This window comes from Caenimonas sp. SL110, from assembly GCF_001044395.1.
Classification (GTDB): Bacteria; Pseudomonadota; Gammaproteobacteria; order Burkholderiales; family Burkholderiaceae_C; genus Ramlibacter.
In genome coordinates this window covers 1-57,671 of the sequence record NZ_JANU01000037.1, presented here as the reverse complement: position 1 = coordinate 57,671, position 57,671 = coordinate 1, and the positions used below count along the sequence as shown (strand labels likewise).

The window sequence follows — 57,671 nt, the reverse complement described above, 5'->3', positions numbered from 1 at the left end:
AAGCTCAACCATGTTCTTGTAGGACAGCGCCTATGCCCGCTGACCGAAATTTGCGGACACTTCAAACGCGCGCCAGCACTTTCAGCGCGGTCGATTCCAGCTGCCTGCCAAGCGCAGACTGGACCTCGGTCGCGGTTTGCGCCGACCGGGCGACCGTCCAGAACGGGGTGTAGAGCTCGTTGTCCGCCGCAACCTGCGCAACCACTTCGCTGGTCCATGCAGTCACGGGCTCCTCGCCTTCGGGCAGCCGGCCGTCATGAATCACCGCCAGATAACGCAGCAGCGCGGCCTCGACCATGGCCTGCAGCATCTCGTTGCTCAGGGTGATCGAGGTGCCGCGCTTGGTCCACGCTGCGCCGACCCAGCCACCGATGGCAGCGCCTGCCGCCGTGGCCGCGCCGAGCATCAGGCCCCCGGCCAGCAGGTCCAGTGCAAAGCCCACGCCCGCACCGACCGCTGCCCCGCCCGCCGTCTCGGCCACCGGCATGTTGTTGCCCTGGCCCAGACGCCGTTGCACCAGCTGCTCGCGCTCCAGCCGATGCTGCAACGCGGATTCGCCCTCCTGCCTGACGCCATGCAGCTCGCGCAATCGCGAGAGCATGGAACGAGCCGATTCGTCCAGCCGCGCGACGATGCCCCGCATCGCTTGGGCGCGCGCCTCTTCCCTGGCCTGCCGCTCTGTCGCGCGCAAAGCCGGAAAGCCGCTTTCCGGCACGTCCCCGGACTGTTTGGCGGCCAAAAGGAGATGCTCTGCCACGATGTCCATCGACCGTCCGAATCGGGCCCGGTTGCGCTGGTCCCACGCCTTCGCCAGCCGGTTGCAGGCGGCGGCTGAAGGCTTGGGCAGCAGCTTTGCGATGGCGTCAAAGAAATGCTGCTCGCGCGACCAGTTCCGGGCGAAAGAATCAAAGGAGACTGCACCGCGCATCAGTTCTGAAGCCCCGACCACGAGCACCGGCTTGCCCAGCCACTCCACCAGCGGACGCGCTGCATCGATATCCGCATCGCTGCGTGCCAGATGCACGACGAGATCCCCATGGTCCCAGGCCTGTTGAAGCGCTGGATCAGCAAGTGGAATCGCGGAAACCGAAGGCGCGATGAGCTTGGCCTTGACCATGTCGAGCCACGAATGAAATGCCGATGACCCCTCTTGCGCGACGGGCTGCGCAACCCCCAGCGCAGGCGGCTGCTTGCCCGACAGGTCAATGAAGCGCAGGACATCGCCCTGGTCGCTGCTGACCAGCGTGTGCGCGATGTCCGCCTCTTGCGCGAGCACGCGCATGAGCCGCCCTCGGTCCTCGTCCGAATGCGTGATGAGGCACAGCTCGACGCGCGCCACATCGAGCAGGCTGGCAATGCGTTCGTAATACGGCTCGGCGGCGTCGATGGACATAGTCCCGGCCTGAAAGCGTTCGCGCACCCACGCGATCGCTGCCAGCACAAGTCGCGGAATCACCACGACCACCAGCAGCAACGCCACATACATGAACACCCATGTCGATGCGCCCTCAGCCGTCCCGCCGCCGGCGCTGAACTGCAACCGGGCAACCTGTTCGGTCGTGAATGGCGCCAGCGGAAAAAGCAATTGCGCAGGCACGCGCAAGACATTGAGCAGCGTGTTGACCTGCGACGCGTCGAGAAAGGTGCTTTCCCAACCGACACGGTATTCGACAACGAGTCCGCGAACCAGCAAGGAAGCAATCACGCCCCCTGCCCATGCCGCTGCCGAAAGATGCAGCACGCGCTTGATGCGGCTGGTGTGCAGCCCCTGCGTCACCTTGAACCACTCGCGCCAGAAATGGGCCGTGACCTGCGCGCGCGCATTGCCGGGCCGCCTGGACAACGCGCGGTTGCCATCGCTCCACCGGCCCAGGGCCCCGATCCATGACTTTTGCCCGCTGCGCGCCATTGCCCATCCGGCCAATAGCGCCAGGTACATCACGACATTCCACGCGACGATGCCCAGCAGCGGCAATGACACCAGGTCCACGCGATGCGGATTGCCGATGATGTTGGACACCACGCCCAGGGTGAATGCGAGCACCGGAATGCCCGCTGCCAGCCAGAGCTGCCAGGGCCGCGCGTTCTGCAGGCCTGCAAGCCAGGGGTCGCGTGGCTCGACAGTGGAGATGACCTGCACCGCCCGGTCGTGAATGAACTCGCCCATGCGGGCCCTGGAATCAGGCGATGCTGTCCGCCGTGACTCCTGGTCGATACGGTCGCGTTCGGCTTCGCCCAGCAGCTTGCCCTGTGCATCGCCCTGCTCGATGGCCCTGGCGAGCATGACGCGCCGCGTTTTGTGTTCACCCAGGATGAGGTGTTGCTTGTCTCTCATGCGCCGAGTGTGCAACAGGGCGCGCGTGTCGTGGGACGCTGAGCGCACAGGCTGTCATGGCGGACTCGATCCGCAATCCATGTCTTCAAGCCCAGTAGCCGCTTCGCGGTGGATGCCGGATCACGTCCGGCATGACAACCGGCTGGCTCAGCGCGCCTTGCGTTTGGCAGCGCCGGTCACACGCGGTGGCAGGCCGGTGTGCTGGGTCAGCACATTGCCCCGCGCAGGCTTGCCTGCGACTGGCGCCTTGGCCATCGGCGTCGAGTTCTTCTTTCGCGCGCTCTGGTAGCTGCCGTCGGTGATCGGCTGGAACGACGGAATCAGGTGGTGCTTGCCGTTGCCGATGAGGTCTGCGCGGCCCATCGCCTTGAGCGCTTCGCGCAGCAGTGGCCAGTTGTTGGCGTCGTGATAACGCAGAAATGCCTTGTGCAGGCGGCGGCGGCGCTCGCCTCGCACGATGTCCACACCATCTTCGGGCGTCACCTCGCGGCGCACCTTGCGCAACGTGTTGCGGCCCGAGTGGTACATCGCGGTGGCCGTGGCCATCGGGCTCGGATAGAAGGTCTGCACCTGGTCCGCGCGAAACCCGTTCTTCTTGAGCCAGATAGCGAGGTTCATCATGTCTTCGTCGCTGGTGCCCGGGTGGGCCGCGATGAAATACGGAATGAGGTACTGCTTCTTGCCGGCCTCGGCGCTGTACTTGTCGAACATCGCCTTGAACTTGTCGTAGCTGCCGATGCCCGGCTTCATCATGCGAGTCAGCGGACCTTGCTCGGTGTGTTCGGGCGCGATCTTGAGATACCCGCCCACGTGATGCTGAACGAGTTCCTTGACGTACTCGGGCGACTGCACGGCCAGGTCATAGCGAAGACCCGAGCCGATCAGGATCTTCTTGACGCCCTTGAGCGCACGCGCCCTGCGGTACATCTTGATGAGCGCTGAGTGGTCGGTGTTGAGGTTCGAGCAAATACCCGGATAGACACAACTCGGCTTGCGGCACGCCGCTTCAATCTCGGGCGATTTGCAGCCGATGCGGTACATGTTGGCGGTCGGCCCGCCCAGGTCCGAGACGATGCCGGTGAAGCCCGGCACCTTGTCGCGCATCTCCTCGATCTCGCGGATGACCGAGTCTTCGCTGCGGCTCTGGATGATGCGGCCTTCGTGCTCGGTGATCGAGCAGAAGGTGCAGCCGCCAAAGCAGCCGCGCATGATGTTCACCGAAAAGCGGATCATTTCCCACGCCGGGATCTTGGTCGCGCCGTCGTGGCCGCCCTTCTCGTCTGCATAGGCCGGATGCGGGCTGCGTGCGTACGGCAGGCCGAATACGTAATCCATCTCGGCGGTGGTCAGCGGGATGGGTGGCGGCGTGAGCCACACATCGCGGTCGGCATGCGCCTGGACCAGCGAGCGCGCGTTGCCCGGGTTGGTTTCCAGGTGCAGCACGCGGTTGGCGTGGGCGTAGAGGACCGGATCGGACTTGACCTGTTCGTAGGAAGGCAGGCGGATGACGGTGCGGTCACGAGGGGGTGGGCGTTTTTTTGTCCCCTCAGGCATTGCTCCCTCTCCCGCTTGCGGGAGAGGGTTGGGGTGAGGGTGCACCCGGCTCGACAGATTCGGGTTCGGCATGAAGAGCAGCGGCTTCGCCTCGCCCCCACCCCCGCCCTCCCCCAGAGGGGGAGGGAGCAAATCACCGACTTCCGGGGCAGGGAGCGAATCAGGGTCTTTCTCACAGGTCGAGCCCTGCGCCTTCGCCTGCTCCTGCGTCGTCATGTACGGGTTGATGTGGTCTTCGACCCGGCCCGGCATGTCGACTTCGGTCGAGTCGATCTCGAACCAGTCGCTGCGCCCTTCGCGTTGAACATACGCGGTGCCGCGCACATCGACGATGTCCTGCACCGGCTCCTTTGCGCCCAGGCGATGCGCGATCTCGACGATGGCGCGTTCGGCATTGCCGTACAACAGGATGTCGCACTTGGAATCGACCACGATCGAGCGGCGGACCTTGTCCGACCAGTAGTCATAGTGCGCGATCCGCCGCAGGCTGCCTTCGATACCGCCGAGAACGATGGGCACATCCTTGTACGCCTCGCGGCAGCGCTGGCTGTAGACGATGGCCGCGCGGTCAGGGCGCTTGCCGCCCACATCGCCCGGCGTGTAGGCGTCGTCAGAGCGGATCTTGCGGTCGGCGGTGTACCGGTTGATCATCGAATCCATGTTGCCGGCGGTGACGCCGAAGAACAGGTTCGGCTTGCCCAGCACCTTGAACGGGTCGGCGCTCTGCCAGTCGGGCTGGGCAATGATGCCGACACGGAACCCCTGCGCTTCCAGCGTCCGCCCGATCACGGCCATTCCGAAACTCGGATGGTCCACATAGGCATCACCGGTGACGATGATGATGTCGCAGCTGTCCCAGCCGAGTTCGTCCATTTCCTTGCGGCTCATGGGCAAGAATTTCGACGTGCCGAAGCGGCTCGCCCAGTACTTGCGGTAACTGGTGATGGGCTTTGCGGCGCGCGCGAAAAAAGAAACGTCGACGGGGGCGTTCATGCAGGCTTTCGGGGAAGGCCCGATTTTAGGTCCTCCAGCACTTTTCAGGGCTCAGGATGGGTATTGCACGCTCTTGCCGCCGAGCCGGGCCACCAGGGCATTGATGTGCCGCGACCAGGGCGGCAGGGGCTTGTTGCCGGTGGCCTGCAGGCACTGTTCGAGCTTTCGGGCCGACGCCGCCATCGAGAACTCATCCAGAAAGACCCGGTAGGCCCGATCTGTCACGGCGTCCAGCTCGGCCTGGGGCATGTGAACAGCCCGCTGGAAGGCGGATGCATCCAGCGGCCCTTCGTTGACAAAGATGCGTTGCTCAAAAAGGTCGGCAACCGAGGGCGATGAAGCCATCAGCACAGGGACCCGCATGGCGATCGCGTCAGTGATCTTGGCGGGCACCTGGTAGTCCGTCACATCGGACGCGGTGTCCAGGGCCAGGCACACGAAGTCGGCCGTACTGAGCAACGCAGGGATTTCGGCAAAGGCAAGGGCCGGCACGAACACCAGTCTTTCGCCACCGGCTGCCGCCAGCTCGCTCCTGAATGCGGGGTCACCGATGCTGTCCACGACGCAGAGCAGCAGGTCGTTGGCGCCGCACGCCTCCATGAACGCGAGCACGTCCTGCAGGCCCTTGTGCCGGCGCGGCGTGCCCAGGAACATGACGATGCGCTTGTCCGCAGGCAAGCCAAAGCGCAGGCGGGTTTCGCGTTTGTCGAACAGTGACGCATCGAACAGACGTTCATCGCGCGCATGGCGAATCACGGTGCCGCCGAACCGGCGCTGCAGATTCGGATTCGACACCGTCACTGCATCGGCCAGGTTCATCATCCCTTCGGCGACGCGGCTCCAGTAGGGATGCCCCGGCAGCACCTTGAGCGCGAAGTCGGGCGCATGGGACACCGCCGACGGGTGCAGGGGCTCGGTGCGCCCGACAAGCGCCAGCTCCCAGTCATCGACATCGACGATCACGCGGGCGCCCCAGCGCCGCTTGTATTCCAGCCCCATCAACATCGAGGGAAAGCGGGGTTTGGACACGACCACGGTGTGAAGCGGATGCGTCTCGACCCAGGTCACGATGCCGCGCACGAGCTCCGACCAGGTGGAATAGGCCAGCGTATGGACGGGGGGCACGGCGCCGCGCAGCGGAAGCCACACATCGTCGGTGCCCTTGAGCGCTCCGACCAGGTCTGTCGGGTGTCCCGCCCGGCGCAGGATCTCGGCCAACACCCATGCCCGGCCCAGCGCGTTGTGCGCCACGTCCCAGGCAATTACCGCCATCGCTTCATCCCGAACACCGGAGCCACTCGTCATCGGCGCGAGCTTAAGCGATGATGCGCAGCATCCTTTGCACGCGAGTGTTACCAAACCTCTCGTGCGCGAGGACTACCAAAAAAACCGAGGAGACAAAAGTGACCACAGCAGCCCCCGCAACTGCCCTTGCCTACCCCGCCGACAAGCTTGTTGAATTCGCAACCCAACTCCTGTTCGCAGCCGGACTCGGTGAGCGCAAGGCCAACGCGGTTGCGCGAATCCTGGTCGATGGCGACCTGATGGGGCACGACACCCACGGACTTGCGCTGCTCGCCCCCTACCTCGCGGCAATCGAAGCAAAGACGATGCAGGTCGACGGCGAGCCCGAAGTCGTCGCCGATGCACCTGCAGCCGTGACATGGGACGGGCGTCGCCTGCCCGGCCCGTGGCTGGTGCTCAAGGCGATGGACCTGGCGGCCGAGCGCGCGCAAAAGTTCGGCACCGGCACCGTGGTGATCCGGCGCAGCCATCACATCGCGTGCCTGGCCGCCTACCTCAAGCGGGCGACCGATCGGGGCCTGCTGATGATCCTGGCATGCTCCGATCCGGCGTCCGCGAGCGTTGCGCCTTTCGGCGGGCTCGATCCGGTGTTCACGCCCAACCCGGTGGCGGCAGGCATCCCCACCAGCGACATGCCGGTGCTGATCGACATCTCAACTTCAGCCACCACCAATGGGCTCACCAAGCGCCTGCACGGCGAAGGCGGCAAGCTGCCAGCGGCCTGGGTCATCGACAGCAACGGAAATGCGACCGATGACCCGTCCGTGCTTTTCAGCAAACCTGCGGGCACGATATTGCCGCTGGGTGGGCTGGATTCGGGGCACAAGGGTTATGGGCTCACGCTGCTGGTGGAGGCGTTGACAGGCGGTCTTGCCGGTCACGGCCGGGCCGACGACAACGAGGGCTGGGGCGCCACGGTATTCCTGCAGATGATCGATCCACGCGCGTTCGCGGGCCTGGATGCTTTCACACGGCAAACCAGCGCCGTGACCCAGCAATGCCGCGAGTCACGGCCCAGCAAGCCCGGCACGACCGTGCGCACGCCCGGCGAGCGGGGGCTGGAACGGGCGACTTACCAGCTGGAAACGGGTGTGAAACTGCACCCGTCGATTGCGCCGATGCTGGAGCCCTGGGCGGCGAAGCTGGGGGTGCCTATTCCGGCGCCCCTCGTCAACTGAAGATTGAGCCCGGGCTCGCCGTTCAAACTGGCGAGGGCCGCCTTGGACGGACCGGGGAATGGGACTCGAACGCCTCCTTGGCAAGCCGCTCCCCGCGCAATCCAAGTTCCGTGCGAAAGCCTTCAATGACGACCTCGCGCATCGCGGCCGAAATCCGCAAGGATTCGAATTCTGGTACGGGATCCAGCTCCGGTACGGCATTCAGCTTTTCGCGGACCAATTCAAGGTCCATGAGCACAGCCCTCATGACCGGCAATGCAGGGTTTGTATCCGCGCGCGCCGAACCTGCGACAGCCCTGAGCGCCTCGATCAGCTCGCGAACATCAGGCCGGTTCAGAGCCTGCGCGAATAGCGTCATCTGATTTTCGCTGAGCTTCATCTGTGTGATCGTCGCCTGTCGGTCGTGCTCTGAAACTGTGCCAATGCCTCCCCCCTCCTGCCATTGAAGCTGCGCAACTTCATCTGTCAGAGACACCGCATCCTTCAGATTGACCAACCCGCGAGCCAACTCGCCCTGACTGAGAAGGCTCATCGCATTGCGCCACCGCCGAAGCGTGACCTCTTGGGCCGCGTCGATTGAAGAAGACCGCCGCGCGGGCACTGGGCTGGATTGCCCGATTTCAGGCGCTGCAACCGGAAGCGGCTGCGTAGATGCAATGTCTTCACCCAGATCGCCGGCAAATGCTTGCTCCACCACTTCCAGCACTGCGACCGATGCGCGAGCGTTGTCGAACACCGCACCCGGCGGCCCCAAGCGCTTCAAGTCATCACTGAGCATCTTGCGCTGGCTCACTTGCTCAGGGTCCACGCCGCTCGCGCCGGTCACGGACGGAGCCTCCAGGACCCAGATCAATCCCCGAATTTCGGGTGTGGTGATCAGGCGTGCAACCTCTGCCTGCTGGTCCGCGCCCAACTCGTCCCACATGCGCTGCATCAGCGCATCGTGGAAATCGCGGCTTGAATCCGTCGTCATCGGCGCGTTTGCAACCGGAAGATGATGGGCAAGGTTCATCTCCCCTGCGATATGCGTCGCCCGCCTCAGGGCGCGCACGGCGTCGTCCAGTCGGCCCGCGCGCAAACCGGCGAGCCCTTGGGCCCAAAGGCTTGCGTGGCGCGCGCTCAAGGCGGTTGCGCGCACGGCACTTGCCTGCCCGATTTTCTGGGCAAAGTCCGGGCCCAGGCCCATGTTGCTCAGCGACGCGATTTCCGCGGCGTCGAGTTCTGCAATCTGGCTGACCTGATCCAGGAGCGCGGTGGCCAGCAGGTCCAGGGAAGACTTTCGGGGGGAGATCTCCCATGCAGCGAGTTCCGAGTGCCGCGCAAGCACGAGACGCAAGGCCGCTGCGCTGGCCGGCTGGCACTGGGCAACCGCCGCGTCGAATCGCGCACTGACAGCTGTCGCTTCTGCCGCCCAGGTGTCATTGACCAGTTCGATGAGGCGGTTGTGCGTGGCCGGCGATACCCGTGCGCTCGGCGTGGAAGTTCCGATCGTCTTCAGATACGAAGGAGGCAAGTGCCGCAGCAGCACCCCGACTTGAGTGGCACCCGTCGAAGTCTGCGCGGCGTGAGCCAGCGCATCCATGACGAGCGAGACGGCGGCATCGTTGGCCTGTGCAAGCTGATCGTCATCCGACGGGTCGAACTTCGCACCGCTGGCTACCACCTCATCAATGAGCGAATCGTATTGAAGCGTGACGCTGCGCCAGGCGTTGTCCCGTCCGGACTTCACAATCGAGGTGATATTGGCGAGAAGCCTGGCTGTCTGGCCAATTGGCAGCTCGGCGCCAGGAACGGGCGCGGCAACCACGTCGTCCTCAAGCTCCAGCTCGGCCAGTGGAAACTTGTCGGCCAGTTGCGCATTGAATTCCTCGTCCACTTCCTGCACGTCAGAAGCCAGGCCGAGTCGCCGAGCGATGACCATCCGGCTTGCAAGTCCGGGGTCGATTTGCAGCGCCTTGAACGCTGTTTGCACCTTGAGCAAATCGACCATTTTCATCTCGGCAAACGTGTCTGCAGGCACAGTGACGAACAGGTGCTTCGCCGCGATCAGCATCTCATTGGCATGCTGCGGAATCGGATCCTGGCTGGTGGGGTCGGTGACCTGAACGCCGACTGCCTTCATCTTTTCGTGAGCAGCCTGTGTTGCAAGGAGCATGGGCACGAAGCCTTCCGTCTTCTCACTGAGCACTTGAGGGTCAAGCGCTCTTGCAAGACCCGCAGCAGCGTCAACGAATTCGCCGATATGCAGGCGCGCGCTGATGACCGAAATGAACGCGTCACCCATATCAAGTCGCGTGCTGGCAAAGAACGACACCACAGACCGAAGCTGCGTGAGCGTCATCGCGTTGAAGACGCTGGCTTCCAGTGAATTCAGGCTGTCGCCCAGTTGCCCAATGTCGCTTGCGAGTTCGTTGAGCGGGATGGAAGAAGTTGTGATGTGCTCATAGGACTTTTGCACCCGGGCCAGCGCCGAGACCAGGCCTGCTGGGTCCACCGCGCCACCCGCGCCACCCCCGCCCAGCATCGTTGTGGCGGCCGTCACGGCTGCCGTGCACTCGGCACCTGTTTTCAGGACCTGCCTGCGACTTGCCGCGAGGGAGGTGATCCACCGATCGCCTTGCGTATTCATGACGCGCGTGCCACCCGAATCTGCAATGGCGAACAACAGCTCGTCTGGCATCTGCCTGATCAATGCGCTGACAGCTTCCCGGTAGGCCGGCTGGTCGGCATAGCTGGCCAGGGTGTCAAAGACCATCGCGTGGAAGGTCTCGGCCGGCATCCTGGCCCCGATGGCCAGATTGGTCAGTTGCTCCATCAACTGCCTGAGTTTCGATGCGACCTGCACAGGGTCGGCGCGGTCAGCAGGCGTCCTGAGGGTATCGAGGACTTCGCCGGCAAACGTCAAGGCCTGCTGTGCAGTTTCGTAACCGCGATGTGTGAGCTGGTCCTTCACCGCCTGGCACAGGATGCCGAACCGGAAATCGTTCTTGTGCGCGTCGCTGGCGTGGTCCAGGTTGGCAAGGACATTGACCAGGTGGTGCGTGTCCATCCGCAGCAGCGTGCGGCCGATGTGTCCGCGGAACTGGTTGATGTACTTCTCGTCCGATTCGGGCGTCGGCTTCGACTCCCAGACGAGTTCTCTCCTGATTTTTGGGCTGGGTGAGCGCACGGGCAAGGCGCGAAACAACTGGTTCAGGCAGATGTCCACCTTGGGCCGACTGGGCAACACTTTCCCAGCCTCCGTCACCCTTGCCCTGGTGTTGCCCAGGGGCTGCGTCATCGTATGCAGGCTGCCGTCCACAACGGCCTGCTTTCTGGCGTGAACAGCCTGGGTCCTGGCGCGTTCGGCTTGCGCCTTGGTGGGTTTGGCCAGCAATCGCGTGCGCTCAGCCCGTTTGGCTCGGTACTTGGCGAAGAATCGATACCGCACTTCGACCTGGGGGACAGGTCTGTTGCCCAGTTCGCGATGCACCACATCGGAGATCAACAGGCCGATCTGCTGGCCGCGTTCCAGCTTCAGCCGGTTCGGATCATCTTTCCTGATCGTGCTGAGGTAGCCGTCGTCGACGTGGGCAAGACCGGCCTCCATCGCTTCGAGCTGCTCACGCGTCATGGCCCGAACCTGCTTTTCAACCGTCTGGATCAGCGCCCTGTCGACGTTATTGCCCGCTGCCGCATCAAACCAGATGGCTGCCAGCTCTGGCCCCCACAGCGTTGCCGGGTCTGCAATCGTTTGCAAGACCTTGGCAACCGTTGCTTCGAAGGGCTGGCCATGAGGGACCGGCATCATCGCGCCAGACCTGAAGGGTGCCGGACCCACGGGAAGAGCGTGTTCGTATTCGTGTGCGACCTCAACTTCGGGCGGAGCATCCACAGCTGAATTGAACGAGAGTTCCCGGACGACTGAGGGTTCTGGTGCCACTGCGGGTTCTGAGGCTTCTGACGGTTCATCCGCTTCCGAATCACTGAGGTCGTCATCGTCCTCACTGAAGTGCTCAGCGAATTGCGTGAGGGAGTTCGAACTCGCTTCATCGCCGGAAAGGTCGGCGTGCTCCTGGAGATCGTCCTCAACGTCCCCGTGCGCCTGCTCAGGGTTGACTCTCGCAGAGTTCGGCTGTTCCTCGGAAAGGCGACGGCTGAATGGGTCCGTGACCGGTTTGTGTCGCGCATCGACCTGATGAGCCTTCACTGCCGGCTCACCCGATGGCAGGAAGCTGACTTTCGTGAAGTGGCCCGGCCTGCGGAAGCCGCCGCTCGCACCCTGTGCCGCAGTCGCGCTTGCAGTGCTGGATGCCGGGGCGTTGATAGTCAAACTCGAGCTCATGATCTCTCCATCTGGATTCATCGACTGAGTAACAGCCTGCACCCATCGGTTCCAGACACCCCTGCCGTCACGGCGCACCAGCTACCAAAGTCCCTTCGCGCGGCCATCAACCCATGCCCGGTACCGTGCTCAGGCGTTATCGATCGGCCAGGCTCTCCCGAGCTACGGCGATCAGCAACTCGTGCTCGTGCTGATTGGCACCTGCCAGTTTCGGGGTCCCGATGATCCTTGCCAGCGTTTCGGCGGGCAAGTTCGTGAAAAGCCGATCCACCGTGCCTGGGTCAACGGCAAGCTGAAGGGAGAGTTGCTCGACGACCAGCACCCATTGGGCGTCTTGCGAGTCCGGATGTTCTTGCCGGGCCTGCGCCATCAGGTGCTCCAGCAGGCCATTCGCCCAATCGAGTTCAGCTTGCCTTTCAAGCGCCTGGGCCAATGCGTCTGCGGCGATCCCGGCAAGCGCTGCATGCTCCTGCGCGGCTCGGCGGCCCGATGCGCGGGCACCCGCAAATTTCTGCAATTCGGCGGCAGGCAACTGCTGCATGAACCACTCGACGTCTCGCTTGCCCTGCGCCGTGGTGGCCTGCGTTGCGAGCGCGTCAAAGATCGACGTGAAAGCGTCCTGTCGACTGCCGTGACCGATCAGCTGCCGTACCTGGCGGGTCAGGTTTGCGTACACCTGCGCGGCTGTGTTGGCGGGACGGTGTGGATCGGCGCTCCTGAAGAGGAATCGGAACTCGTCGGCGATCGCCTGCTGGACCGGTGCGTCTACGCGACGGGCCAGCTCCCTCTTGATGGCCAGCCGCATCAACGCGTCGTTGTCTGGAAACTCATGCGCTACCGATTTGCCATTCGTGGTCGTGTTGTAGCTCGCAAGGTCCTCAAAAGACATCGACTCGACAACCGCTGCCGCCTGCTCCTGAGGGTTGAGGCCGAAGATGGTCTGGCGAAGCGTGGCCACGATTTCTGGCAGGCCGCCGCGCAGCTCAAGCAAGTCTGCCAGCACATTCCTGAGCGCCTTGAGATGGACGTCGTTCGGCTGCAGAGCCTTCGCCGAATTGATCAGGTTGCGAGCAATCATCGCCAGGTCAGCGTCAGAGCGTGCCAGCAGATCGCTGGAGATGTGAACCACCATGGCGTCAGCAATGAGGGCAGGTTGCGGGCCTGTGCGCGCAACTGTCCCGGCCAAAGCGCGGGCTGCGTCCAGCATCTCCTGGGTTTCCATTGGCTCGCAAAACCTGCTGATCTGCCTGCTGACGGCTTCTTGCACCCGCTCGCGCTGCTGCATCGCCTTGCTCGCAGGGGACCCAGATGTTTTTGGGGATTTGGGGCCCCTGGCCTCCATCTGAACAAGCAACAGCCTGGCACCGTCGCCGATCGCCTTCATCACGTAATGATCGGTGACCGACTGGTGCGCTTCACCGGTCATGGTCGCAATGCGCGCCAGATTCCTGTTCAACTGGCGAAAGTCACCTTCGAACCCGGCCAGCTTTTCAAGGCTCGCCTTGAGGGTGCGCTCGAAGAATTGCCGGAAGTCATGCCCATGCGCCGACATCATCTGAGCGGACTCCTGCAGCTCGTACAACAACGTGAACCTTGCGTTGCTACCCGAACCCTTTCGGGGGTCCTGCTCAGCGATTTCGCGCAGCAAGCGTGGGACGAGCGACTCGATGCGCCTCCTGGTGTTGATGAGGTCTGCGCGTGGGATGACTCTGACCTCGTCCGGTGGTGCGAGCGGCCCAGAAAAGACCAGATCGCCATCTTCCTCTGGCGTCACCTGCGCCGTGAGGTACACGGGCACCGATGCGATCGCGGGTCGATAAGGCTGCACCACAGGGTCGATTGCTCTCCTGGGCGAATGCACTGGCCGTGGGGACTGCGGAAGTATCACGACCTCCCTGTCCGAGTTCCACAACACAGCGCAAAGCTGGTCGGCTGGGGTCGCCTCTCCAGCGCGAATCAACAAAGGCGCAGCTACCGTCGACCGGCCCGCAACGCTTGCAGGGGTTCCCGCCGGATTGCCCTGCGCGTGAGTCTTTCCGGCCGGAGCGCCTGCAAGCAAAACCGTTGCGGCAGGCGTGCCGGAGACCAGGAGCCCTGGTGGTAAGGCTGACCTTCTCTGGGGCGACTTGTTGGGGTCGCGCCTGTACCTTGAAGTCGTAGCGTCGGAAGGTGTCCTGGAATCCATGAGTGCTCCTGTAGTTACGTCTTAAGTAACACCAACAGGGCATCGGTTCCCGGGGTGTCAGGCCCCCGACTCTGGTCTGACTTGCCGCAAATGTGCCGTCTAACCCAGCAAGCCCAGCCCCGCGAAGCTGCTCAGCGCATGCTCACCACCGCGCACTGGCGCCGGCGTCAGGCAGATCTGCGCCAGGTCGGCGTCGTTGAATTCTTCGGTGAGCAGGCAACCAGCCGCTTCTTCGGCAATGCAGTCGCGCACGGTGACGTAGGTTTCAGGCGATACGGCGATGCTTCCGATGGCAGCCGACGCGGCAACGCGCGCGGCCAGTTGGGTTTCTCCGCCGATCAGCGTGCAGCTGCCCAGGAAGTCATTTCGGAAGGTGCCGATTTCGCACAGGCCGGTGTGGATGCCCATGCGCAGGCGCAGCTCGCCTGCGTTGCGGTGCACATCCATCGCCATGCGAATGCACGCTGCGGGATCGTTGAAAAAGACGACCGCTGCACAATCGACATAGCGATCGACGGTTCCCATATGTCTTGCCGCGAGCCACTCGACTTCGGCCGAGAAGTTCTCGCGCTCATGCGGCGTCAGGGTGCCTGGATTGGCGATCTCCGCATACAACACCGTCTGTCGTTTCTGCTCGAAGCGAATTGCATCCTGCCCCTCGCCCTGGAACAGGCGCTGCCAGTCATTGGGCGGCAAGTGGCGTGCGAGCTTTTCGGAAAGCGCTTCGACGCGGCGTGCATGGGTCGATTCACGCACGCGCGTCTCGACGCGGCTCAGCACCAGCTCCGGGTCCACGGGTTTGGTCAGGTAGTCGACCGCCCCCATCTTGAGGCCGAGCGCCTGGTCTTGCTGGCCGGCCAGCGCGGTGAGAAAGATGACCGGAATGTGTGCGGTGGGCGTGTGCTGGCGGATGCGGCGCAGCACTTCGTAGCCATCCATGTCGGGCATCATGATGTCGAGCAACACCATGTCCGGCGGGTTCTTGCCCATGACGATCTGCAGCGCTTCACGCCCCGATTGCGCCTGCACCACCTCGAAGCGGTCTTCAAACAGGCCCTGCATCAAAAACAGGTTGTCCGGCATATCGTCGACGACCAGGATGCGGGGAACGCGTGCGTCGTGTTCGTGCTCTTCTTCGTACGCGGGATGGCTGGAATTCATGGGGTTTCCTCAAGCTGTTACCTGATGAAACCATGCAGGCACATGCCGCCCCTAGGCAAAACCGGCGCTCTACCTAAGGGAAATTCTTAAGCCCTGGACCGCCGCGCGGCCCGTGTATTGCCCAAGGCCCCGTCGTCACCTGCCCGTGATGAACGACAATAGAAGGTTGAGCAATCCACCATAAGGAAGAAATCATGGCCAACAAGATCATCACTGAAGCCGACCGCAAGCGCACCGTCTCCCCCAAGCCCGTCGAAGGTCTGGCCACCAAGCGCAGCGGCGGCGGACAAAAGGTGTCGCTTGAGCGCGGCACCGCCACCCGCTCCAAGAAGAACCCGGGCAAGCGTCCGCACAAGGGCGGCTGATCCCCGCGCGGAGCACACAGTCGGTAACTGTCCGACACGCGAACGGTACATTCCGGATACACCCGCGATATCGGACAGGCATTCAATGAGGTCATCGGGCACCACGCCCTCCTAGGAGACCTCATGAAACTGCTTCTTTCCCTTCTGGCCGTGGCCGGCCTGTCCGGCTGCGTAGCCTATGGCGGCAACCCCTATGGCTACGGCTCTGGCGTCTACTACGACACCGCGCCGGTTTACAGCGGCGGGTATTACGTTGATCGGGGCTACTACAACGGCACGTACTATGGCGGTGGCGCCTATTACGATGGTGGCACCTACTACGCGCCCAACCATCCCGTTTACATCCAGCGCAGGGAACGTGATCGCGACCGCGACGGAATTCCTAACCGTGTGGACCGTGACCGTGACGGCGATGGAGTTCCGAATCGTCGGGATGCCGCTCCCAACGATCCGCGCCGCCGCTGATCGCGCGTTGCTGAGCCAGTTGCTCACAATTTGCACCGCCCGGCTCCATGCCGGGCTTTTTCTTGCCGTTTAAGATTGCCTCATGCTGAAAAAGATACTCATCGCTTCCTCCTTCCTCGTCGTGGCCGTTGCCGCGCAGGCTCAGTCCACACCGGCCAAGAAAGAACTCGCGGCCCGCATCATCAAGCAGCAGCAGCCCGGCATAGAAGCCATGGCCCGCACGCTGGTCGAGCAACCCGCCGTCGAACTCATGAACAACGCAGGCGGCGCCCTGCAAGCCCGCGTGCCGAAAGAGCGGCAGGAAGCCGTCGCGGCCGAGATCAAGGCCGACGTCAGCAAGTACCTTGAAGAAGCGACGCCTGTCGTTCAGGCGCGCGCTGTCAGGCTTGCACCCAGCACGATCGGGGCGTTGCTGGAAGAAAAGCTGACCGAAGACGAACTCAAACAAGTCATCGCCATCATGGAATCGCCGGCATACGCCAAGTTCCAGCGCATGGCCGATGAGATGCAAAAGGTGCTGGTTGAAAAGCTCGTGACCGAAACGCGCAGCACGATTGAACCGAAGGTGCGCGCGCTGGAGGCGACGGTCGCCAAGCGGCTTGGTATTACAACGCCGCCCGCAGCCGCTGGCGGAGCGGCTGCCCCGAAGGCGGCAGCCCCCAAGGCTCCAGCCAAGCCCTAATAGGGGCAGTTCGCGCCGGGCTCAACGAGCCTGGCGCAGGAAGCGGCGCACAGAGGAAACACGGTCCTCAAAGTGCCCTGGCAAGCCCCACGCGACTGCTGAATTCGTAGCACGCCGCTTCAAAGCTGCGGATTTCGAACAGCGCTTCCTGCAGGCTCATCTCGCCCTTTTCGAGCAACTTGCCTGTGAGGTGCTCGGTCAGCGGCTTCAGGCGTGCCAGCAGCTGCTTTGTTTCGCTGTAGAGGCGCTCGCTTTGCTGCTCCATGATGCCGCGCGTCTCCTCATCGACATTGCGGCCTGCGCCGCCCTCGCTCGCCAGCGCACCGAAGTTCAGGCGCGTCTTGCGGTACATGCCCATCTCGCCCACCGCGTGATGCAGCAGCCGGGTCACGCGCGTGATGTCGTTGTGTGCGCCGTTGGTGGTGCCCTCTTCGCCAAAGAACAGTTCTTCGTTGGCCATGCCGCCGAGCAGCACGCGCACGTCGTGTTCGATATCGCCCTTGGTCTTGAGCAGGTTCGCGCCCTGCTTGTGAAACACGAAGCCCAGTGCGTTGTTGCGCGGGTTGGCCTTGAGTGAAATCTTGATCGTCTTCATGTCGGACTGGATGGCTTCCCAATCGCCGCCCGCACGCTTGCGTTCCAGCTCGAAATCCACCAGGAAGTGACCCCACTCGTGGATTGCGATCACGCGGCGATCGCGCTCGCGCTCTCGGGTCGTGTTCTCGTTCACGTTGCCCACCATCACGCGTTCAGCGGCCTTCATCAGCGTTGCGTCACCGATCATGCCGCCCACCTGCACGGCTGCAATGCCGGCCTGGTTCACGATGGTTTCGAGATCGGCGGGGCTGCGCCCTTCGGTCAGCTCCACCAGATGGCGCATGTCCAGATCGGGCAGCACCTTGTCGGCACGCTGGCTGAGGTAGTGACTGATGATCGCGTGGCGTTCCTGCTTGTTGGGCATGCGGAAATCGACCTTCATCTGGAAGCGGCGCAGCATCGCCTCGTCCATCGCCATCGACTCGCTGTTGAAGTTGCTGGCGACGATCCAGATGATCTCGGCTTCGCTCTTGGTGCGAACCCCGTCCAGGATGGCGAGCAGCATGTTCTGCGTGTCGTCATCGAACTTGCGGTGGCCGCCGCGCTTCATGAACAGGTCTTGCGCTTCATCCAGAAAGACGATGCAGCGCTTGCGGCGCTTGGCCATCGCGACAATGCGGGCCAGCGTGTTGGAGCCGCCTGCGACGTAGCCGGTTTCGAGGTTTGCAGCCGAATGAAAAAGAATCGGCAGGTTCAGCTCTTTGGCAAGGTAGCTCGCGAGCTTGGTCTTGCCGGTGCCGGCCGGGCCGCTGAACATCACGTTGAACGGCTTCATGATGCCGTACTCGGCGTACTCGGCGCGGCGCAGGTACTGGTCCTTGATCTGCGCGACCTCGGTCTTGATGTCGTCCATGCCGACCAGGTCGTGGATGGAGCCGTTGACTTGTGATGGCTCCAGGAATTTCAGCGCCTTGAACTGCCCCTTGAGCTGGAAGAAAAGAAAGCCCAGCAGGCCCACGGTCAACGTGGCCGAGAGCAGCGCGCTCACGCCGGCCTTCCAGCCGTCTTTCTCGGATTGAGGACGCGCGCCGGCAAACCGCTGGTCCAGACGCTCGAGCACATCGAGCGTTGCCGGGTCGAGGTCCGCGCGCGGCACGAACGCGAGCTTGTTGCCCCAACTCGCGGTCACGGCCTTGTCCGCGAAGATCTTGGTTTCCATGTCGCTGGGGTAATAGGCGACCTGCTTGCCTTGCGATTCGACGAGCACGATGCGTTCAGACACGTTCCACATCAGCGCCTTGTAGATGACGGTGATGCGATCGGCCGGGTTGTTGTCCAGAAAGCTCAGCACCGAGCCCGTGCCGAACACGACTGGCAGCTTGGGGTTGATGGTCCACGGTGCTGCGTTCTCGGTAGACACCATGAGCTTGACCTGTTCGGCCACGGCAGCCTGCTTTTGCACAAGCGTCACCGAGTAAATTGCCAGCGCCGGAATGGTCAATGCCAGTGCAATGACCATGACCTTGACACCGTTCGACTGGATCGCGAACCAGTCCTGCAGACGGTTGACCATCTTCTTGAGGCCGAGCCACGGACTGCGCGTGGCTCGCGACGAAGGCGCATCGCCTTCGGTCGGGTTGGATGGGTTCGCACTTCCCGAGAGTTCAGACATGGCCGACTTCTTTCATGACGCACAGGCGTCGTGTCGGAGCAATCCTACATAAACAGCTCGTGTCAAGCCAGCAGGAAGTTGGCTATTGCCCTCTGTAGAGATGGGCTCGTGAAAAATTCACATGTAGGACAAAACCGATACGCAAATCACCTTGAACAAACAGGGAACCTTGCAACCGTTGCGCGCTCCAACCGGCTGGTCGGGTTTTCTTCAAGTTTCTTCCCCCGGCTCTTCAATCCTCCGCTCGCAAGGGCGGGGGATTTTTTCTTTCCGGCCCGTCCCGGAACGAAACCGCAAGTGAAGTTACACAGTTCGTAATAGGAATCTGTTGTGACGCGAGTTTCGTAGGAACATTCATGGCTGTTGCGAGTTTCGAGGGCCTGTGCGCCGGTTTGTGCGACTTGGTCGGGATTGCGACCCCGCGCCTGAAAGAGGACTCCGTCGGGCGCGTCGGGTTCCATGTGGTGCTGCGCGGGGCGACAGTGAACCTGGTGCATTGCCCGCACGCCTGCCCGGACTACGTGTTCGTGCTCTTCGAATTCGGCCCTCTCGGGCAAGACGGCCCCGATGCAGCGGCCGGCCTGCAAGCCCTGATGGATGCGAACTTCGCACCCCTGCAGGTCAACCCACCCGTTTTCAGCCGCAACCCCGATACCGGCGACGTACTGCTCCAGTGCGTCTTCAAGCTCTTCGATTCCACGCCGCACGATTTGCACGCCCTGATTGAGCGCGGCGTGGTGATGGTCGAGCAGTGGCGCCCGGGCGGTGCCGATGACGACGTCGTTGTCCCTGTCGATCCTGGCAGCTCGTCGATGCAGGCCAGAGTCGCGCACGACATCTCACGGTTTGCCTGACAGACGCCTCACCTCACAGCACCTTGCTACCTCTATCTGTCTTCACCCCATCACATCCAGACTCATCATGTCCAACAGCTCATCAGCCCCTTCGCGAAACGCCCTGAGAACACGGCCTGCGCCCCTCACGGTCTCGGTTGACCCGAGCACGCCACCGCCAGCGAGCGCAGAGTCGCCCACTGGCTCTGGTAGCAGTGCTTCCACGGGTACAGGTGGAATGCAGGTCGACGCCGACATCAGGTCCCCCAACCTGACGCGAAGCGGATCGCAGAGCAGCCTGAGAAGTCTTCTCGGCGGGCTGCGCTTGCGATCCCCCAGCCGTTCGCCCAGGTCCAGTTCCTTCATGGGCCTTGGCGCGGTCACTCAAAATCAGGGCCTGGACCCGCGCCCTGCGGCAGACATGCAACTCCCGGAGCCGCCTGAGCCGGAATCCTTGCGTGCTGCGGAGTCAAAGCACGAAACCCCAGACGCCAGGGCCCAGGCCAGACGCAATCAATGGCTTTCCACCGGCGGGGCGACTGCCAGAAGCCCGCGAAGGTCCGTTGACCGTTTTGGCGCCAGTTCTTCGACTGACAACCCTTCGCTCCCCGATGAGCACGCCGATGCGAATGCGAGGAAAAATCAGCTCAGGCGCTCCCAATCGCAATCGTCCATGGAGACTGACTCTTATGGAAGCGAAACCAGTTCTCCTTTTGCTGTGCAGCAAGCAGGCGTACCAAAGCCAATTCCATTGGCAAAAGCCGTCGAGGCGATCGCACGCTCGACAACTCGTCCAGAGCGCACCGATGAGTCACGGTGGTTTGTAGGACTACCGAACCCGAGAGCCGCTCAGTTCGCGCAATGGATGAGTATTGCGCAAGCCAAGCAAGAGATACTGGACATGCTGAAGCTTTCGCCCGAGCTGGTTCTGTTTTTCAAGCTGTGCGATGTTTACATCGACGCAAATGACAAGGACCGATATCTGGTGCTGGCGCAGGTGATCGAGCAATGCATCTCCGACCGGGCCTTGAGCGATTCGCGACTGAATTTGTTTGGCGCGGATGTGGAAAGGCTGCTCGAACTTTGGCGCACCACGACCCCCGGAAGCCCTATCGACCTGTTTGGCCCTCTGTCGCTCGCCTTCAAGACAGTGCATAACCTTGTCGCCGACCAGGTGTACGACTTGACCCAGAGTGCACCCGGCATGCGAAGCCGGCTCCAGGAATTCGTGCGACAAGACGAACAACGTCAAAAGGCCGAAGCCGATCGTCAAGCCGTTCCCGCCGAGCCGGCACCTGCCGCCGTTCGACGCTCATTCCTGGCAAAGCTGGGGGCCAGCGCCCTCAGCAAGAAGCCAGACGCCAAACCGGACCCCGGCCCAGACACGACATCCTGAACCGCAGGAATCTCAGGCCAGAAACTGCGCGAGCCCTACCGGAAGCAAGCCGCCCCGGTACAGCTCTGGGCTCATGAAAATCGAGCTCAGCGCCTTGGCGTCGGGATGTTTGACGATCGCGTCCCATGCTGCGGGTGTGAACTCGTGCAGCACGTCGACCACTTCCTGCGGACATTCGGACAAGTCCAGCGTCGTACCAGTCTCCGGATCGATGGCGTCCAGCAGCCGGTCAAACCACTCGTCCGCCACAAAGTCGGGGAAGGCGTCCTGGACATTCCCGGTTGACTGGAAGAATGCATCTCGCGTTTGCCGGTCGGCGCGCAGGATCGCGTCCTGGCCGGTCGCCGCTGGAGGCAGCGGGAGTGCATATGAAGGGCTGCCGGCATCAACCTCTGCATCAACGTCCAGCGTGCACAGCTGGTAGACGCCGTCGATCAGCGGGCTCATGGTGTCAAGGTCCGGACCGACAAGCACCATGTCCAGAACATCCTTCCAGAGACTCGCGCGCCAGTTCTTCCAATCACTCTGGGTTAGCGCGAGTACGGCTTGCGCTTGCTCCCCTGTCCAACCCGAAAGGTCCAGCACGCGGCCGCGCCTGCTTTGATGAAGATCGGCGAAAAGCAACTCCATCCGGGTTGGTTCGGCCGATCGCACCTGCAAAGGAGAAGACCTCAACACATAGCCCTGTTCATCGGTGTAGTGCACCGTGACATCCAGGCCATCCAGGCCGTGGCCCACAACGACGGAACCGTCATTCACATAGATATCCTGGAGAAGCGTATCGCTCTCGGTACAGAACACATCAATGGTCGGTCGCCAGGGCGAAGTGTCCTCGTCGAAGGTACTGCGCGACGCATTGAAATACATGGCGCGGCTGCTGACTGGTGCACGCAATTCGAGATGCTTGACGCCGAGCAGGCGCAAGCCCTGGGCCATCGTTGCGCTCCCCTGTGCCAACTCGGGCCCGAAGCTGGCCTGGGACAAGGCGCCTTCGCCGGATTCCCTGACCAGTTCGCGCAATGCCGCCCATGTTTGCAACGGCAGATCGGCAATCAGGCGGGCGTCTGCGGGAGGCACATCCAGCACCAAATCACGGCTGCTCAGCGCAGCCCAGAAGTCGGCGGCCAGGCCTTGCAGGTCAGGTTGATCGGCTGCGTGCGCTCGGCAGTCCGACCGCCAGTCCGCCCGCTTGCCTGGGGCGCGCCCGAGCCCGACTTCACGAAGGGCGACCAGGAATTCCGTGTTGAGATTTGGACTGCTGGCAATGGGTTCAACGGGAGAAACGTCAAAAAGACCCTGATGGTGCGCATGCGCGCACGCTGCGGTGATAAGCATCTTCTGAGCTCCGGGGTATGCGTTGTGCGGTACCACCGAGGTCCCGCAAAGCGGGAATATAACACCGAAGATTTAGCCTTCTATGGAAATACTAGCCTTTAAGACCGCAGTTCAAATCGACTCGCCTGGCGAGCGACGGTTCAATGCACGACTTTCTGGCGGTCCAACCAGCGAAGTGCCTCGGACTCCGCATCGAACCGGGCCACATCCGGGCATTGATCAAGTGACGGCGCTTCGCAGTCCACCAGCTCCGGCAACGCAACCACACCCACACGTGTATTCATGGTGAGCGCGCGGCGCAGGCGATCGCAAATCAGAAACTTGCCCTGGGCATCGGGTGGCGTCACGACCCTGCGCAGGTCGATGATGACGCTATCGAGCTTGAGCCGGGCCGCGGCCGCCTTGATCATGTAAGCGAGCTTCAACGCATCGCCGTTTTGCCAGCGACCCTCGACGTCGAAACGCATGTGGGGGCCAGTGTGTCGGGTTGCTACTACGAGGTTCATGGCTGTGCCGTGGTTGTTCAAGCTAACGATGCCACAGTGCGGCGCGCAGAAGTAGCGTTCAAGCGCATCAGTTATTGCCAAGCGTGACAAGCCGCCCTACTTTCCTCCCAGCCCCATCGCCCTGGTGATCACTTCCTTCATGATTTCATTCGTGCCGCCGTAGATGCGCTGCACGCGCGCATCGGCGTAGGCGCGGGTGATCGGGTATTCCCACATGTACCCGTAGCCGCCGTGCAGCTGCAGGCACTCATCCATCACCTTGCACTGCAGGTCGGTGGTCCAGTACTTGGCCATGCTGGCGGTCGCCGTGTCGAGCTTGTTGTCGCAGACCAGTTCCAGGCACTTGTCCACGAACACACGCGCCACCTGCACTTCGGTCTGCAACTCTGCCAGCTTGTAGCGCGTGTTCTGGTAGGCGCCTACAGGCTGGCCGAATACCTTGCGCTCTTTCACGTATTGCACGGTCCAGTCGATGGCGGCCTGCGCGGCAGCAACAGCTGTGACTGCGATCTGCATCCGCTCCCACGGCAACTGTTCCATCAGGCAAATGAATCCCTTGTTCTCGAACGCCTCGCCGCCCAGCAGGTTTTCTGCCGGCACACGAACGTTGTCGAAGAAAAGCTCTGACGTGTCTTGCGCCTTGAGCCCCAGCTTCTTGAGCCGCTTGCCCTTGTCGAAGCCCGCCATGCCGCGCTCGACCAGCAGCAGGCTCGTTCCCTTGGCGCCCGCCTGCGGGTTGGTCTTGGCGACGACGATGACCAGGTCGGCATGCCAGCCGTTGGTGATGAAGGTCTTGCTGCCGTTGAGCAGGTAGCTGCCGTCGTCCTGCCTGATCGCTGTGGATTTGACGCCCTGCAAATCGCTGCCCGCAGCCGGCTCGCTCATGGCGATTGCGCCCACCATCTCGCCGCTCGCGAGCTGGGGCAGCAAGCGCTTCTTCTGTTCGTCGGTGCCGTAATGCAGGAGGTACGGCGCGACGATTTCACTGTGCAGGCTGTAGCCGATGCCGGTGAACCCGCTGCGCGCGAGTTCTTCCATCTGCACGACCGAATAGAGCTTGTCAGCACCGGCGCCCCCGTACTCACCCGGCAAGGTGGCGCAGAGAAATCCATTGGCGCCCGCCTTGTTCCAGACCGCCTTGTCAACGTAGCCCTGCTCTTCCCAATCGGCATGGAACGGCGCGATCTCTTTCTCGATGAAGCGGCGAAAGCTGTCGCGAAATGCCTCGTGGTCCGGTCCAAATAGTGTGCGTTCGATCATCAGATAGTTCCTTTTTTTGTGAATTATTTAGATATAGTCGCGCTTCTAAAAGCAGTACCTTGTGATTCAATCGGCAGACTTTGCGGCGACCGACTGCAGCTGCCGTTGCTTTGGCTCTTGCTTGAAAGTTCTCATGGAACCCATCATCGATTCTCTCTGTACTGCCGGACGAAACGCCATACGCCGCGCGAACGCCGGCATCCTGGAAAGGATATGGACCCGGACTACCGTGTCCCAGCAGCAACCCCTGGTGCTCACCATCAACGGGCGCGATGCCCATGTCCTCGATCTTCTCAAGGCCCGCTACCTGACCGTTCGCGTGCCGGCGCCTTGCCGCCTGCTGAGCGAAGCACAACCGCGCACCACCCGCAAAGGGCAGGACGGCGTTGACTACACCTTCGATCTCTACGAACTGCGCACGCCCCTCAGTTGCGGCGGTTTGCCGGTGCTCTAAGCCCCTTGCTCGCACGCCGCCCCTGCTGGCGCGGTGAATATACTGGCTGCTTCCGATTGCCACGGCACGCGCCGTACGAGGAGCCGACATGCGAGAAGCCTTTTCCGAAGCCTTTGTCTACGACGCCGTTCGCACCCCGCGCGGCAAGGGAAAGAAAGACGGCAGCCTCCACGAAGTCAAGCCCGTCAACCTGCTGGCGGGCGTCCTCACCGAACTGCAGCGCCGCAACGACTTCGACACCGGCCAGGTCGACGATGTGGTGATGGGCGTGGTCTCCCCCATCGGCGAGCAGGGTTCCGTCATCGCCAAGGTCGCCGCGCTCAAGGCCGGATGGGACTACCGGTGCTCAGGCGTGCAGCTCAATCGCTTTTGCGCATCGGGCCTGGAGGCCGTCAACATGGCCGCGCAGAAAGTGCGCTCCGGTTGGGAAGACCTGGTCGTTGCAGGCGGTGTCGAGAGCATGAGCCGCGTGCCGATCGGCTCCGACGGCGGCGCCTGGGCACAAGACCCCGAAACCAACAGTGCGACATCGTTTGTGCCGCAGGGCATTGGCGCCGACCTCATCGCCACGATCGAAGGATTCTCACGCGACGATGTCGATGCATTCGCGATGGAAAGCCAGAAACGCGCAGCCCGCGCACGAGAAGGCGGCTACTTTGCCGGCTCGGTCGTCGCGGTCAAAGACTTCCTGGACCAGACCATCCTCGCGCAGGACGAATTCATCAAGCCGCACACGACGATGGCAGGTCTGGCATCACTCAAGCCCGCCTTCCAGCAGCTGGGCGACATGGGCTTCGACGACGTCGCGATCAGCCGCTATCCGCAGGTCGAGCGCATCAACCATGTGCACCACGCCGGCAACTCGTCGGGCATCGTCGATGGTGCGGCTGCTGTCTTGATCGGCAGTGAAGCAGCAGGCAAGACGCACGGATTGAAGCCGCGCGCTCGCATCCTGGCGGCTGCGCTTTCTGGCGCCGACCCGACCATCATGCTGACCGGACCTATGCCGGCTGCGCGCAAGGCCCTTGCAAAAGCGGGCCTGACCATCGACCAGATCGATCTCTTTGAAGTCAACGAGGCATTCGCTGCAGTGCCGATGCGGTTCATGAAGGAGATGGGTGTGCCGCATGAAAAGGTGAACGTGAACGGCGGCGCGATCGCGATGGGGCATCCGCTCGGTGCGACCGGCGCAATGATCCTCAACACGCTGATCGATGAATTGCACCGGCGGAATCTGCGCTACGGGCTTGCGACGCTTTGCGTCGGCGGCGGCATGGGCATCGCGACGATCGTCGAACGCATCTGATGTGGGCTGTCATCCCGGCCCTGAGCCGGGATCCATCTCAACGCCACTAACGCTTTCAACATGGATTGCGGGTCAGGCCCGCAATGACAGCCAATATGAAAACCATCCAGTACGAACTCTCATCGGGCATCGCCACCATCACCTTCGATGAGCCGGACTCGCCTGTCAACACGATGTGCGCTCAATGGCAGGAAGACCTGACGGCCGTCACGGCGCAAGTGGTCAGGGACAAGGACGCGATCAAGGGCATCGTCCTGGCTTCGAACAAGACAACGTTTTTTGCCGGCGCCGATCTGAAAGGCACGATGCGCCTGACGCCCGCCGACGCGCCCGCGGTCTTTCGTGGGATCGAGCAAACCAAGAAGAACTTCCGCACGCTGGAGACGCTCGGCATACCAGTGGTGAGCTGCCTGAACGGCGCCGCGCTCGGGGGTGGCTGGGAAGTAGCACTCATCGGCCACTACCGCGTCGCGGTGGACAACCCCAAGATTCAATTCGGCCTTCCCGAAATCACGCTGGGCCTCATCCCTGGCGCATCGGGCATCACCAAGATGACGCGGCTGCTCGGTCTGTTGGGCGCGCAGCCGTACATCCTGGAAAGCAAGCTCTTCTCACCGCGCGAAGCGCTGGAGCTGGGTCTCGTCCAGGAGCTCGTGCCTGACGCGGCAGCGCTGCGCCCAGCCGCCCTCGCCTTCATCGGCAAGCACACCGGCACCCCGATCCACCAACCCTGGGACGACAAGAACTACAAGATGCCCGGCGGCACGCCGAGCAACCCCAAGATCGCGGCCATGCTCAGCGTAGCGCCCGCAGTACTCCGGCAAAAAACGCGCGGACGCTACCCCGCGCCCGAGTACGCGCTTGCGGCCATGGTCGAGGGTGCGCAGGTTGATTTCGACACTGCGCTGCGCATCGAATCACGCTATCTGGCCAAGCTGATCGTGAGCCCGGTGGCCAAGAACATGATCAACACGTTCTTCTTCAACATGAACGCGATCAAGTCGGGGCAGTCGCGGCCCGATGCTGCAGCGGGCGGTGCCAGAACCGCCCCCTGGAAACCGAAGAAAGTCGGCATTCTGGGCGCGGGAATGATGGGCGGCGGCATTGCCTATGTGCAGGCCGGCCGTGGCATCGAGACCGTGCTGCGCGATGTCACGCAAGACAGGGCCGATGCAGGCAAGAACTACAGCGTGAAGATCACGCAGCCGCGCGTCGAGAAGGGCCGCATGAGCCCGCACGACCAGCAGGCGCTGCTCTCGCGCATCACGCCAACGGCGTCGGTCGAAGCACTGCAAGGCTGCGACCTGATCATCGAAGCCGTTTTCGAGAACCGCGAACTCAAGGCAAAGGTCACGCAAGAGGCCGAGCCCCTGCTGGCGCCCGGCGGGTTCTTCGCCAGCAACACGTCCACCTTGCCGATCACTGGGCTTGCCAAAGCCAGTTCCAACCCGGCGAAGTTCGTCGGCATCCATTTCTTCAGCCCGGTCGACAAGATGAAGCTGGTGGAAATCATTCGCGGCAAGGAGACCGACGACGAGACCGTGGCGCGCGCATTCGACTACGTGCAGGCCATCGGCAAGATTCCCATCGTTGTCAACGACTCGCGCGGCTTCTTCACCTCACGCGTGTTCGGCACCTTCGTGATGGAAGGCGCGGCCATGATCGGTGAAGGCATTCCCGCATCCGTGGTGGAACAGGCTGGCATCCAGGCCGGCATGCCGGTGGGTCCGCTTGCCGTGCTCGATGAAACCGCCCTCTCGCTGTCGGTGCACGTGCTCGACCAGACCCGCGCAGACATGCGGGCGGAAGGCGGCACCTACATTGCGACGCCGGGCGAGCTGATCGTGGAGCGCATGGTCAAGGAATGGGACCGCAACGGCCGTGCGGCTGGCGGCGGGTTCTACGAATACCCCGAAGAAAAAGGCGCGAAGAAATTTCTCTGGCCTGAACTCAAGTCACTGTTCGAGCGCGCGGATGTGAAGTGGGACATGCGCGACCTGCAAGACCGCCTGCTCTATCGCCAGTCGGTCGAGACGGCACGCTGCCTTGCAGAGAATGTGCTGACCACGGTGCATGACGCCAACATCGGCTCCATCTTCGGCATCGGGTTTCCGGGCTGGACGGGCGGCGCAATGCAGTTCATCTACGGCACGGGCATTGAAGCGTTCGAGAAACGCGCCGCCGAATTGGCAGAAAAGTACGGCCCCGGATTCGCCCTGACCTCCCGGGTCAAGGACGCTATCCGGAAACACGAACCGAAATACTGAACGAACCGGCTGAGTTCAGCGAAGGCGAGCGAGCCGTTCCCTGGCCGCTTGTGCAGCTTCCGATTGCGGATACGACGCAACGACTTCACCCAGCGTGCGCCTGGCGCCAGCGTTGTCCTTCAACTCGATCTGGCAATTGGCGATCGACAACACGGCCTCTGCGGCACGCGGATGATCTGGCGCAGCCGTGAGCAGCGCTCGGAAGTTGCCGATGGCACCGCGATAGTCGCGGTTGGCGTACTGCGCGTTGCCCAGCCAGAAAAGAGCCGTGGGGCGAAATCCGCTCTGCGGAAAACGGCGGATGAATTCTGCGAACGCGGTTTGCGCTGCCGGAAATTCGCCCTTGCGGAACGCAGCCAGCGCCGCTTCAAATTCGCGCGACTCGGCAGGGTCGGCAATGAACTCGCGCCCATCGACAGACACCTTGGCGGGCTCCACCTTGCGCAGGCGCTCTTCAACACCCTGGGCGATATCTTTCTGGCCGCGCTGCAATTCGGAGAGCTGACGCATCAGCTGCTCGTTGGTGCCGTTCATGCGGGCGATTTCAGCGCGCAGCGTTTCGATCTGCGATTGCAGGTCGAGCATGCTGCGCCGCATCTGCTGTGTGTCATTGCGCAGGTCGTCGACCAGGCGATCGCCTGCGGATCGGTTGGCATCGACACGCTGGCGCAGGTCAAGAATGGCGCGGCGTGCCTCGTCGTCCTCGAAGAGCGCAGCCGAAGCGAACGACGTCGTGCCCAGGAGCACAGCCGCCATCACAGCGGGGGCCAAAGAGCGCCAGCCGGTGCTGCGCTGCAGCACAGCAGCAGCAGCCGAATAATTAGTTGGCGCGTTCATCAGCGGTAAACGATTTCTGCGCGCCGGTTCTGCGAATAAGCCGACTCATCCGAGCCCGGCACCGCTGGCTTTTCCTTGCCGAAGCTCACGGCCTCCAGTTGCGCATCGGGCACGCCGAGCAGCCCCAGAGCGCGGCGCACTGCCTCGGAGCGGCGCTGGCCCAGCGCCAGGTTGTACTCGCGCCCGCCGCGCTCATCGGTGTGGCCTTCGATGTTCATGCGACGGCCGGGGTTCTGCTTCATGAAGTTGGCGTGGGCGGAGATCAGGTTCTGGAACTCGGGCTTGATCGAATAGCTGTCGTAGTCGAAGTACACCAGGCGCGACACATTGACGGGGCCGCCGCGATTGGGGCCGACCTCGTCAGCCTGCACCGGACGCACGCTCGACTGGCCGACTCCGCCCGTGCCCGCACCGCCTGCGCTCACGACGACAGGCGCCTTGTCAACGACGGGCGCCTCTTCAAGTGGCACGCTGGAACAGCCTGCGATGGCGACGGCAAGGCCAAGGGCCAGCAACATGCGATTGATCATTCAAATACCTCCTGATGGTGTGAATTCTGGAATCAGTTCCCGGGTGGTCTGGATCATTTCTGAAAGGGACCCCAGTCGGGCTCGCGAATATCGCCGCCCTGCCCTCGAAGCCGGGCCTTGATCTTTCCGTCGAGGGTGGTGGTCATCAGCGCCTCGGCGCCTGCCTGGCGCGTGGCGTACATGATGAGCCGGCCGTTGGGTGCAAAGCTCGGGCATTCGTCAGCCGACGTATCGGTGATGGAAGTAACGCTACCTGCGCCCAGTTCCATGAGTTGCAACTTGAATTGCCCATTGATCCGGGAAATGTAGGCCAACCACTTGCCGTCTGGGCTCAGTGCGGGAGAGATGTTGTAACTCCCGGTAAAGGTGACGCGTTCCGGGTTGCCGCCAGTGGCGCCCATCCGGTAGATCTGCGGCGCGCCGCCGCGGTCGCTCACAAAGAAAATGCTGCGCCCGTCAGGCGAATAAGTCGGCTCGGTATCGATGCCTGCTGACTGCGTGAGCCGCCTGGGCTCGCCGCCGTTGGCATCGATGGTGTAGAGCTGCGAGCCGCCGTCACGGCTGAGCGTGACAGCCAGCGTGCGCCCGTCGGGCGACCATGCGGGCGCACTGTTGGAGCCGCGGAAGTTGGCGATGAGCCTGCGCCTGCCGGTGGCGACGTCATGCACGTACACAACCGGCTTGCGCGACTCGAACGACACGTACGCCAGCTGGGAACCATTGGACGACCACGCCGGGGAGATGATGGGTTCGGCACTCGCAAGAGCCGATTGCGCGTTCTCGCCGTCGGAGTCCGCGACCCACAGGTTGTAGCGGTTCGCAGCCTTGGTGACGTAGGCGATGCGCGTTGAAAAGATGCCCTTCTCGCCGGTGAGTTTTTCGTAGATGAAGTCAGCAATGCGGTGCGCAGCCAGGCGCAAATCGGCCGCCGTCACTGCATAGCTCTGCGCGCCCAGGCCCTGCGCACGAACCACGTCCCACAGTCGAAATCGCACATCGAAGCGGCCGTCGGCCAGACGCGTCACGCTGCCCACAGCCAGCGAATCGGCGCCCCGTTGCCGCCAGGGTGCCACGTCGGGCGGACTCGCATCGTCGAGGTTGGCGCTGGATGCATCGATGGCGCGGAACTGGCCGCTGCGCTCGAGGTCGGCCTGGATGATCGCGGCGATCTTTTGCGGTGAGCCCGCTTCACCGCGAAACGGTGCGATCGCAATGGGCAACTGGGTCAGGCCGACGCCCGTGACTTCGACCCGGAATTGGGCCAGCGCCGGCAGCGCAGCCGTGGCACCCAGCAAGCCCACGATCTGGCGCCGGCGCCATTGCAGAGTTTCATTCATGCTCGTTAGTCTCTCTATCGTCGATTGGGTTCAATTCAATTCAATGTGGTGACGGTTGGCGCGGGGTCGCTCGCAAGCTCAGCCAGACCCTTTTGTGCACGCACCAGGTTTCCCTTCATCCGCTGCAGCACCCTTTCACGGTTGAGCTCCTCGCTGTCGCGACTCGACTCGTCGTGCCACAGGTGCAGCACCTCGGTGGCCAGGAAACCGTTCTTTCGGCTCAATCCCAGGTGATGCAGCCGCAGCACCAGGTCCGCATCTTCGTGACCCCAGCCATGGAAGGTTTCGTCGAAGCCGTTCACCAGCTCGAAGTCACGATACCAGACACCAAAATTACAGCTGCGTATGCTTTTCCAGCGGAACGTGCTTTCTACACGACCCGGAGCCCCTGCCCAGTAAACGAGATGCGTCAGTTTGTTAACGTCGCCGGCCATTCGCAGTCGAAGCCACTCAAGCATGCCGATGTGTTCAGGCGCATCGGTTGCCGACACGCGGCGCGTCATGTCGGGACTGAGCAGGACCCGGTTGCCATTGACGAAGTAGCCGGGCTGCGCGAGTGCGATGTGCGCCCTGACGAAGTGGGGACTCGGCACGCAATCGCCATCGAGGAACACGACATAGTCCGCATGCGAATCGAAGGCGCCGAGATTGCGCGCGCGCGACGCGGTGAAACCAATGTCGGGGTGCCACACATGGCGCACGGGGCATGCAAACTTCGGCAGGCCCTGTCGCATCGCGGCAACCGCGTCAGCGCGTGAACCGTCGTCGGCAATGATGACCACTGCATCGGACGGGCACTGCGGCGCGAGCGCTCGCAGGACGGCGAGCAAGGCGTCGGGCCGGTTGTAGGTCAGAACAACGAAAGCAATCTTCATCCGGGCGTGCCACGGCGCTGCATCAACCATAGTTTGAGATAACGGTAATAGGTGCCTTCTGCATTGGAGATCGCCAGGGCCAGGCCCAGGCGTCCATCGAGAAAGCCGCGCTTGAAAATGTAGGTGCGCAAAAACGCCCAGAGGCCATGGCCGATGGCCTTGCCCAGCGAGCCCTTGACGCCTTTGCCGTGCAAGGCTCTCGCGCCTGCGGTGGAATAACGATTGACCTTGTCGAGCACCGATTCGAAATCGGCAAAGCTCTCGTGCAGCAGTTGGCCGTGGCTGGCGTCGATGCGGCCAATCCTGCTATCGGGCCCCATGACCCGCAGCGATTCATGAACGAGGTCGTCTGAAAATCGCGCGCTGCCCTTGCGGAAAAGCCGCACCAGGTAATCCGGGCTCCAGCCCGAGTGCGCCATGAACTGGCCGCAATAGCTCGATCGCCGATCGAAGGCCCAGGCATCGAAATCGGTGCGACTGATCGCGGCGATGATGGCGGCCTGCAATTGCGGTGTCACGCGCTCGTCGGCATCGATGGACAGAATCCACGGGCCGGCGGCCAGGTCGAGTGCGCGATTTTTCTGGGGGCCGAAACCGGGCCAATCGGACGTTTCGGTGACGCGAGCACCCATACTCCTTGCAATGCTCGCTGTGTCGTCTTTGCTGCCACTATCGACCACGACGACTTCGCTGGCGAAAGACACGGATTCAAGGCAGCCGCGCAGCCGTTCGGACTCATCCCGGGTGATGACGATGACAGAGAGGCCGGCGGCAGCAGGAGATGACACGCGAGTCGAAGATAATTTGAGGTTGCTTGACTGATTATGAGGGTTAGCCTGTTCCCCACCCCGCAGAAATGATCCGGCCCGACATGGTCACCGTCCGGTCGACGGTTCGCTGGCTCGCGCCCTATTTCGGCCGCGCGCGCGGCGCATGGCTGCTGGCAATCCTGGCGACCATCGTCGCCTCGGCAACCGAGCCCCTTGTGCCCGCCTTGCTCAAGCCGCTGCTCGACCGCGGCTTCTCGCCCAAGGGTATCGAGTTGTGGACGGTGCCGGCCGCCCTCTTGCTGATCTTCGCGGTGCGCGGCACCGCCGGGTTCCTCGCCGACATCGCGCTGGCCAAGATCACGCAAGACGGCCTGCTGCTGCTGCGGCGCGACATGTTCGCTCGACTGCTCGACGCGCGCCTGTCGCTCTTTCGCGAACAGAACGCGACCGCCCTTTCCAACACCGTCGTCTTTGAAGTGCAGAACGGCGCAACGCTGCTGGTCAACGCCGTCATCGGCCTGCTCAAGGACAGCGTGGCGCTGGTTGCCCTGCTCGTCTACCTGCTGCTGCTGAACTGGCAGCTCACACTGATCGTGTTTCTCATCGTGCCCGGCGTGGCCTGGCTGATCCGCACGGTGTCCCGGCGCCTGTATCGCATCGCGCGTGCCACGCAGGAAGCAACCAATGAACTGGCGTATGTCGTCGAAGAAAACGTGCTCGCCGCGCGCGTGGTGCGCCTGCACGGCGCGCAGCCTGCGCAGGCCAGCCGCTTTCTCGCGCTGGGGTCTGCGCTGCGACGCCTGGCCATGAAGACGGCGGTGGCGTCGGCTTCGGTCACGCCGCTCACGCACATGCTGGCTGCCATGGCGCTGTCCATCGTGATCTGCATTGCGCTCTGGCAAAGCCGGGACGGCATCACCGTGGGCACGTTCGCCTCGTTCATCACCGCGATGCTGATGCTGATCGCACCGATCAAGCGACTGTCAGAGGTTGCCAATCCGATCGCGCGCGGCCTGGCTGCCGTGCAGCGGGCGATGGACCTGATCGAAAAGACCCCGGCCGAATCGGGCGGCACCTATGCGCCCGATCGTGCGCAGGGCCGTATCGACCTGGAGGCCGTGGCCGTTCGCTATCTCGAAGACGGTCCGGCCGCACTCGACGGCGTGTCGCTGTCCATCGAACCCGGGCAGGTCATCGCGCTGGTCGGGCCGTCCGGCTCGGGCAAGACGACACTGGCCAACCTGTTGCCACGCTTCGTCGCACCCACCGAAGGCCGCGTGCTGCTCGACGGTCACGACGTCACGCACTGGAGCCTGGAAGCGCTGCGCAGGCAGTTTGCGCTCGTGAGCCAGGACGTGGTGATGTTCAATGACACGCTGGCCGCCAACGTCGCCCTGGGCAATGCGCGAGATGACAACAAGCTGCGCCGCTGCATAGAAGCCGCGAACCTCGCGGATGTGGCAACGGCCTTGCCGCAAGGGCTGGAAACAGTGCTGGGCCACAACGCCGTGACGCTTTCGGGCGGACAGCGCCAGCGTGTTGCCATCGCGCGGGCCCTTTACAAGGACGCGCCGGTTCTCATCCTCGACGAAGCTACCTCGGCGCTGGACACCGCATCCGAACGACTGGTGCAGGAAGCCCTGCAGCGGCTGATGGCCGGACGCACCACGCTCATCGTTGCGCACCGCCTCTCGACGATTGAACACGCCGATACGGTGGTGGTGCTCGACCAGGGCCGCATCATGGAGAGCGGCCCGCACGCGCAACTGCTGGCGCAGGGCGGTCTCTACGCAAAGCTGCACGCCTTGCAGTTCGGCGCGCAATGAGCGCGGTCGAGGCAACGGGCGGCATCCGCATCTGGCACAGCTGGGTGTCCTTTGCCCTGGCGTCGCTCGGATTCTTCCTGCCGTTTTCTTCTGCGGGCGTGGCCATCAGCATGGGCGTGCTGCTGGCGCTCGCTGCGATGCGGCCACGGCAATTGATACGCGCTGCACCGTGGAGAGATCCGGTGATGGCCACGGGACTGATCCTGTTTGCGTTCATTGCCCTGCATACGCTGGTGATGAGCGCCATCGACGGCGCGACCTTCGGCGCGATCAACCGGTATCACGAGCTGCTCTTCGCGCCGCTCCTGGTGGCCATGCTGCAGGATGCACGGCATCGGCAGATCCTGGTGCATGGACTGATGGCGGGCTGCGCCTTCCTTGCGGCGCTGTACTGGATCGGCATCTATGTCCCGGCGCTTGGGACCTTCCTGGGCACGCGGCGCATTTCGGCAGGTTTCGCGCTGGCAACCTGCGCATTCATCCTGGTCATGCGTGCTCGCGGCCGGCCCGGGCCCTGGCCCGCGCGGGGGCTCGCCGCGATCCTCGCGCTCACGGTGCTCTATGCGATCGACGGGCGCACCGGACACCTGGTGCTGCTCGCCCTTGTGTCGGTGGCCGCATGGTTGCACAGCCCGCGTCGCTGGCGAGGTGTCGTCACACTCGCCGCATTCGTGGTGGCGCTGGGTCTGGCCATGAGTTCGGATGCCGTCGGCAATCGCCTCAAGGAAGGCATCGCCGGCGCCAGCAGTGCCAGTGCTGAAGGCATCACTTCAACCGGCATTCGCATCGAGCTCATGCGCGTGGCTGGCGACCTCGCCCGCACCCACGCGCTGGCCGGGGCCGGCTACGCGAACTACGCGGGCGAACACGAAAAAGCGGCCCAGGCCCGCTATCGCACGCCGGTCGATCACGTCAACGCCATCTGGATGCGCAGCACGAACCCGCACAACGAATTCCTGATGCACCTGATCAGCGGCGGCGTTATTGCGCTCGCGCTCTTTGTCGCCTGGCTTGCACTGACGCTGCGTGCCGCTGCCCGGGCCCGCCCCGGCATTGGCGCACTGATGACGGGCCTGGTGCTCGCATTCATCATCGGGTCGGCATTCAACTCGCTGCTGCTGGACTTCGTCGAGGGCCACATCTACATGGCGCTGCTGGCCTGGGTCATCGCCGAAAACCGCTACGCCTGCGCGCAGGACAAGCGGACGGCCGAACTCAAGAGCGTGCTGGTCATCGCAACCCGGCAGATCGGCGATGTGCTTCTCACGACACCGCTGATCGAGGCCGTGCGAACGCGCTGGCCGGACGCCCGCGTCGACGTGCTGGGCTTCGCCGGCACGCTCGGCATGCTTCGCGCCAATCCTGCGATCAACGGTTTCATCGAGACGCGGCCGCGCGCAGGCTTTCAGGGCGCTCGCGCGCTCATCCGGCAGATCTGGCGACGCTACGACCTGGCACTGGTGACAGATCCTGGAGACCGCGCACATCTGCTCGGCTGGATCGCGGCGCCCTGCCGCAGCGGAATCATCCCGGCGCACGGAGGCAGCAACTGGCTCAAGCGAGAAATCCTGGACCATGTCGTCGAGGCTGCCGGGGACCTCGGCACCACGCATGTCGCGGTAGAAAAGCTGTCCCTGATCGAACCGTGGCTTGCAGCGGGCACGACAGCGGTGCCCCGAGTGGTGCCGCCTCCGGGGTCGCCATTGCCGGCCTGGGTCGATGCAGCGTTGAAGCCGGGCGCGGTTGTGGTCCATGCGCCTTCCATGTGGAACTACAAGCAATGGCCGATCGCGAAGTTCGACGAACTGATCCGTGCCTTGATCGCCCAGGGGCGGCAGGTGGTGCTGACCGGAAGCGGCGGTGATCGTGACCAGGAATGCATCGCACCGCTGCGTGCCATTGCGCCGGCGCCGCAGCTGCTCGACACCTCGGGCCAGCTCGACTTCAATCAGCTCGTCACGCTCTTTGCGCGTGCTGCGCTCTATATCGGCCCGGACACATCCGTCTCGCACCTTGCAGCCGCAACCGGGATACCGGTGATCGCGATCTTCGGGCCGACCAATCCGGTGCGCTGGGCACCCTGGCCCGCGAAGGCCGAGGCGGCGTCCCTCTTCCAGAAGGTGGCGGCAGAGCAACGCGTCGGCAACGTGACATTGATGCAGGGTAGCCAGCCGTGCGTGCCCTGCGGCAAGGCCGGATGTGAAGACCATCGCCAAAGCCGCAGTGACTGCCTGATGGAGATCAGCGCGCAGCGCGTGATGGAGCAGGCACGCGAGTTGCTGTCATTGCGGGCTTGATCTGCAATCCATGAATTCGAAGGCCGTTGCCGCTGCGCGGTGGATTGCGGGTCAAGCCCGCAATGACAGCCTCTCCTGGCTGTCATGCCGGACTTGATCCGGCATCCATGCAGCCCGTCACATCAGCACGATGTCGTACTGCTCCTGACCCATCGCGCCTTCGCTCTGCAATGAAATCGGCTTGCCGATGAAGTCCGAGAGCCCGGCCAGATGCTGGCTCTCTTCATCCAGGAAAAGCTCGATCACACGCGGTGAGGCAACGATGCGGTATTCGCGCGGATCGAACTGCCGCGCCTCGCGAAGAATCTCGCGCAGGATGTCGTAGGCCACGCTGCGCGCCGTCTTGACGGTGCCCTTGCCCTGGCACGCATCGCACGGCTCGCACAGCATGTGCGCCAGCGACTCGCGCGTGCGCTTTCGCGTCATCTCGACCAGGCCCAGTTGCGAGAACCCGCCCGACATGGTTTTCACGCGGTCGCGTGACAGCTGCTTGCGGAACTCCGCCAGCACCTGGTCTCGATGGTCCTCGCGCCCCATGTCGATGAAATCGACAATGATGATGCCGCCCAGGTTGCGCAGCCGCAATTGCCGCGCAATGGCCTGCGCCGCCTCCAGGTTCGTCTTGAAAATCGTGTCGTCGAAATTGCGGGCACCGACGAACCCACCGGTATTCACATCAACGGTCGTGAGCGCCTCGGTCTGGTCCACGATGAGATACCCACCCGATTTCAGGTCCACGCGCCGACCCAGCGCCTTGGCGATTTCATCGTCGATCGAGTACAGATCGAAGATCGGCCGCTCGCCCTTGTACAGCTGCAGACGCCCCGCCGCTGCCGGCATGAACTCCAGCCCGAAGGCCTGCAGGTGCGCGAACTGCTCGTTGGAATCGATGCGGATCGTCTGCGTGCTTTCGCTCACCAGGTCACGCAGCACGCGCTGCAGCAAGCTCAGGTCCTGGTGCAGCAGCGATGTGGGCGGCAGGCGGACGGACGCATCGCGGATGCGCTTCCAGGTCTTGCGCAGGTAGGCGATGTCTTCGGCAAGCTCGGCATCGGTGGCGTCCTCGCCGTTGGTGCGCAGGATGAAGCCGCCGCCATCGGCGCCCACCAGTGCCTGGAGGCGCGCACGCAAGGCATCGCGCTGCACCGATGGGATCTTCTGCGAGACGCCCAGGTGATCGTCCTGCGGCAGGAAAACCAGCAAGCGGCCCGCGATGCTGATCTGCGTCGAAAGCCTTGCACCCTTGGTGCCGATCGGGTCCTTCATGACCTGGACCATGATCGCCTGGCCCTCGAACACCTGCTTTTCGATCGGCACTTGCGGCTGGCTGTTGCGAACGAACGCCGGCGGCTCACCCTCGGGCTGGCGATGCCACACGTCCGCCACATGCAGGAACGCCGCGCGCTCCAGGCCGATATCGATGAAGGCCGACTGCATGCCGGGCAACACGCGCGCCACCTTGCCGAGGTACACATTGCCCACGAGACCCCGCTCCAGGGTGCGTTCAACGTGGAGTTCCTGCACTGCGCCGTGTTCGACGACCGCTACGCGAGTCTCTTGAGGAGACCAATTGATCAGGATGTCTTGCTGCATTGAACAGCAGGATACCAGCCGCTATGGACTATGCAGCCAGGCGGTCCAGCCCTTCGACGTGGTGCCTGAGCGAGTGACCTCTGCTCTCTGGAATGACATAGCGCCTGCCCACCTGTGCGCCCAGGAAAGGCGAGCGAGCGCCTTCTGCCTTCTGGCTGAGAAAGTCCTTTGCAGTATTGAAGTGTTCGATGTCCGATTTGGCAATCAGCGCATGCCCCAGCCGGTTTCGCATGTTGATGTGCAGGCCTGCCGCGTTGAAGCAGGTGACTTTCACAGGGTGGTCGCCGCCGCTGTTTCGAATGCCCGCCCACTGGGCAATACCCCCGCCGAGCGAATGGCCCTGCAGCCTGATCCTGTCAGCGCCGTATCGCGCCACGAAAGCCTTGACGATCGCATCGGCCTCATGAAAGGCGCTGTCCTCGAAGCCCAAAAAGCTCTGGGCCGCATCACTCTTGAAGGTTGCCGGGCGGCCCGCCTGGGTGCCGACAAATGACAGGTGATACGCAATGCCGTTGCCCTGCGCGTCCTCCTCCACATAGACGCCCACCTTCAGGCCGGACCACCGGTCGCCGCTCAGCGTGCCCGACGCCTCGTCAAAACGCAGCTTGGATGCCTTGCCATTGCCCCCGCCTTCGATCGAAAGGATTTCCCTGGGAACGACGCCGCGGTTCGCCCGCGTAAAGCCTTCAGGCAGCTTCTGCGCCCTCACGTCAGCGGTGGTGCTGCCGGTGATTCGTGCGAGCCGCGCCATGTCTCTGGCACGCGTCATCATGTGAGGCGGAATCGTCTCCTGCCGCGCCGTGTTGTTGACCAGCGAGATTCCCTTGACCAGGCCCTTGGCTGTGCCCACGATCCTGTCGCCTGCACGGCTCGCGGATGGACTCGCCAGGCCGACCAGCTTGGCACTCACGCCCGCCAGGCCCAATGCCGCGCTGCCGACGATTCGAAGTGTGGTGCCCACCACATTCGCAACGATCGTCTCGGCTACTGTCACGACACTGGCGACGACCGCCGATGCCGCGCCCGTAATGCTCGCCAGCCCCTTGATCACTGCGCCGGCGGCGTACTGCACGCCCGAATCGTGCCCACGTTGAACCCAGTTGCCGAACTTGCGGGCAGGCTCGCTGAGCGTGAGGTAACGCAAGGCCTGATTCAGCACCGATCCCACGCTGAAGCGCGAACCCCAGGTGGTGTACCTGTCGATGGCCTTGCGCGCCGTTTCGGCGGCTTGTGCAAGCGGCGCAACGCTGTCGTCTTCGTCGAAGAATCGAAAGAACCGCGTCGTATCGCCTTGTCCGGATTCAGGCACCACACCTTGCGACGCTCGCTCGCGAACAATGACTTCAGCCATGTCGGACAGATGCGTGAATACGAACGGGTTTCGATCCCGCCTGGCCACAATCTGCCAGAGTATGTGGGTCGGCCACCCCCTCATGGCGGCGTCGACCTCTGGAGGATCGACGCGCCTGTCGTGCATCCAGCCAGCGAGCACGTGAGGATCGATTGCGCCGTCGGCCAGCCTGAGCATCAAGCGCTCCGGCGAAGGTTCCTCGATACGGCGCCGCTCCATCACGTCGCACAAATGCCGCGCGATCACACTGACGCGCAACTGCACATCGGGATCAGCGGACGGCGCGAGGCTTTTGAGGTTGTAGTCCAGGCAGACCAACCACTCCGGGCTCCAGTCGGCCAGCAGCAATTTGACATGCCGCTGGAACCCGTGTTCGCGTTGCGCCCGCTGGGGGTCGTCGGGGCGAAGCAATGAAACCTCTTCTGGCATCAGCGAGGTCAAGGTGGCCGCTGCGCGATGCAGCGTTGCGCTACCCACAATCGGCCTGGCCAGCCAATTCAACTGCACGCTGATGTCGCGGTGGTCGCGTTTCCATTGGGCGACTTCGCGGCTGCGCCCGTCCTGGTTGGGCATGGCGCGGGCGTAGAGCTGCGCCTTCAGGGCCCGATCCAGAAGCTGGAAGTGTTCGCGCATTTCACTGCCCTCCCAATCCAGCTCAGCCAGCCTTTCGTCGATGGCGGCCACTTCCTCGCCCGGCAGGTCTCCCAGCACCTCCTCGACCAGCGCGACATACTCCTCACCCACCGACAGGCCCAGGTCAAACAGACCCTGGGTCGCAAGGTACAGATCGTGCTGCGCATCCATCATCGCTTCGCGATCACCCTGGTACAGGGCCGCCAGCATTTTCTTCACGCCGCCAGTGACTGCCTGGCGCAACTGGTCGACCTGATCATCGACTTCGAGGAAGCCCTGGAGCTCTTCCTGGACCGCATCTGGCGAAATACGCTTGTCAGCCTTCGGGCGCTGGCTGGCGCTGCCGGCCCTGGGCTGGTCAAGCGATTGATATTTGGGCGCAGTCTCGCGCCGGAAAGCACCTGGAATGCGGTTTAGAAAACTCACGTCATTTCCCCATCGGTAGATAGGGATTGAGTAACCAGCGCAACCAGCCAGTTCCACTGCGAGCGGACTAGGGTCGCAAGCCCAGCTTCGCCAGCAGCCCGGCTGTCTCGTAGACCGGCAGCCCCATGATGGCCGAGTAGCTGCCGCTGATGTGCGGAATCCAGGCAGCCGCCCTGCCCTGAATCGCATAGGCGCCGGCTTTGCCCATCGGCTCGCCGCTGGCGACGTACGACTTGATCTGTGCAGGCGTGAGCTTGCTGAAGGTCACGCGCGAGTCACTGAGCGCGGTCTCTCGCTTTCGACCCGAGTGCACGGCGACGGCTGTCAGCACGCGATGCGTCGCGCCCGAGAGTTCGCGCAGCATGCGGGCGGCGTCGGCGGCATTTTCGGGTTTGCCGTAGATGGTGCGACCCATCGCAACCGTGGTGTCCGAGCACAGCACAGGCGCAGGCTTCAGGCCGCGGCGCACCACGCGATGCAGGGCGGCGTCGAGCTTCAGGCCGGTGACGCGCTGCACGTAGCGCGCAGGGGCTTCGCCAGGCATCGCTGCTTCGATCGACTCGGTGTCCTCGCCCTCATCGGGCAGCAGCAGTTCGTAGGGGATGCCGAGCTGCTCCAGCAATTGGCGGCGGCGTGGGCTTTGGGAGGCGAGGTAGATGAAGGTCATGGGTTTGTCTTGCAGATCGGCGATGGCCTTCGACGTCATGGATTGCGGGTCAAGCCCGCAATGACAGCCATTCTCTGGATGTCATACCGGGCTTGACCCGGTATCCACCGCGAAGCGGCAACGGCCTCATTCACGGTGGTACGGATGGTTCGCATTGATCGACCAGGCCCGATAGAGCTGCTCCACCAGCAGCACCCGCACCATCGCGTGCGGCAGCGTGAGATCCGACAGGCGAATCCGCTCTTGTGCGGACTGCTTGAATGCGGGGTCGAGCCCATCGGGCCCCCCAATCACCATCGCCACATCCCCGCCCTGCAACTGCCATGCAGTCAACCGGGAAGCGAGCGCCTGGGTGGTGAGGGAGGTGCCCTTCTCATCGAGCGCGACCACATGCGTGCCCTTCGGAATGGCCGCGGCAATGCGTTGCCGCTCGGCGGCGTAGATGTTGTCCAGTGTTTTGGAGGCGCGCGGCTCGGTCTTCACGGCCTTGAGCTCCACCTTCAGCTCCGGTGGAAACCGCTTGGCGTAGTCATCCCATGCCACTTGCGCCCAGTCGGGCACTTTCAGGCCCACCGCGACGACCAGCAGCTTCATCGCGCCTGTTTCATTCGGTGCGCTTTACTTTTTGCGGGCGGGGCTCTTGGCTGCCGGCTTGCGGGCTGCAGGCTTGGCCGCAGCGGACTTAACAGGCGCGGAAGATCGGGCTGGCGTTTTTTTGGCAGGCGCCTTGACCGGTGTTGCAGGTGCCTTGGATGGCGCACTCTTGGTAGCTTTCACACTTTTCGCAGTTGCCGTGTTCTTTGCGGGCGCTGGTTTGCCAGTCACGGGCCTTTCCGGCGCATACGTGGGCTCGGCGGCCTTCTTGCCGGCTGCCCTGCTCGACTTTCCAGCAGTTTGCTTCGAGCCCTTCGGGTTCTTCGAATCCCTGGCAGTTGTCTTCTTCGCAGTCGCCTTGGGCTCGGGCTCGCTCGCCTGCGCGATCGGCTTGGGCGCGCCGAACTTCAGTCGCACCGGCTTCTCGCCCCAGATCTCTTCGAGGTGGTAGTACTGGCGGATGGCGGGCTGCATGATGTGCGCCACGGCAGCGCCGCAGTCCACGATGATCCATTCGCCGTTTTCCTCACCCTCGATGCGCGGCTTGGGAAAACCGGCTTCACGCACCTTGTCGCGAACGCTGGCAGCAAGGGCCTTGGTCTGGCGATTCGAGGTGCCCGACGCCACGATCACGCGCTCGAACAGCGGCGACAAGTGCTCGGTGTTGAAGACTGCGATGTCCTGCGCCTTGACGTCTTCGAGCGCATCGACGATGGCTCGCTGGAGTTTCTGGGTGTCTTTCTTGGCGGCGGCTTCTTGGGTCATCAGGCGGGGGTATAGAGGTTATGGGTGTCAATATAACGTGCAACGCCCGGCGGGACCATATGTGCGATCCCTTCTCCGTGCGCCACCATGGCGCGCACTTCGGTGGCGCTCTCGGGCATGTGGGGCAGCTCGATCGTGCAAACGCGTGCGTTTTGGGGCAGTCCTGCCAGCGCGGATGCGTCGGATGAGTCGACGGACTCAGCGTGTGCACGCGCCGCAACGCAGATCACGGCCATCCGGGCAATCGCTTCCCAGTCTTTCCAGCGCTGGAACTGCACGGCCTGGTCCTGTCCCATGACAATGAAGAGTTCGGCCTTCGGATGCTCGGCAGCCAGCTCGCGCAGCGTGTCGATAGTGTAGGTGGGACCGGGCCGCAGCAATTCGCGGTCATCGACAACGGTGTTGGGCAGCCGTTCAAAAGCGATCTGGGCCAGTGCGAGCCGGTGCTGCGCGGGTGTCAGGTCGGTCGACTTGTGCCACGCCTTTCCGGTCGGAAAGATACGCAGTTCGTCCAGCTTCAGCTGCTCGACCGCCGCGCGCGCCAGCGCGACGTGTGCGATGTGCGGTGGATCGAAGGCGCCGCCGAACATGCCGATGCGGCGTTGGGGCATCAAACCCAGTCCCTTCGGACCAGGAACTTGCTGTAGAGATCGTCTTCGGGTGTTCCCGGGCGAGTTTGCCGCTGGTAGGCCCAGCGCGCCTCGGGCGGCATCGACATCAGGATCGACTCGGTGCGCCCGCCCGACTGCAGACCGAAGTGGGTTCCACGGTCCCAGACGAGGTTGAATTCGACATAGCGCCCGCGGCGGTACAGCTGGAAATCTCGCTCGCGCTCGCCATAGGGCGTGTCCTTGCGACGATTGAGGATGGGCTCGTAGGCCCGGCTGAAGGCATCGCCCACTGAACTCATCATGGCGAAACAGTTGTTGAAGCCGCCCTCCGAGAAGTCGTCGTAGAAGATCCCGCCAATGCCGCGCTGCTCATCCCGGTGCTTCAAATAGAAATACTCGTCGCACCATTGCTTGAAGCGCGGGTACTTGTCAGCGCCGAAAGGCTCGACCGCGTCCTTGCACACCTGGTGAAAGAACTTCGCATCCTCTTCGTAGCCGTAAAAAGGCGTCAGGTCCATGCCGCCGCCGAACCAGAACACGGGCTCGGCATCCCTGGGCGATGCCACCAGCATCCGCACATTCATGTGCACGGTGGGTGCGTAGGGGTTGCGCGGATGAAAGACCAGCGAGCAACCCAGGGCCTCAAAAGACGCACCGACCAGTTCCGGCCGGTTCTGGGTTGCAGACGTGGGCAGGCGCGGCCCGACCACATGCGAAAAGCCGCAGCCCGCGCGTTCAAGAACCTCACCGCCTTCAAGGATGCGGGTGACGCCGTCGCCCTGCAGCGGCTCGCCCACTTCCTTCTTCCACTTGTCGCGGACGAACTTGCCGCCATCGATCTGGCCGAAGGTCGTGATGATCCGGTCCTGCAATTCCAGCAGGTACTCGCGCACCATGTCGACATCGGTCATAGCGCGGCCTTCAATTGCGGATGGCGCGGTGGCCGATGTCGCGGCGGTACTGGGCACCGTCGAACGAAATGCGGTCGGCTGCGTCGTAGGCGAGCTGTTGCGCGGCCTTGACCGAATCGGCCAGCGCGGTGACGCAGAGCACGCGCCCACCGGCGGTCACGGTGCCATTGCCCTGCGCAGCGGTGCCCGCATGGAACACAACCACTTCCTCGGTCGGCTTGGGCAGGCCGGTGATGAGGTCGCCCTTGCGCGGGGCCAGCGGATACCCGGCCGCTGCCATCACCACCCCCAGCGCCGTGCGGCGATCCCATTGCAACTCGACCTGGTCGAGCGTGCCCGACGTTGCGGCCATCATCACGTCGTACAGGTCGGTCTTGAGCCGCATCATGATCGGCTGCGTCTCGGGGTCGCCCATGCGGCAGTTGAATTCGAGCGTCTTGGGGCGCCCCTGCGCATCGATCATCAGGCCCGCATACAAGAAGCCGGTGAACGGGATGCCGTCCTTTTCCATGCCTTTGATGGTCGGCAAAATGATCTCGCGCATGGCGCGTGCGTGCACATCCGGGGTGACGATGGGCGCCGGCGAATAGGCGCCCATGCCGCCGGTGTTCGGCCCCTCGTCGTTGTCGAGCAGGCGCTTGTGGTCTTGCGACGTGGCCAGCGCCGCGACGTTCTTGCCGTCACACATCACGATGAAGCTGGCTTCTTCGCCCTGCAGGAATTCCTCGATGACGACCCGCGCGCCGCCTTCGTTGTGGGTGACACCCAGCTTGTTGTCCACCAGCATGAAGTCAACGGCTTCATGCGCCTCGGCTGCCGTCATCGCAACGACAACGCCCTTGCCCGCCGCCAGGCCATCGGCCTTCACGACGATAGGCGCGCCCTTCTGGTCGATGTAGGCGTGGGCGGCAACCGGATCGGAGAAGGTTTCGTACTCGGCAGTGGGGATACCGTGGCGCTTCATGAACGCCTTGGAAAATGCCTTGGAGCTTTCAAGCTGCGCGGCCTCTTTCGTCGGGCCGAAAATCCGCAGGCCGTGAGCCCGGAACTCATCGACCACTCCGGCTGCGAGCGGGCCTTCGGGGCCGACGACGGTGAGCTGGATCTTGTTGTCCTCGGCCCATTTGCGCAGCTCTACGATATCGGTGATGTCCACGTTTTCCAGGCGCGAATCGAGCACGGTTCCGCCGTTGCCGGGAGCCACGTAGACCGCTTGAAGCTTGGGAGATTGCGCAAGCTTCCAGGCCAACGCATGTTCGCGGCCGCCGCCGCCGATGACGAGAACTTTCATTGCTGGATTTCCGCGTTGTGGAAGACCGCTTGAACGTCATCCAGGTCTTCGATCACATCCAGCAACTTCTGCATGCGTGTGGCGTCATCGCCTGTCAATTCAATCGTGCTTTCGGGGCGCATCGTCACCTCGGCGATTTCGGGCTTGAAGCCGGCTGCTTCCAGCGCGTTCCTGACGGCTTCGAATTCGCTGGGCGGCGTGATCACTTCGATGGCGCCGTCATCACCCGTGATGACGTCTTCAGCGCCGGCTTCCAGCGCGACTTCCATCACCTTGTCTTCGCTGGTGCCGGGCGCCAGAATCAGCTGCCCGACATTCTTGAACTGGAACGACACCGAACCGTTCGTGCCCATGTTCCCGCCGTATTTGCTGAATGCATGACGCACTTCCGCCACAGTGCGCACGTGGTTGTCAGTCATGGTGTCGACGATGATCGCCGCGCCGCCGATGCCGTAGCCTTCGTAGCGGATCTCATCGTAGTGAACGCCTTCGAGGTTGCCGGTGGCCTTGTCGATGTTGCGCTTGACGGTGTCGGCTGGCAGATTCACCGCCTTGGCCTTTTCAACCGCAAGCCGCAGGCGCGGGTTGATGGAGAGGTCTCCGCCGCCCAGGCGCGCTGCCACCATGATTTCACGGATGACGCGGGTCCAGATCTTGCCGCGCTTTTCGTCCTGGCGGCCCTTGCGGTGCTGGATGTTCGCCCATTTGCTGTGTCCGGCCACTGATGAAATCCTTCTACTGCCATGCAGTTGATATATTGTGCAATCGAACATTTTAGTTTGGGACACCATGGCCGACCCCCTGTTGATCGCGAAGAACCGCGAAACCCAGTGCGAACTGCTTCCAGCGCTTGCCAACCGGCACGGACTCATCACGGGCGCCACCGGCACCGGCAAGACGGTTTCGCTGCAAACACTGGCCGAGAACTTCTCCAAGATCGGCGTGCCGGTCTTCATGGCCGACGTCAAGGGCGACCTCACCGGCATCAGCCAGACCGGCACCATCGGCGAAAAGCTGGCCGGCATCATCAAGGAGCGCGGCCTGCCCACGCCCGAGCCGTTTGCCGCGCCGGTGACGCTGTGGGATGTGTTCGGCGAGAACGGCCACCCGGTTCGCGCCACTGTCTCCGACATGGGGCCGCTGCTGCTGGGCCGGATGCTGGGCCTGAACGAAACGCAGGCCGGCGTGATCAACCTGGTGTTCAAGATCGCCGACGACAACGGCCTGTTGCTGCTCGACCTGAAGGACCTGCGGGCGATGCTGCAATACGTCGGCGACAACGCAGGCGACTTCCGCACCACCTACGGCAACATCAGCGCAGCGAGCATCGGCATCATCCAGCGCGGCTTGCTGCAGATCGAATCGCAAGGCGGCGAGAACTTCTTCGGCGAGCCCATGCTCGACATCCAGGACTTCCTGCAGACCGACGAAAAGGGACGCGGGGTGGTGAACATCCTCACCGCCGACCGGCTGATGAATTCGCCTCGCCTGTATGCGACCTTCCTGCTGTGGATGCTGTCCGAGCTGTTCGAGCAACTCCCCGAAATCGGCGACCCGGACAAGCCCAAGCTGGTCTTCTTCTTCGACGAGGCCCACCTGCTGTTCGACGAGGCGCCCAAGATCCTGATCGAGCGCATCGAGCTGGTGGTGCGGCTGGTGCGGTCCAAGGGTGTCGGCGTGTACTTCGTGACGCAAAACCCGCTGGACATACCGGACAGCGTGCTCGCACAGCTGGGTAACCGCGTGCAGCACGCCCTGCGCGCCTACACGCCGCGTGACCAGAAGGCGGTGAAGGCGACTGCGCAGACCATGCGGCAAAAGCCGGGCCTCGATATTGAAACCGCGATCACCGAACTGGCCGTGGGCGAAGGCCTGCTGAGCTTCCTGGATTCCAAGGGCCGTCCGAGCGTGACCGAGCGCGCGTTCGTGCTGCCACCGGGCAGCCAGATCGGGCCGATCACGCCCGAGCAGCGCAAGGCGCTGATTGCGAACTCCATCGTGGCCGGCGTCTATGAAAAGACGGTGGACCGCGAATCGGCTTACGAGAAATTGAAGGGACGCGCCGCGACGGCAGCGCCATCGGGAACGCCGACGATGCCCAACAGCACGGCAAGCAATGGTGGTGCAGCCGCCGCGCCTGCCGAGGGCGGCCTGCTCGACGGCTTGAAGGATGCCGTGTTCGGCTCCGTCGGCCCGCGTGGTGGTGTGCGCGAAGGCCTCGCCCAGAGCATGGCGAAATCGGCTGTGCGCAGCATCGGCAGTGCCGTGGGGCGCGAGATCATTCGCGGCGTGTTGGGCGGCATCATGGGAACAAAACGGCGATAGTCAGCCCATGAGATCCATACGCCGCCACATCGAAACTCACCGCACCGACCGGATCGGCTGGCTGCGCGCAGCCGTGCTCGGTGCCAACGATGGCATCGTGTCCACCGCGAGCTTGCTGGTGGGCGTTGCTGCCGCCAACGCCAGTGCGTCGAGCCTGATGATGACCGGCGTTGCCGGCCTTGTCGCCGGTGCGATGTCGATGGCGGCAGGTGAGTACGTCTCTGTGTATTCGCAGACGGACACCGAAGAGGCCGACCTCGCCAGGGAGCGCGCCGAACTGGCCGCCGATCCGGCTGCCGAGCTGCGGGAGTTGACTGCCATTTACGTCGGCCGGGGCCTGCAGCCTGAGCTGGCCGCACAGGTTGCCGAGCAATTGACGAATCACGATGCGCTGGGCACCCATGCACGTGACGAACTCGGCATCTCGGGGCCGCACCGCGCCCGTCCGGTGCAGGCCGCCCTCTCATCGGCTGCGAGCTTTGCCGGGGGTGCGGCGCTGCCGTTGGCCGTGGTCGCCATCGCACCCGGCAATGGGCTGATCTACTGGATCTGCGGAACTTCGCTCATCTTCCTGGCGGGCCTGGGTGCCTTGGCGTCGAAAGCTGGCGGCGCCAACCCATTGGCAGGCGCCTGGCGGGTGACGTTCTGGGGCGCGCTGGCGATGGCGGTCACGGCCGGGGTGGGAGCCATGTTCGGGACGGTAGTTTGAGGCGGAGCGAAGTGCCGACCCCGCTAGGTCTTTTTTTCTGCCCTGGCCATGGGCGCGGCGCGCTCGACCTTGGCACTCCCGGTTGTCACCGCTGACTTCGTCTTCACCCGATTCCGGCGTGGATGTACAACCTTTGGCACTTCGCTCTTGCGCCGGATGACAGGTGCAGGCGCCTTGGCTCTTGTGGTCATGGATGCCTTCACTTCAGCGTGAAACTGAAGGCCCATGGCATCCATCAGCTTCATCACGGTCTCAAAGCGAGGTTTGGCTCCCGGTTTGAGCGCGTTGTACAGGTTCTCGCGACCGACTCCGGCGGCTGCTGCGAGTTGCGTCATTCCCCGAGCACGCGCCACTGTATTGAGCGCGTTGAGCGTCACCGCTGGATCGTTCATCGCAAAAGATTCATTGAGGAACTCGGCGACCATAGCCTCATCAGTCAGATATTCAGCCGCATCGAAGGGCGCGAGGTCGATGGATTTTTCTTTCCTTGGCATGAGTGATCTCCGAGTTCAACTAAACCTGGACTGCGAGCTTGAGGGCTCTCTTGATATCTCTTTTCTGGGTCGATTTATCTCCGCCACAAAGCAGCACATAAACGACATTGCCGGATCGCTTGAAGTAAAGACGATAGCCCGGACCAAAATCGATTTTCATCTCACTGACACCGGCCCCGACTGGTTCACAGAAGCCAAAGTTTCCAGCCGCCGCTGCAGCAATTCGCGCGGCAATTCGAGCCTTGCCTGTCCGATCCTCCAAGCTGTCAAACCAATCTGAAAACTCGGCCGTGCTGACTATGGAATTCATGCGCTTGGGGATCGAATCGGCACTCGAATGTATCGAATTCGATACAGGCGGTCAACTGTTTCGGCTGGAACGTAAGGAACGACACACCTCAAGTCCGCCCCTGCTCCATCAAGTCCCGCAGCGCATCGACGATCGCCCGCTTGCCGATTGGAGAAATGCCCAGCCTGCGCGCGAGCAGCGCCTGATCCTCATCCGGCGAGTCGCGCAGGAGCAGCGGCGTGCCCGGCACCCGCAACTGCGTGCCGACCACCGCGACATCCGTGGGCGTGATCTGCCAGCGTCCGACATAAACGGCGCCATCGGTCGTCACGTCCACCGGGATCGGGTCCTTGAAGTTGATCCAGTGAATGTCGCGCGCGTCGACAAAACTCACGGCGGCCAACGCTATCTCGTAGCGACCGACCGGAAGGTTTCCAGAAAAGACCCACAGGCGCTGCGATTCGCTGTCGATATCCGGCGTGCGCCAGCGCCCATGCGTTGCGCGATTGGTGGCGAACACCTCCACGCGATACCCTGGGTTGTCGAGCGAGCGCAAATGAAATGAGAGCGCGCTGACGGTCTCGCTTCGCGGAACGAAGCCGATCGAACCAAAGAGCAATCCTGTGCGCTCGATCGACACACCGGACTTCACGCCGTGCTCGATCAACACAGTCTCGGCTTCTTGCGTCTTGCCGGTCGCGCACCCGCCCAACGCCATGCCCATCGCGATCGCCGCGCCCAACCCCAAAGCCAAACGCCAGACAGCCATCTGATCAATCCCGATTCGTTGTTACGCGGATGAGCTTATCAGCCGCAACACCCTGTTTACGCTCTCGCAAAGGCGTACATTGACGTCTTTACCGATCCGACACACATGCCTGATCCGAGCACACCTGCTGCCCCGCCCCGACACATCCGCCTGACCTCCCATGCATCGGGCCACGGCTCGCTTCCAATCCGCTGGGACGCGCCGACGCCGCAAGAGCGCGGCCCCATCGTGGGCACCACCACCACCCGCGCCCATCGCAATGTCATCGGCACGCACAGCGGCTCCTACAGCGTCTATCGCGCACTCGCCGTGGCCGCGGGCGCGCTCAAGCGCGAACACCGCGCCGACCTCACCAACACTGCGCCGACCGATGTCATCGGCCCGTATCCGCAGTGGAGCGAGCCGGGCAAGATCGTGAGCCTGGACCCGTGGGGCGCGATCGTGGCCGATGTGTTCTCGGCCGAGCTCGCAGCTGGCTACGACATCCGCCCGACCATCGCGATCACGCAGGCCCATGTCATCCTTCCTGAAGTGATCGAAGGCCTGCTGGCCGGCCGCCTGAAGGCCGACGGAAAGATCCTGACCTCCACCGGCGCGGCCATGGTGACCAAGGCCGCCATCGAGCCGGTGTGGTGGCTCCCCGGCGTGGCCGCGCGCTTCAAGGTTTCCGAGACCGACCTGCGCCGCGTGCTCTTCGAAGAAACCGGCGGCATGTACCCCGAACTGGTCACCCGCAGCGACCTTGAAGTGTTCCTGCCACCGATCGGCGGGCAGACGGTCTACATCTTCGGCAACCCGCGCGACCTCGCCAACCCGGATGTCGAACTGACGGCGCGCGTGCATGACGAATGCAACGGCTCCGACGTGTTCGGCTCGGACATCTGCACTTGCCGCCCCTACCTCACGCACGCGATCGAGGAATGCATACAGGCATCGCAGCGCGGCGGCGTGGGCCTGGTGGCCTATTCGCGCAAGGAGGGCCGCGCCTTGGGCGAAGTGACCAAGTTCCTCGTCTACAACGCACGCAAGCGGCAGGTGGGCGGCGATACCGCCGATCAATATTTCGCCCGCACCGAATGCGTGGCCGGCGTGCAGGACATGCGCTTCCAGGAACTGATGCCCGACGTGCTGCACTGGCTGGGCGTGCGCAAGATTCACCGTCTGGTCTCGATGAGCAACATGAAGTTCGATGCGATCACCGGCTCGGGCATCGAGATCGGCGAACGCGTCAACATTCCCGATTCGCTGATCCCGCTCGATGCACGCGTCGAGATGGATGCCAAGGTTGCAGCCGGCTACTTCACCACCGGCTCGGTGCCCGATTCCGGTGAACTCAAGAAAGCCAAGGGCCGGGGGCTCGCATGAATTCGCCCAACCCCGGACGCGAAACCAGCCAGGCGCATGCGGCAGCAGCCGCCTTGAGGACCACCGCAGCCATCCGCGACCGCTCGCGCCAGTTGCTGACCCGGGCGCGTCACGGTGAGTCACCCTGGTTCATCGTCGATGACGGATTCCTGGGTACTGCTGCAGGCGCCATCGTTGACGCAACCCGGTCGCGCTACCCAAACCTGCATGTGCCGGTTCACAGCCGGTGGCGTCACTTCGAGGCCGGTGGCATAGCCCGCAAGGCGCAACTCGACACGCTGATGGCCGGCATGCCAGACGGCTCGCGTGCCCACGCGATGATCGACCTGACGGTGATCAGCGTGCTGCTCGACGCCGGCGCCGGTCCCGACTGGAAGTACGTCGAGCCGGCCAGTGGCAAGACCTTCACCCGCTCCGAAGGCCTGGGCGTCGCCAGCTTCCATGCCTTTACGGCGGGCCTGTTTTCCAGCGACAAGACGCGCCTGCTGCAGGCTGATTCGCAAGGGCTTCGCGCCCTGCAAACCGATCACCTCGCCTCGGCCTTCCAGGTCAGCGCATCCAACCCGCTGGTCGGCATCGAAGAACGAGCCATCCTCTTGCGGCGACTGGGTGAAGTCATGGCCGAGCAGCCCGAAGTGTTTGGCCACGAGGGCCGCCCCGGTGGCATGTTCGACATGCTGGTGAGCCCGTTCGGCCATGGCGTGCCGCACACCGCAGATGTCGCGGCGCACGACATCCTGTCGCTGCTGCTCACATCGCTTTCGGACATCTGGCCGGCATCCAACGCGATTCGCACCGTGCCGCTGGGCGATTGCTGGCGTCACGCGGCGGCGCGCGGCGATGGCCTGACTGACGGCTGGGTACCTTTTCACAAGCTCTCGCAGTGGCTGACCTATTCGCTGCTGGAGCCGTTCGAGTGGTCGGGCGTCAAGGTCAAGGGCGTGGACGCACTCACCGCGCTGCCCGAATACCGCAACGGCGGCCTGATGATCGACAGCAACCTGGTGCAGTTGCGTGACCCGCAGGCAGCCGCCCAGGTCTGGCAGACAGGCGATGAAATCATCGTGGAATGGCGCGCGCTCACCGTGTCCCTGATGGATGAGCTGGCCCATGCGGTGCGCGAGCAGCTACGATTGAACGAATCGCAAATGCCGCTGGCGCGTGTGCTCGAAGGCGGCAGCTGGGCAGCGGGCCGCGAGATGGCCCAGCGCTTGCGTGGGGGTTTGCCGCCGCTGCAGGTTGCAACCGACGGAACCGTTTTCTAAGCCCGAAGTCAGAATGCATGGATGCCGGATCGAGTCCGGCATGACAGTCAATTGAGTCCGGCATGACAGCCACGAACCACAACAACTGCAAATGAACGACGTCCACCTCATCGATCACCCCCTGGTTCAGCACAAGCTGACACTCATGCGCAAGAAGGAAGCCAGCACCAACAGCTTTCGGCGCCTGCTCAATGAGCTTTCGATGCTCATGGCTTACGAAGTCACACGCGACATGGCGATGCAGGACGTCGAGATCGAAACGCCGCTGGAGAAGATGACGGCCAGGGTCATCGACGGCAAGAAGCTCGTCTTCGTATCCATCCTGCGCGCGGGCACCGGCATCCTGGACGGCATGCTGTCGGTGGTGCCGGGCGCGCGCGTCGGCCACATCGGGCTCTACCGCGACCCCAAGACGCTGACAGCAGTCGAGTACTACTTCAAGATGCCGCACAACATGCAGGATCGCGATGTGGTCGTGGTCGATCCGATGCTCGCCACCGGCAATTCGGCGATCGCAGCGGTGGAGCGATTGAAAGAACTGTCGCCCAAGTCGATCAAGTTCGTGTGCCTGCTCACCTGCCCCGAAGGCATCCGCGCCTTCCACGGTTCGCACCCCGATGTGCCCATCTACACCGCCGCCATCGACCGCGAACTCAATGACCACGGCTACATCCTGCCGGGCCTGGGCGATGCGGGTGACCGGATCTTCGGGACCAAATAGCCAGCCGTCATCACCTGGTCAGCTGTCATTGCGGACCTGATCCGCAATCCAGACGGCCCCTGATCAACGCGCCGCATGGATACCGGGTCGAGCCCGGTATGACAGCCAAATACACAATGCCCTCCATCTCCCGATCCATCGCCCTGGCCCTCGCTCTCATGAGCACCGCTGCCCTCGCCGCTCCCTTCACGCCCAAATCCGACGCCGACGTCGTCGAGCGCCTGCCGGTCTCCGCGTCCGATCCGTCCATTCGCCGTGTGGAGTCGTTGCGCAAGCAACTTGCCGCACGCCCCGATGATGCGGCGCTGCGCATCGAGATCGGGCGCCGCTACTTCGACCTGGCGATGGCGCAGGGCGATCCGCGCTACGTTGGCTATGCGTCTGCCACGCTGGGGCCGATTGCGAAGTCGGCAGCTGGCAACTGGCAGTACTGGATGGCCCTGGGCCTGATCCAGCAGTACAGCCATGATTTCAACGGCGCGGTGCAGAGCCTTGAAAAAGCGAGCGAACTCGATGGGGCCGCTGCAGAGCCGATCGCCTGGCGCGCGGCCATCCACATGGTGCAGGCCAACTACCCGCGCGCATTGGCCGAATGCACGCGGCTCGCGCCCCTGGCGCAACCGGTTCAGGCGCAAGGCTGCACGTCATACGTCATGGCGACCACCGGCCAGCTTGCGCCCGCCTATGACGCACTCTCACGGGCCTTCGGCGAGGGCGCCGGCCAGCCCCCCGAGTTCGCGCTGTGGGTTCGCACGCGGCTGGCCGAGATGGCAACGCGTCTGCGAAAAATCGACGATGCCCAGAAGCACTATGCGCAAGCTCGCGCACTGGGCGTGACCGACCAGTTCCTGCTGGCCTCTTACGCCGACTTCCTGCTCATGCAAGACAAGCCCGCCGAAGTGATAAAGCTGCTGGCCGACTGGGAGCGCTCCGATGTGCTGCTGCTGCGGCTCGCGCTCGCCGGCAAGGCCAGCAAGGACCCCAAGGCGCAGGCGTGGGCCAATGCCCTGCGCGACCGGTTCACCGAAGCAGCTCGCCGGGGCGACAGCCTGCACGAGCAGGAAGCCGCGCGATTCGAGCTCGACATCGAAGCCAGCCCGACCCGCGCCCTGAGCTATGCCACCAAGAACTACCTCACCCAAAAAGAGCCGCGTGACGCCGAGATCCTGATGCGTGCTGCCTTGGCCGCGAACAGCGCAAAGTCGGCCCAGCCCGCGCTCGACTGGTTGCGCACCAGCAAGTACGAAGACCCCGCCTTCGCCGCCATGGCTGACCAGCTGGTGGCCGCAGGAGCGTCGCGATGAAGCGCATCCTTGCCCACATCGCGGTGGTCGTCCTGTCCATGGTTTTTCACTCGGCGGCCCTGGCCCACAAGCCCAGCGACAGCTACCTGACGCTGCGCGGCTCGTCCAGCAGCGAAGACATCAGGGTGCGCTGGGACATCGCCCTGCGCGACCTCGACTACGTGCTCGAACTCGACCGCGATGGCAATGGCGAGCTCAACTGGGGCGAAGTCCGCTCGCGTACCGCCGACATCACGCGCTATGCCACCGAACACCTCGCGCTCACTGCCGGTGACAAAGCCTGCACATGGCAGCCGCCCGCGCCCCTGCAACTGGACAAGCACAGCGACGGCACCTATGCAGTGCTCACGATGAACGCGAAGTGCGAATCGGGCAACCCGCGTGAACTCAAGCTGCGCTACTCCCTGTTCTTCGACGTCGATCCGTCCCATCGCGGACTGGTGCAATGGCAGGCGCCCGGCAGTGACTCTTCGCAGGCCCTGATTTTTTCCACGACCTCCGCTGAACAGATGCTGGCGTTGCAGCCGCAGGGCCCCTGGAGCACCCTGCGCCAATACCTGCTGGACGGCGTCTGGCACATCTGGATCGGCTACGACCACATCCTGTTCCTGCTGGCGCTGCTGCTGCCGGCGGTGCTGGTCAAGCGCGAGGGCCGCATCGAAGCGGCGCCGCGCTTTGGGGGCGCTTTCGTCGAAGTGGTGAAGGTGGTCACCGCCTTCACGCTCGCGCATTCGATCACGCTGACGCTGGCTGCGCTGCAGCTGATCTCGCTGCCGTCGCGCATCGTCGAGTCGGCCATCGCGCTGTCGGTCATCGTCGCCGCGCTGAACAACCTGCGCGGCGGGGTGGGTAGCAAGCGCTGGGTGATGGCCTTTGCCTTCGGCCTGCTGCATGGATTCGGCTTCGCTTCGGTGCTGGCCGACCTGGGCTTGCCGCAGGATGCGCTGCTGCTCGCGCTGATCGGCTTCAATGTCGGCGTGGAAGTGGGTCAGCTTGCCATCGTGGCGGTGTTCTTGCCGGTGGCGTTTGCGCTGCGCAAGACAGCGTTCTACCGCGTGGGCGTGCTCAAGGTCGGCTCGCTGCTGGTTGCGCTGGTTGCGCTGTGGTGGTTCGTGCAGCGAGCGTTCGATATCCAGGGTGGGCCGTTCTGAAGGAAGTGGCTGTCATTGCATGACAGGCAGAGGACGGCGCGCTCTTAAGATATTCACCATGCTCGACCTCCTCATCACCAACGCCACCCTGCCCGACGGCCGGACGAACATGTCGATTGCCGTCGCGGGCGGCAAGATCGCCGAGGTGACCCAGGGCATGACCGCCCCCGGCCTCGAAACCTTCGATGCCAAGGGCAATCTCGTCACGCCGCCGTTTTGCGATCCGCATTTCCACATGGACGCAACGCTCTCATACGGCAACCCGCGCGTGAACGAAAGCGGGACGCTGCTGGAAGGCATCGCGCTGTGGGGCGAACTCAAACCGAGCCTGACGCAAGACGCCATCATCGAGCGCGCCCTCACCTATTGCGACTGGGCTGTTGCGCGTGGGCTGCTGGCCATCCGCAGCCACGTCGACACCAGCGACCCCAGCATGCTTGCGGTCGAGGCGCTGCTCGAAGTGAAGAGGCGCGTTGCCAGCTACATCGACCTGCAACTCGTCGCCTTTCCGCAGGACGGCGTGCTTCGCAGCGCTGGCGGCGTGGCCAACCTCCAGCGCGCGCTCGACCTGGGCGTGGACGTCGTCGGCGGCATCCCGCATTTCGAACGCACGATGAGCGAAGGCGCGGCGAGCGTGAAGCTGCTGTGCGAGATCGCGGCCGAACGCGGCAAGCTGGTGGACATGCACTGCGACGAAACCGACGACCCGATGTCGCGCCACATCGAGACGCTCGCATTCGAGGCGCACCGCCTGGGCCTGCAGGGCCGCGTCAACGGCAGCCACTGCACCTCCATGCACAGCATGGACAACTACTACGTGAGCAAGCTGATCCCGCTGATTGCACAAAGCGGTGTCAGCATCATCGCCAATCCGCTCATCAACATCACGCTGCAGGGTCGCCACGACAGCTACCCCAAGCGCCGCGGCATGACGCGCGTGCCCGAGCTGATGGCCGCAGGCGTCAACGTTGCCTTCGGCGGCGATTGCGTGATGGACCCCTGGTACGGCATGGGCTCGGCCGACATGCTGGAAGTGGCCCACATGGGGCTGCACGTCGCGCAGATGACCAGCCAGGGCGGCATCAGGGCGTGCTTCGATGCGGTGACGGTCAACGCTGCAAAGGTGATGCACCTCCAGGGTTACGGCATTGAAGCCGGATGCGACGCCAGCTTCGTGATCCTGCAGGCGCCCGATTCGATGGATGCAATCCGGTTGCGAGCCAATCGTCTGCGGGTTTTCAGGCGCGGCAAGTTGCTCGCGCAAACACCGGAAGCTGCAAGCTCGCTATCGATTGCGGATAGGCCCGCTTCGACTTCTTTCCTGCTGAGGCGGTAACCGGCCTCGCTGGGCGTCGTTTCAAAACCCGGCTCAGCGCAACACAGCGTCGAGCTCGTGCGTAGCGCGAAGCACACGCGCCGCACTCGCCTGCATGCGCTCGCCGACCTCGCAGAGCTCCGCCAGCCGTGCGATCGACAAGGGTTGGGTTGCTTCCAGGCCGCGGCGCAGAGCCTCTGCCCGGATAGCGAGGTCCATCCTGAGGGCTTCATGCAGCTCGATTTGCTGGCGCACGCTGGGCAGCTTTGCAGGGTGATTCGCGATGACCATAGATCTCTCCTGGAACCTCTGCAGTGTGAGGCTCATGCGCGAATTGCCTCTGTGCGCCAGATCACATAGCGCTTCAAATGAGCGCCTCGTCCTACGCAGGCGGTGCTGTAACACTCTCAAGACAACTTGTAGGGAAGGCGTTCTTCGCGCAGCCCCGTGATCAGTTCGAACTCCGGGTCTTTGTGGACAAGGGTTGTGAACCACCCCGGATCTCGTGGAGGCTGTTTGGTTTAAGTCAGACCGATA

General features: G+C 63.3%; 48 protein-coding genes. 19 read left to right on the top strand and 29 right to left on the bottom strand.

Annotated elements, in window-relative coordinates:
* Positions 1–61 precede the first annotated feature (61 nt).
* The 3 genes from AQ12_RS22245 to AQ12_RS16855 form a co-directional block, all read right to left on the bottom strand.
* Complete coding sequence (locus AQ12_RS22245; RefSeq protein ID WP_053076776.1) at positions 62–2,335, bottom strand: DUF3482 domain-containing protein; 2,274 nt, start codon at positions 2,333–2,335, stop codon at positions 62–64.
* A gap of 147 nt (positions 2,336–2,482) precedes the next feature.
* Entirely contained in the window at positions 2,483–4,882 is a 2,400-nt protein-coding gene (locus AQ12_RS16860; RefSeq protein WP_048441112.1) for a YgiQ family radical SAM protein, read from the bottom strand.
* A gap of 51 nt (positions 4,883–4,933) precedes the next feature.
* Complete coding sequence (locus AQ12_RS16855) at positions 4,934–6,187, bottom strand: hypothetical protein (protein WP_152682838.1); 1,254 nt, start codon at positions 6,185–6,187, stop codon at positions 4,934–4,936.
* A gap of 98 nt (positions 6,188–6,285) precedes the next feature.
* On the opposite strand from AQ12_RS16855, the gene AQ12_RS16850 reads away from it, so the two are divergent.
* The gene (locus AQ12_RS16850; protein ID WP_048441110.1) at positions 6,286–7,365 is read left to right on the top strand and encodes an Ldh family oxidoreductase; all 1,080 of its coding nucleotides are present in this window, start codon (positions 6,286–6,288) and stop codon (positions 7,363–7,365) included.
* 22 nt (positions 7,366–7,387) lie between these two features.
* Here the strand turns inward: AQ12_RS16850 and AQ12_RS16845 are convergent, their stop codons facing one another.
* The 3 genes from AQ12_RS16845 to AQ12_RS22240 form a co-directional block, all read right to left on the bottom strand.
* Positions 7,388–11,239 carry a hypothetical protein gene (locus AQ12_RS16845; RefSeq protein WP_152682837.1) on the bottom strand — a complete coding sequence of 1,284 codons (3,852 nt, stop codon included), beginning with the start codon at positions 11,237–11,239 and terminating at the stop codon, positions 7,388–7,390.
* Between the two features lie 586 nt (positions 11,240–11,825).
* Positions 11,826–13,517, bottom strand: coding sequence for a hypothetical protein (locus tag AQ12_RS16840; RefSeq protein ID WP_152682836.1), 1,692 nt, complete (start codon positions 13,515–13,517; stop codon positions 11,826–11,828).
* Between the two features lie 456 nt (positions 13,518–13,973).
* Complete coding sequence (locus AQ12_RS22240; protein WP_053076775.1) at positions 13,974–15,035, bottom strand: response regulator; 1,062 nt, start codon at positions 15,033–15,035, stop codon at positions 13,974–13,976.
* Between the two features lie 194 nt (positions 15,036–15,229).
* On the opposite strand from AQ12_RS22240, the gene AQ12_RS23210 reads away from it, so the two are divergent.
* The 3 genes from AQ12_RS23210 (at position 15,230) to AQ12_RS16825 (ending at position 16,547) form a co-directional block, all read left to right on the top strand.
* Positions 15,230–15,400, top strand: coding sequence for a hypothetical protein (locus AQ12_RS23210; protein WP_193387997.1), 171 nt, complete (start codon positions 15,230–15,232; stop codon positions 15,398–15,400).
* 123 nt (positions 15,401–15,523) lie between these two features.
* Complete coding sequence (locus AQ12_RS23205) at positions 15,524–15,865, top strand: hypothetical protein (RefSeq protein WP_152682835.1); 342 nt, start codon at positions 15,524–15,526, stop codon at positions 15,863–15,865.
* A gap of 82 nt (positions 15,866–15,947) precedes the next feature.
* Positions 15,948–16,547, top strand: coding sequence for a hypothetical protein (locus tag AQ12_RS16825; RefSeq protein WP_238587748.1), 600 nt, complete (start codon positions 15,948–15,950; stop codon positions 16,545–16,547).
* Between the two features lie 67 nt (positions 16,548–16,614).
* Here the strand turns inward: AQ12_RS16825 and AQ12_RS16820 are convergent, their stop codons facing one another.
* A complete protein-coding gene (locus AQ12_RS16820; protein WP_048441107.1) occupies positions 16,615–18,756 on the bottom strand; it encodes an AAA family ATPase in 2,142 nt (713 codons plus the stop codon).
* Between the two features lie 356 nt (positions 18,757–19,112).
* On the opposite strand from AQ12_RS16820, the gene AQ12_RS16815 reads away from it, so the two are divergent.
* Positions 19,113–19,610, top strand: a complete 498-nt coding sequence (locus tag AQ12_RS16815) for a CesT family type III secretion system chaperone (protein WP_048441106.1) — start codon at positions 19,113–19,115, stop codon at positions 19,608–19,610.
* 42 nt (positions 19,611–19,652) lie between these two features.
* Here AQ12_RS16815 and AQ12_RS16810 read toward each other — a convergent pair whose 3' ends face one another.
* Positions 19,653–19,955, bottom strand: a complete 303-nt coding sequence (locus AQ12_RS16810) for a hypothetical protein (protein WP_048441105.1) — start codon at positions 19,953–19,955, stop codon at positions 19,653–19,655.
* Positions 19,956–20,262: 307 nt separating this feature from the next.
* On the opposite strand from AQ12_RS16810, the gene AQ12_RS16805 reads away from it, so the two are divergent.
* Complete coding sequence (locus AQ12_RS16805) at positions 20,263–20,985, top strand: hypothetical protein (RefSeq protein ID WP_152682834.1); 723 nt, start codon at positions 20,263–20,265, stop codon at positions 20,983–20,985.
* A gap of 12 nt (positions 20,986–20,997) precedes the next feature.
* Here the strand turns inward: AQ12_RS16805 and AQ12_RS16800 are convergent, their stop codons facing one another.
* The 3 genes from AQ12_RS16800 to AQ12_RS16790 all read right to left on the bottom strand — a co-directional run bounded on the left by AQ12_RS16800 (position 20,998) and on the right by AQ12_RS16790 (position 24,086).
* Complete coding sequence (locus tag AQ12_RS16800) at positions 20,998–22,320, bottom strand: hypothetical protein (RefSeq protein ID WP_152682833.1); 1,323 nt, start codon at positions 22,318–22,320, stop codon at positions 20,998–21,000.
* Between the two features lie 140 nt (positions 22,321–22,460).
* A complete protein-coding gene (locus tag AQ12_RS16795; RefSeq protein ID WP_048441102.1) occupies positions 22,461–22,787 on the bottom strand; it encodes a hypothetical protein in 327 nt (108 codons plus the stop codon).
* Between the two features lie 135 nt (positions 22,788–22,922).
* On the bottom strand, positions 22,923–24,086 hold the full coding sequence (locus AQ12_RS16790; protein ID WP_048441101.1) for an acyl-CoA dehydrogenase family protein: 1,164 nt from the start codon (positions 24,084–24,086) through the stop codon (positions 22,923–22,925).
* Between the two features lie 133 nt (positions 24,087–24,219).
* Here AQ12_RS16790 and AQ12_RS16785 point away from each other — a divergent pair, with 133 nt between their 5' ends.
* The 3 genes from AQ12_RS16785 (at position 24,220) to AQ12_RS16775 (ending at position 28,113) form a co-directional block, all read left to right on the top strand.
* Positions 24,220–24,540: a hypothetical protein gene (locus AQ12_RS16785; protein ID WP_152682832.1), complete on the top strand. Its 321-nt coding sequence runs from the start codon at positions 24,220–24,222 to the stop codon at positions 24,538–24,540.
* A gap of 88 nt (positions 24,541–24,628) precedes the next feature.
* Positions 24,629–25,846, top strand: a complete 1,218-nt coding sequence (locus tag AQ12_RS16780) for an acetyl-CoA C-acetyltransferase (protein ID WP_048441099.1) — start codon at positions 24,629–24,631, stop codon at positions 25,844–25,846.
* A gap of 95 nt (positions 25,847–25,941) precedes the next feature.
* On the top strand, positions 25,942–28,113 hold the full coding sequence (locus tag AQ12_RS16775; RefSeq protein ID WP_048441123.1) for a 3-hydroxyacyl-CoA dehydrogenase NAD-binding domain-containing protein: 2,172 nt from the start codon (positions 25,942–25,944) through the stop codon (positions 28,111–28,113).
* 15 nt (positions 28,114–28,128) lie between these two features.
* Here AQ12_RS16775 and ybgF read toward each other — a convergent pair whose 3' ends face one another.
* The 5 genes from ybgF to AQ12_RS16750 are packed head-to-tail and all read right to left on the bottom strand — an operon-like array spanning position 28,129 to position 32,480.
* On the bottom strand, positions 28,129–28,950 hold the full coding sequence (ybgF, locus tag AQ12_RS16770) for a tol-pal system protein YbgF (RefSeq protein WP_048441098.1): 822 nt from the start codon (positions 28,948–28,950) through the stop codon (positions 28,129–28,131).
* On the bottom strand, positions 28,950–29,480 hold the full coding sequence (gene pal, locus AQ12_RS16765; RefSeq protein WP_048441097.1) for a peptidoglycan-associated lipoprotein Pal: 531 nt from the start codon (positions 29,478–29,480) through the stop codon (positions 28,950–28,952). Before pal ends, ybgF begins: the two co-directional genes overlap by 1 nt.
* 53 nt (positions 29,481–29,533) lie before the next feature.
* Positions 29,534–30,817, bottom strand: coding sequence for a Tol-Pal system beta propeller repeat protein TolB (gene tolB / locus AQ12_RS16760; protein WP_048441096.1), 1,284 nt, complete (start codon positions 30,815–30,817; stop codon positions 29,534–29,536).
* 35 nt (positions 30,818–30,852) lie between these two features.
* Complete coding sequence (locus tag AQ12_RS16755) at positions 30,853–31,692, bottom strand: glycosyltransferase (protein WP_048441095.1); 840 nt, start codon at positions 31,690–31,692, stop codon at positions 30,853–30,855.
* Complete coding sequence (locus tag AQ12_RS16750; RefSeq protein ID WP_048441094.1) at positions 31,689–32,480, bottom strand: glycosyltransferase family 2 protein; 792 nt, start codon at positions 32,478–32,480, stop codon at positions 31,689–31,691. Before AQ12_RS16750 ends, AQ12_RS16755 begins: the two co-directional genes overlap by 4 nt.
* Positions 32,481–32,548: 68 nt before the next feature.
* On the opposite strand from AQ12_RS16750, the gene msbA reads away from it, so the two are divergent.
* Both msbA and AQ12_RS22235 read left to right on the top strand, forming a co-directional pair.
* Entirely contained in the window at positions 32,549–34,288 is a 1,740-nt protein-coding gene (gene msbA, locus AQ12_RS16745; RefSeq protein ID WP_048441093.1) for a lipid A export permease/ATP-binding protein MsbA, read from the top strand.
* Positions 34,285–36,585 (top strand): glycosyltransferase family 9 protein, encoded by a 2,301-nt coding sequence (locus AQ12_RS22235; protein WP_053076774.1) that lies wholly within the window; start codon positions 34,285–34,287, stop codon positions 36,583–36,585. The genes msbA and AQ12_RS22235 overlap by 4 nt, the downstream gene beginning before the upstream one ends.
* A gap of 117 nt (positions 36,586–36,702) precedes the next feature.
* Here the strand turns inward: AQ12_RS22235 and rng are convergent, their stop codons facing one another.
* The 9 genes from rng to AQ12_RS16695 form a co-directional block, all read right to left on the bottom strand.
* Entirely contained in the window at positions 36,703–38,178 is a 1,476-nt protein-coding gene (rng, locus tag AQ12_RS16735; RefSeq protein ID WP_048441092.1) for a ribonuclease G, read from the bottom strand.
* Between the two features lie 28 nt (positions 38,179–38,206).
* The gene (locus tag AQ12_RS22230; RefSeq protein ID WP_053076773.1) at positions 38,207–40,588 is read right to left on the bottom strand and encodes a hypothetical protein; all 2,382 of its coding nucleotides are present in this window, start codon (positions 40,586–40,588) and stop codon (positions 38,207–38,209) included.
* Between the two features lie 67 nt (positions 40,589–40,655).
* On the bottom strand, positions 40,656–41,294 hold the full coding sequence (locus AQ12_RS16725) for a nucleoside triphosphate pyrophosphatase (RefSeq protein ID WP_238587747.1): 639 nt from the start codon (positions 41,292–41,294) through the stop codon (positions 40,656–40,658).
* Positions 41,295–41,381: 87 nt separating this feature from the next.
* A complete protein-coding gene (gene rlmH, locus AQ12_RS16720; protein ID WP_048441091.1) occupies positions 41,382–41,849 on the bottom strand; it encodes a 23S rRNA (pseudouridine(1915)-N(3))-methyltransferase RlmH in 468 nt (155 codons plus the stop codon).
* A gap of 24 nt (positions 41,850–41,873) precedes the next feature.
* Complete coding sequence (rsfS, locus tag AQ12_RS16715; RefSeq protein WP_048441090.1) at positions 41,874–42,614, bottom strand: ribosome silencing factor; 741 nt, start codon at positions 42,612–42,614, stop codon at positions 41,874–41,876.
* Positions 42,614–43,225: a nicotinate (nicotinamide) nucleotide adenylyltransferase gene (gene nadD, locus AQ12_RS16710; protein WP_048441089.1), complete on the bottom strand. Its 612-nt coding sequence runs from the start codon at positions 43,223–43,225 to the stop codon at positions 42,614–42,616. Before nadD ends, rsfS begins: the two co-directional genes overlap by 1 nt.
* The gene (gene hemF, locus AQ12_RS16705) at positions 43,225–44,136 is read right to left on the bottom strand and encodes an oxygen-dependent coproporphyrinogen oxidase (protein WP_048441088.1); all 912 of its coding nucleotides are present in this window, start codon (positions 44,134–44,136) and stop codon (positions 43,225–43,227) included. Before hemF ends, nadD begins: the two co-directional genes overlap by 1 nt.
* A gap of 10 nt (positions 44,137–44,146) precedes the next feature.
* Positions 44,147–45,427 (bottom strand): phosphoribosylamine--glycine ligase, encoded by a 1,281-nt coding sequence (gene purD, locus AQ12_RS16700; protein WP_048441087.1) that lies wholly within the window; start codon positions 45,425–45,427, stop codon positions 44,147–44,149.
* Positions 45,424–46,149 carry a YebC/PmpR family DNA-binding transcriptional regulator gene (locus AQ12_RS16695; protein ID WP_048441086.1) on the bottom strand — a complete coding sequence of 242 codons (726 nt, stop codon included), beginning with the start codon at positions 46,147–46,149 and terminating at the stop codon, positions 45,424–45,426. The genes purD and AQ12_RS16695 overlap by 4 nt, the downstream gene beginning before the upstream one ends.
* 67 nt (positions 46,150–46,216) lie before the next feature.
* On the opposite strand from AQ12_RS16695, the gene AQ12_RS16690 reads away from it, so the two are divergent.
* Entirely contained in the window at positions 46,217–47,752 is a 1,536-nt protein-coding gene (locus tag AQ12_RS16690) for a helicase HerA-like domain-containing protein (RefSeq protein ID WP_048441085.1), read from the top strand.
* 7 nt (positions 47,753–47,759) lie between these two features.
* Positions 47,760–48,461: a VIT family protein gene (locus tag AQ12_RS16685; RefSeq protein ID WP_048441084.1), complete on the top strand. Its 702-nt coding sequence runs from the start codon at positions 47,760–47,762 to the stop codon at positions 48,459–48,461.
* Positions 48,462–48,484: 23 nt separating this feature from the next.
* On the opposite strand, the gene AQ12_RS23555 is transcribed toward AQ12_RS16685, so the two are convergent.
* The 3 genes from AQ12_RS23555 to AQ12_RS16670 form a co-directional block, all read right to left on the bottom strand.
* Positions 48,485–48,955, bottom strand: coding sequence for an addiction module antidote protein (locus tag AQ12_RS23555; protein WP_082151649.1), 471 nt, complete (start codon positions 48,953–48,955; stop codon positions 48,485–48,487).
* A gap of 19 nt (positions 48,956–48,974) precedes the next feature.
* Positions 48,975–49,265 carry a type II toxin-antitoxin system RelE/ParE family toxin gene (locus AQ12_RS16675; RefSeq protein WP_048441083.1) on the bottom strand — a complete coding sequence of 97 codons (291 nt, stop codon included), beginning with the start codon at positions 49,263–49,265 and terminating at the stop codon, positions 48,975–48,977.
* An 88-nt stretch (positions 49,266–49,353) separates the two neighbouring features.
* On the bottom strand, positions 49,354–50,013 hold the full coding sequence (locus AQ12_RS16670) for a hypothetical protein (protein ID WP_048441082.1): 660 nt from the start codon (positions 50,011–50,013) through the stop codon (positions 49,354–49,356).
* A gap of 105 nt (positions 50,014–50,118) precedes the next feature.
* Here AQ12_RS16670 and AQ12_RS16665 point away from each other — a divergent pair, with 105 nt between their 5' ends.
* The 6 genes from AQ12_RS16665 to AQ12_RS16640 all read left to right on the top strand — a co-directional run bounded on the left by AQ12_RS16665 (position 50,119) and on the right by AQ12_RS16640 (position 57,155).
* Positions 50,119–51,378, top strand: a complete 1,260-nt coding sequence (locus AQ12_RS16665; RefSeq protein ID WP_048441081.1) for a GTP cyclohydrolase II — start codon at positions 50,119–50,121, stop codon at positions 51,376–51,378.
* Positions 51,375–52,643, top strand: a complete 1,269-nt coding sequence (locus AQ12_RS16660; protein ID WP_048441080.1) for a URC4/urg3 family protein — start codon at positions 51,375–51,377, stop codon at positions 52,641–52,643. The genes AQ12_RS16665 and AQ12_RS16660 overlap by 4 nt, the downstream gene beginning before the upstream one ends.
* Before the next feature lie 91 nt (positions 52,644–52,734).
* Entirely contained in the window at positions 52,735–53,364 is a 630-nt protein-coding gene (gene upp, locus AQ12_RS16655) for a uracil phosphoribosyltransferase (protein WP_048441079.1), read from the top strand.
* A 158-nt stretch (positions 53,365–53,522) separates the two neighbouring features.
* Entirely contained in the window at positions 53,523–54,668 is a 1,146-nt protein-coding gene (locus AQ12_RS16650) for a hypothetical protein (RefSeq protein WP_238587746.1), read from the top strand.
* Complete coding sequence (locus tag AQ12_RS16645; RefSeq protein WP_048441077.1) at positions 54,665–55,819, top strand: HupE/UreJ family protein; 1,155 nt, start codon at positions 54,665–54,667, stop codon at positions 55,817–55,819. Before AQ12_RS16650 ends, AQ12_RS16645 begins: the two co-directional genes overlap by 4 nt.
* Before the next feature lie 58 nt (positions 55,820–55,877).
* Positions 55,878–57,155, top strand: coding sequence for an amidohydrolase family protein (locus tag AQ12_RS16640; RefSeq protein WP_048441076.1), 1,278 nt, complete (start codon positions 55,878–55,880; stop codon positions 57,153–57,155).
* A gap of 33 nt (positions 57,156–57,188) precedes the next feature.
* Here the strand turns inward: AQ12_RS16640 and AQ12_RS16635 are convergent, their stop codons facing one another.
* Positions 57,189–57,425, bottom strand: coding sequence for a hypothetical protein (locus AQ12_RS16635; RefSeq protein ID WP_152682831.1), 237 nt, complete (start codon positions 57,423–57,425; stop codon positions 57,189–57,191).
* Positions 57,426–57,671 lie beyond the last annotated feature (246 nt).

Bases quoted from the DNA above. Each gene is read 5' to 3' on its own strand.
- AQ12_RS16635 (WP_152682831.1), bottom strand. From the start codon at position 57,425: ATGGTCATCGCGAATCACCCTGCAAAGCTGCCCAGCGTGCGCCAGCAA.
- purD (WP_048441087.1), bottom strand. From the start codon at position 45,427: ATGAAAGTTCTCGTCATCGGCGGCGGCGGCCGCGAACATGCGTTGGCC.
- AQ12_RS16815 (WP_048441106.1), top strand. From the start codon at position 19,113: ATGGCTGTTGCGAGTTTCGAGGGCCTGTGCGCCGGTTTGTGCGACTTG.
- AQ12_RS16650 (WP_238587746.1), top strand. From the start codon at position 53,523: ATGAGCACCGCTGCCCTCGCCGCTCCCTTCACGCCCAAATCCGACGCC.
- AQ12_RS16640 (WP_048441076.1), top strand. From the start codon at position 55,878: ATGCTCGACCTCCTCATCACCAACGCCACCCTGCCCGACGGCCGGACG.
- AQ12_RS16820 (WP_048441107.1), bottom strand. From the start codon at position 18,756: ATGTCTGAACTCTCGGGAAGTGCGAACCCATCCAACCCGACCGAAGGC.
- AQ12_RS16790 (WP_048441101.1), bottom strand. From the start codon at position 24,086: ATGATCGAACGCACACTATTTGGACCGGACCACGAGGCATTTCGCGAC.
- AQ12_RS16775 (WP_048441123.1), top strand. From the start codon at position 25,942: ATGAAAACCATCCAGTACGAACTCTCATCGGGCATCGCCACCATCACC.
- AQ12_RS22245 (WP_053076776.1), bottom strand. From the start codon at position 2,335: ATGAGAGACAAGCAACACCTCATCCTGGGTGAACACAAAACGCGGCGC.
- AQ12_RS16785 (WP_152682832.1), top strand. From the start codon at position 24,220: ATGGAACCCATCATCGATTCTCTCTGTACTGCCGGACGAAACGCCATA.
- AQ12_RS16665 (WP_048441081.1), top strand. From the start codon at position 50,119: ATGCCTGATCCGAGCACACCTGCTGCCCCGCCCCGACACATCCGCCTG.
- nadD (WP_048441089.1), bottom strand. From the start codon at position 43,225: ATGCCCCAACGCCGCATCGGCATGTTCGGCGGCGCCTTCGATCCACCG.
- upp (WP_048441079.1), top strand. From the start codon at position 52,735: ATGAACGACGTCCACCTCATCGATCACCCCCTGGTTCAGCACAAGCTG.
- AQ12_RS16685 (WP_048441084.1), top strand. From the start codon at position 47,760: ATGAGATCCATACGCCGCCACATCGAAACTCACCGCACCGACCGGATC.
- AQ12_RS16660 (WP_048441080.1), top strand. From the start codon at position 51,375: ATGAATTCGCCCAACCCCGGACGCGAAACCAGCCAGGCGCATGCGGCA.
- pal (WP_048441097.1), bottom strand. From the start codon at position 29,480: ATGATCAATCGCATGTTGCTGGCCCTTGGCCTTGCCGTCGCCATCGCA.
- AQ12_RS16855 (WP_152682838.1), bottom strand. From the start codon at position 6,187: ATGACGAGTGGCTCCGGTGTTCGGGATGAAGCGATGGCGGTAATTGCC.
- AQ12_RS16825 (WP_238587748.1), top strand. From the start codon at position 15,948: ATGCTGAAAAAGATACTCATCGCTTCCTCCTTCCTCGTCGTGGCCGTT.
- AQ12_RS16860 (WP_048441112.1), bottom strand. From the start codon at position 4,882: ATGAACGCCCCCGTCGACGTTTCTTTTTTCGCGCGCGCCGCAAAGCCC.
- msbA (WP_048441093.1), top strand. From the start codon at position 32,549: ATGATCCGGCCCGACATGGTCACCGTCCGGTCGACGGTTCGCTGGCTC.
- AQ12_RS16690 (WP_048441085.1), top strand. From the start codon at position 46,217: ATGGCCGACCCCCTGTTGATCGCGAAGAACCGCGAAACCCAGTGCGAA.
- tolB (WP_048441096.1), bottom strand. From the start codon at position 30,817: ATGAATGAAACTCTGCAATGGCGCCGGCGCCAGATCGTGGGCTTGCTG.
- AQ12_RS16800 (WP_152682833.1), bottom strand. From the start codon at position 22,320: ATGCTTATCACCGCAGCGTGCGCGCATGCGCACCATCAGGGTCTTTTT.
- AQ12_RS16795 (WP_048441102.1), bottom strand. From the start codon at position 22,787: ATGCGTTTCGACGTCGAGGGTCGCTGGCAAAACGGCGATGCGTTGAAG.
- AQ12_RS16645 (WP_048441077.1), top strand. From the start codon at position 54,665: ATGAAGCGCATCCTTGCCCACATCGCGGTGGTCGTCCTGTCCATGGTT.
- AQ12_RS22235 (WP_053076774.1), top strand. From the start codon at position 34,285: ATGAGCGCGGTCGAGGCAACGGGCGGCATCCGCATCTGGCACAGCTGG.
- AQ12_RS23555 (WP_082151649.1), bottom strand. From the start codon at position 48,955: ATGCCAAGGAAAGAAAAATCCATCGACCTCGCGCCCTTCGATGCGGCT.
- AQ12_RS22240 (WP_053076775.1), bottom strand. From the start codon at position 15,035: ATGAATTCCAGCCATCCCGCGTACGAAGAAGAGCACGAACACGACGCA.
- AQ12_RS16805 (WP_152682834.1), top strand. From the start codon at position 20,263: ATGGAGACTGACTCTTATGGAAGCGAAACCAGTTCTCCTTTTGCTGTG.
- AQ12_RS16780 (WP_048441099.1), top strand. From the start codon at position 24,629: ATGCGAGAAGCCTTTTCCGAAGCCTTTGTCTACGACGCCGTTCGCACC.
- AQ12_RS23210 (WP_193387997.1), top strand. From the start codon at position 15,230: ATGGCCAACAAGATCATCACTGAAGCCGACCGCAAGCGCACCGTCTCC.
- AQ12_RS16670 (WP_048441082.1), bottom strand. From the start codon at position 50,013: ATGGCTGTCTGGCGTTTGGCTTTGGGGTTGGGCGCGGCGATCGCGATG.
- AQ12_RS16675 (WP_048441083.1), bottom strand. From the start codon at position 49,265: ATGAATTCCATAGTCAGCACGGCCGAGTTTTCAGATTGGTTTGACAGC.
- AQ12_RS23205 (WP_152682835.1), top strand. From the start codon at position 15,524: ATGAAACTGCTTCTTTCCCTTCTGGCCGTGGCCGGCCTGTCCGGCTGC.
- ybgF (WP_048441098.1), bottom strand. From the start codon at position 28,950: ATGAACGCGCCAACTAATTATTCGGCTGCTGCTGCTGTGCTGCAGCGC.
- rsfS (WP_048441090.1), bottom strand. From the start codon at position 42,614: ATGACCCAAGAAGCCGCCGCCAAGAAAGACACCCAGAAACTCCAGCGA.
- AQ12_RS16725 (WP_238587747.1), bottom strand. From the start codon at position 41,294: ATGACGTCGAAGGCCATCGCCGATCTGCAAGACAAACCCATGACCTTC.
- AQ12_RS16755 (WP_048441095.1), bottom strand. From the start codon at position 31,692: ATGAAGATTGCTTTCGTTGTTCTGACCTACAACCGGCCCGACGCCTTG.
- rng (WP_048441092.1), bottom strand. From the start codon at position 38,178: ATGCAGCAAGACATCCTGATCAATTGGTCTCCTCAAGAGACTCGCGTA.
- AQ12_RS16810 (WP_048441105.1), bottom strand. From the start codon at position 19,955: ATGAAGGAACTGGACCTGGGCGAACGGCTGGGGGATCGCAAGCGCAGC.
- rlmH (WP_048441091.1), bottom strand. From the start codon at position 41,849: ATGAAGCTGCTGGTCGTCGCGGTGGGCCTGAAAGTGCCCGACTGGGCG.
- hemF (WP_048441088.1), bottom strand. From the start codon at position 44,136: ATGACCGATGTCGACATGGTGCGCGAGTACCTGCTGGAATTGCAGGAC.